45 protein-coding genes and 1 other RNA gene (1 of these 46 running past the window's edge) are annotated in these 46,986 nt (G+C 59.1%); 8 read left to right on the top strand and 38 right to left on the bottom strand.

Features of this window, described 5'->3' with window-relative positions:
* Positions 1–479, bottom strand: partial view of a prolipoprotein diacylglyceryl transferase gene (gene lgt / locus QQF73_RS17555; RefSeq protein ID WP_219868627.1) — the 5' portion only. The gene continues 310 nt to the left of window position 1, outside the view; only the first 479 of its 789 coding nucleotides appear in the window; it begins with the start codon at positions 477–479; its stop codon lies off the left edge, out of view.
* Between the two features lie 10 nt (positions 480–489).
* Positions 490–1,287: a sulfite exporter TauE/SafE family protein gene (locus QQF73_RS17560; RefSeq protein WP_219868628.1), complete on the bottom strand. Its 798-nt coding sequence runs from the start codon at positions 1,285–1,287 to the stop codon at positions 490–492.
* 89 nt (positions 1,288–1,376) lie between these two features.
* On the opposite strand from QQF73_RS17560, the gene QQF73_RS17565 reads away from it, so the two are divergent.
* The 4 genes from QQF73_RS17565 (at position 1,377) to dxs (ending at position 5,419) form a co-directional block, all read left to right on the top strand.
* Positions 1,377–2,150 (top strand): NRDE family protein, encoded by a 774-nt coding sequence (locus tag QQF73_RS17565; protein WP_219868629.1) that lies wholly within the window; start codon positions 1,377–1,379, stop codon positions 2,148–2,150.
* 54 nt (positions 2,151–2,204) lie between these two features.
* A complete protein-coding gene (locus QQF73_RS17570) occupies positions 2,205–2,459 on the top strand; it encodes an exodeoxyribonuclease VII small subunit (RefSeq protein ID WP_219868630.1) in 255 nt (84 codons plus the stop codon).
* Positions 2,459–3,355 carry a polyprenyl synthetase family protein gene (locus QQF73_RS17575; RefSeq protein ID WP_219868631.1) on the top strand — a complete coding sequence of 299 codons (897 nt, stop codon included), beginning with the start codon at positions 2,459–2,461 and terminating at the stop codon, positions 3,353–3,355. Before QQF73_RS17570 ends, QQF73_RS17575 begins: the two co-directional genes overlap by 1 nt.
* 132 nt (positions 3,356–3,487) lie before the next feature.
* Positions 3,488–5,419: a 1-deoxy-D-xylulose-5-phosphate synthase gene (dxs, locus tag QQF73_RS17580; protein ID WP_219868632.1), complete on the top strand. Its 1,932-nt coding sequence runs from the start codon at positions 3,488–3,490 to the stop codon at positions 5,417–5,419.
* 69 nt (positions 5,420–5,488) lie between these two features.
* Here dxs and ribA read toward each other — a convergent pair whose 3' ends face one another.
* From ribA to QQF73_RS17610, 6 genes are all read right to left on the bottom strand, one after another.
* Positions 5,489–6,103: a GTP cyclohydrolase II gene (ribA, locus tag QQF73_RS17585; RefSeq protein ID WP_219868633.1), complete on the bottom strand. Its 615-nt coding sequence runs from the start codon at positions 6,101–6,103 to the stop codon at positions 5,489–5,491.
* 141 nt (positions 6,104–6,244) lie between these two features.
* Positions 6,245–6,727 carry a cyclic pyranopterin monophosphate synthase MoaC gene (moaC, locus tag QQF73_RS17590; protein WP_285368997.1) on the bottom strand — a complete coding sequence of 161 codons (483 nt, stop codon included), beginning with the start codon at positions 6,725–6,727 and terminating at the stop codon, positions 6,245–6,247.
* Between the two features lie 83 nt (positions 6,728–6,810).
* The gene (locus QQF73_RS17595; protein WP_285368998.1) at positions 6,811–7,782 is read right to left on the bottom strand and encodes a Nudix family hydrolase; all 972 of its coding nucleotides are present in this window, start codon (positions 7,780–7,782) and stop codon (positions 6,811–6,813) included.
* A 2-nt stretch (positions 7,783–7,784) separates the two neighbouring features.
* Positions 7,785–9,002, bottom strand: a complete 1,218-nt coding sequence (argJ, locus tag QQF73_RS17600) for a bifunctional glutamate N-acetyltransferase/amino-acid acetyltransferase ArgJ (protein ID WP_219868635.1) — start codon at positions 9,000–9,002, stop codon at positions 7,785–7,787.
* 106 nt (positions 9,003–9,108) lie between these two features.
* A complete protein-coding gene (secA, locus tag QQF73_RS17605) occupies positions 9,109–11,853 on the bottom strand; it encodes a preprotein translocase subunit SecA (protein WP_219868636.1) in 2,745 nt (914 codons plus the stop codon).
* A 197-nt stretch (positions 11,854–12,050) separates the two neighbouring features.
* A complete protein-coding gene (locus QQF73_RS17610; protein WP_228743582.1) occupies positions 12,051–12,986 on the bottom strand; it encodes a M23 family metallopeptidase in 936 nt (311 codons plus the stop codon).
* 233 nt (positions 12,987–13,219) lie between these two features.
* On the opposite strand from QQF73_RS17610, the gene QQF73_RS17615 reads away from it, so the two are divergent.
* Positions 13,220–13,666 (top strand): DUF721 domain-containing protein, encoded by a 447-nt coding sequence (locus QQF73_RS17615; RefSeq protein ID WP_219868638.1) that lies wholly within the window; start codon positions 13,220–13,222, stop codon positions 13,664–13,666.
* Positions 13,667–13,677: 11 nt separating this feature from the next.
* Here the strand turns inward: QQF73_RS17615 and lpxC are convergent, their stop codons facing one another.
* The 18 genes from lpxC to rsmI all read right to left on the bottom strand — a co-directional run bounded on the left by lpxC (position 13,678) and on the right by rsmI (position 33,381).
* On the bottom strand, positions 13,678–14,595 hold the full coding sequence (lpxC, locus tag QQF73_RS17620; protein ID WP_219868639.1) for a UDP-3-O-acyl-N-acetylglucosamine deacetylase: 918 nt from the start codon (positions 14,593–14,595) through the stop codon (positions 13,678–13,680).
* Between the two features lie 223 nt (positions 14,596–14,818).
* Positions 14,819–15,976, bottom strand: a complete 1,158-nt coding sequence (gene ftsZ / locus QQF73_RS17625) for a cell division protein FtsZ (RefSeq protein WP_219868640.1) — start codon at positions 15,974–15,976, stop codon at positions 14,819–14,821.
* A gap of 97 nt (positions 15,977–16,073) precedes the next feature.
* Positions 16,074–17,309, bottom strand: coding sequence for a cell division protein FtsA (ftsA, locus tag QQF73_RS17630; protein WP_219868641.1), 1,236 nt, complete (start codon positions 17,307–17,309; stop codon positions 16,074–16,076).
* 35 nt (positions 17,310–17,344) lie between these two features.
* Positions 17,345–18,184, bottom strand: a complete 840-nt coding sequence (locus QQF73_RS17635) for a cell division protein FtsQ/DivIB (protein ID WP_219868642.1) — start codon at positions 18,182–18,184, stop codon at positions 17,345–17,347.
* Complete coding sequence (locus QQF73_RS17640) at positions 18,177–19,142, bottom strand: D-alanine--D-alanine ligase (RefSeq protein WP_219868692.1); 966 nt, start codon at positions 19,140–19,142, stop codon at positions 18,177–18,179. The genes QQF73_RS17635 and QQF73_RS17640 overlap by 8 nt, the downstream gene beginning before the upstream one ends.
* Position 19,143: 1 nt before the next feature.
* Positions 19,144–20,589, bottom strand: a complete 1,446-nt coding sequence (murC, locus tag QQF73_RS17645; protein WP_285369000.1) for a UDP-N-acetylmuramate--L-alanine ligase — start codon at positions 20,587–20,589, stop codon at positions 19,144–19,146.
* Entirely contained in the window at positions 20,582–21,667 is a 1,086-nt protein-coding gene (gene murG, locus QQF73_RS17650; RefSeq protein WP_219868644.1) for an undecaprenyldiphospho-muramoylpentapeptide beta-N-acetylglucosaminyltransferase, read from the bottom strand. Before murG ends, murC begins: the two co-directional genes overlap by 8 nt.
* On the bottom strand, positions 21,660–22,859 hold the full coding sequence (gene ftsW / locus QQF73_RS17655; RefSeq protein ID WP_219868645.1) for a putative lipid II flippase FtsW: 1,200 nt from the start codon (positions 22,857–22,859) through the stop codon (positions 21,660–21,662). Before ftsW ends, murG begins: the two co-directional genes overlap by 8 nt.
* Complete coding sequence (gene murD, locus QQF73_RS17660; RefSeq protein ID WP_219868646.1) at positions 22,859–24,199, bottom strand: UDP-N-acetylmuramoyl-L-alanine--D-glutamate ligase; 1,341 nt, start codon at positions 24,197–24,199, stop codon at positions 22,859–22,861. The genes ftsW and murD overlap by 1 nt, the downstream gene beginning before the upstream one ends.
* 15 nt (positions 24,200–24,214) lie before the next feature.
* On the bottom strand, positions 24,215–25,300 hold the full coding sequence (gene mraY, locus QQF73_RS17665) for a phospho-N-acetylmuramoyl-pentapeptide-transferase (RefSeq protein ID WP_219868647.1): 1,086 nt from the start codon (positions 25,298–25,300) through the stop codon (positions 24,215–24,217).
* Positions 25,285–26,676 carry a UDP-N-acetylmuramoyl-tripeptide--D-alanyl-D-alanine ligase gene (locus QQF73_RS17670; RefSeq protein ID WP_285369003.1) on the bottom strand — a complete coding sequence of 464 codons (1,392 nt, stop codon included), beginning with the start codon at positions 26,674–26,676 and terminating at the stop codon, positions 25,285–25,287. The genes mraY and QQF73_RS17670 overlap by 16 nt, the downstream gene beginning before the upstream one ends.
* Complete coding sequence (locus QQF73_RS17675; RefSeq protein WP_219868649.1) at positions 26,673–28,157, bottom strand: UDP-N-acetylmuramoyl-L-alanyl-D-glutamate--2,6-diaminopimelate ligase; 1,485 nt, start codon at positions 28,155–28,157, stop codon at positions 26,673–26,675. Before QQF73_RS17675 ends, QQF73_RS17670 begins: the two co-directional genes overlap by 4 nt.
* A 4-nt stretch (positions 28,158–28,161) precedes the next feature.
* Positions 28,162–29,901, bottom strand: coding sequence for a peptidoglycan D,D-transpeptidase FtsI family protein (locus tag QQF73_RS17680; RefSeq protein WP_219868650.1), 1,740 nt, complete (start codon positions 29,899–29,901; stop codon positions 28,162–28,164).
* Between the two features lie 33 nt (positions 29,902–29,934).
* A complete protein-coding gene (ftsL, locus tag QQF73_RS17685) occupies positions 29,935–30,339 on the bottom strand; it encodes a cell division protein FtsL (RefSeq protein WP_285369005.1) in 405 nt (134 codons plus the stop codon).
* Positions 30,340–30,341: 2 nt separating this feature from the next.
* Positions 30,342–31,325, bottom strand: coding sequence for a 16S rRNA (cytosine(1402)-N(4))-methyltransferase RsmH (gene rsmH, locus QQF73_RS17690; protein WP_219868652.1), 984 nt, complete (start codon positions 31,323–31,325; stop codon positions 30,342–30,344).
* Positions 31,322–31,774, bottom strand: a complete 453-nt coding sequence (gene mraZ / locus QQF73_RS17695) for a division/cell wall cluster transcriptional repressor MraZ (protein WP_218636862.1) — start codon at positions 31,772–31,774, stop codon at positions 31,322–31,324. The genes rsmH and mraZ overlap by 4 nt, the downstream gene beginning before the upstream one ends.
* Positions 31,775–32,079: 305 nt before the next feature.
* An RNA gene (gene rnpB / locus QQF73_RS17700) (RNase P RNA component class A) lies at positions 32,080–32,430 on the bottom strand.
* 54 nt (positions 32,431–32,484) lie between these two features.
* Entirely contained in the window at positions 32,485–33,381 is an 897-nt protein-coding gene (rsmI, locus tag QQF73_RS17705; protein ID WP_425607964.1) for a 16S rRNA (cytidine(1402)-2'-O)-methyltransferase, read from the bottom strand.
* Between the two features lie 75 nt (positions 33,382–33,456).
* On the opposite strand from rsmI, the gene QQF73_RS17710 reads away from it, so the two are divergent.
* From QQF73_RS17710 to QQF73_RS17720, 3 genes are read left to right on the top strand one after another with little or no spacing between them, the layout of a single operon-like run.
* Positions 33,457–35,397, top strand: a complete 1,941-nt coding sequence (locus tag QQF73_RS17710; protein WP_285369007.1) for a penicillin-binding protein activator — start codon at positions 33,457–33,459, stop codon at positions 35,395–35,397.
* Between the two features lie 24 nt (positions 35,398–35,421).
* Positions 35,422–35,787: a YraN family protein gene (locus QQF73_RS17715; RefSeq protein ID WP_285369008.1), complete on the top strand. Its 366-nt coding sequence runs from the start codon at positions 35,422–35,424 to the stop codon at positions 35,785–35,787.
* Positions 35,788–35,796: 9 nt separating this feature from the next.
* On the top strand, positions 35,797–36,387 hold the full coding sequence (locus tag QQF73_RS17720) for a D-sedoheptulose-7-phosphate isomerase (protein WP_219868654.1): 591 nt from the start codon (positions 35,797–35,799) through the stop codon (positions 36,385–36,387).
* A 47-nt stretch (positions 36,388–36,434) separates the two neighbouring features.
* On the opposite strand, the gene QQF73_RS17725 is transcribed toward QQF73_RS17720, so the two are convergent.
* The 12 genes from QQF73_RS17725 to QQF73_RS17780 form a co-directional block, all read right to left on the bottom strand.
* Positions 36,435–36,842: a ClpXP protease specificity-enhancing factor gene (locus QQF73_RS17725; protein WP_285369029.1), complete on the bottom strand. Its 408-nt coding sequence runs from the start codon at positions 36,840–36,842 to the stop codon at positions 36,435–36,437.
* A 59-nt stretch (positions 36,843–36,901) separates the two neighbouring features.
* Positions 36,902–37,531, bottom strand: coding sequence for a glutathione S-transferase N-terminal domain-containing protein (locus QQF73_RS17730; protein ID WP_219868656.1), 630 nt, complete (start codon positions 37,529–37,531; stop codon positions 36,902–36,904).
* 108 nt (positions 37,532–37,639) lie between these two features.
* Positions 37,640–38,395: a cytochrome c1 gene (locus tag QQF73_RS17735; RefSeq protein WP_285369011.1), complete on the bottom strand. Its 756-nt coding sequence runs from the start codon at positions 38,393–38,395 to the stop codon at positions 37,640–37,642.
* Positions 38,395–39,627: a cytochrome b gene (locus QQF73_RS17740; RefSeq protein ID WP_218636856.1), complete on the bottom strand. Its 1,233-nt coding sequence runs from the start codon at positions 39,625–39,627 to the stop codon at positions 38,395–38,397. Before QQF73_RS17740 ends, QQF73_RS17735 begins: the two co-directional genes overlap by 1 nt.
* Positions 39,627–40,220 (bottom strand): ubiquinol-cytochrome c reductase iron-sulfur subunit, encoded by a 594-nt coding sequence (gene petA, locus QQF73_RS17745; RefSeq protein WP_219868658.1) that lies wholly within the window; start codon positions 40,218–40,220, stop codon positions 39,627–39,629. Before petA ends, QQF73_RS17740 begins: the two co-directional genes overlap by 1 nt.
* Before the next feature lie 242 nt (positions 40,221–40,462).
* Complete coding sequence (gene rpsI / locus QQF73_RS17750) at positions 40,463–40,855, bottom strand: 30S ribosomal protein S9 (RefSeq protein ID WP_218636854.1); 393 nt, start codon at positions 40,853–40,855, stop codon at positions 40,463–40,465.
* 12 nt (positions 40,856–40,867) lie between these two features.
* Positions 40,868–41,296: a 50S ribosomal protein L13 gene (gene rplM, locus QQF73_RS17755; protein ID WP_218636853.1), complete on the bottom strand. Its 429-nt coding sequence runs from the start codon at positions 41,294–41,296 to the stop codon at positions 40,868–40,870.
* Between the two features lie 208 nt (positions 41,297–41,504).
* Positions 41,505–42,281 carry a TatD family hydrolase gene (locus QQF73_RS17760; protein WP_219868659.1) on the bottom strand — a complete coding sequence of 259 codons (777 nt, stop codon included), beginning with the start codon at positions 42,279–42,281 and terminating at the stop codon, positions 41,505–41,507.
* 20 nt (positions 42,282–42,301) lie between these two features.
* Positions 42,302–43,882, bottom strand: a complete 1,581-nt coding sequence (prfC, locus tag QQF73_RS17765; RefSeq protein WP_219868660.1) for a peptide chain release factor 3 — start codon at positions 43,880–43,882, stop codon at positions 42,302–42,304.
* A 62-nt stretch (positions 43,883–43,944) separates the two neighbouring features.
* On the bottom strand, positions 43,945–44,460 hold the full coding sequence (rimI, locus tag QQF73_RS17770) for a ribosomal protein S18-alanine N-acetyltransferase (protein ID WP_285369014.1): 516 nt from the start codon (positions 44,458–44,460) through the stop codon (positions 43,945–43,947).
* On the bottom strand, positions 44,427–45,239 hold the full coding sequence (locus QQF73_RS17775) for a 2-isopropylmalate synthase (RefSeq protein WP_285369016.1): 813 nt from the start codon (positions 45,237–45,239) through the stop codon (positions 44,427–44,429). The genes rimI and QQF73_RS17775 overlap by 34 nt, the downstream gene beginning before the upstream one ends.
* A 30-nt stretch (positions 45,240–45,269) precedes the next feature.
* Complete coding sequence (locus tag QQF73_RS17780) at positions 45,270–46,820, bottom strand: 2-isopropylmalate synthase (RefSeq protein WP_219868662.1); 1,551 nt, start codon at positions 46,818–46,820, stop codon at positions 45,270–45,272.
* Positions 46,821–46,986: the final 166 nt, after the last annotated feature.

The raw sequence follows: 46,986 nt of genomic DNA on the forward strand, positions 1-46,986 counted from the left end.
ACCATGCCCCAAGACACATCGGTCGGCTTGCCCCATAGTTCGCCATTGATAAAGTTACCAATACGACCCGCGCCTAGCCCAACCGGCACCAGCGGCGCTACGAAGTCAGCGATTTTCCAGAAACCGGCTCCGACTTTGCGCCCGTACCACCACATTGCCAGCATGACGCCCAGCAGGCCACCGTGAAAGGACATGCCGCCCTCCCAAACCCGCAGCAGCCAGAGGGGGTCCGCCAGGAAAACATCGAAATTGTAGAAGATCACGTAGCCAAACCGGCCACCGAGGATTACCCCAAGGGCCAGGTAGAACAGCAGGTCCCCCATCTGCTCTTCGTCGATCGGAGACCCTGGTTTGCGAGTACGCAAGCGCCCGAGCCACCAACCGGCAACAAACCCCACCAGGTAGGTCAGGCCATACCAATGAATCTTGAGTGGACCGATGGCAATGGCCACCGGATCAATCTGGGGATGCTGCAGCATCGACAACCTCTCAGCTCAAAAGAAAACGGAGCCCCACAAGAAGCAGGACGACGGCAAAAACTCGTTTCAGGACCACGGCATCCAACCGGTGCGCCAGCGTAGCCCCCACCCGGGCAAACACCACGCTGGTCAGGATGATACCCAGGAGTGCGGGCAGGTAAATAAACCCAACGCTGTACTCTGGCAGGTAGGTGTTGCCCCACCCCGTCCAGATGTTACCCAGTGCACCGGCGACGGCAATCGGTAAGCCACACGCCGCAGAGGTGCCCACCGCGTTCTGCATGCGCACATTGCACCAGGTCATATAGGGCACCGTCAGGGTGCCACCACCGATCCCGAAGATGGCAGAGGCCCAGCCAATTACTCCCCCGGAGGCGACAAGACCCGGTTGGCCCGGAACAACCCGCCCCGGCTTGGGGTTGGCACCGGTCAGCATCTTGATGGCGACCGCGATGACAAACACCCCGATCACCAGTTCCAGTGCCGGCCCGCTCAACAACGACGCTGACCAGGCGCCAATTATCGCGCCGACCACGATACCCACTGCCATGGGCCGAAAAATATCCCAACGGACGGCCCCGTGCCGGTGATGGGACCGGATGGAGCTGAGAGAGGTAAACACAATGGTCGCCAGAGAGGTGCCAACCGCCAGATGGGCTGCGATTTCAGGACTGATGCCCTGAAGACCGAAACTGAAAATCAGTACAGGGACAATAATAAGCCCGCCACCGATACCAAACAGACCCGCCAGCGTACCAGCAAGGGCACCAAGCGCCAGATAGGAAGCAAATACGTAAATCAGGGTCATCGCCTTGTCCATAGCCCCGCAGAACAAGGCTGGTATGATACACACCGCAACTGCCAACTTCATCAAATCCGGGAGTGCCACGCGACACTATGTGCCTTATCGCTTTTACCCTTGGCCAAAACGCCAACTTTCCCCTTGTGGTGGCTGCCAACCGGGACGAATTTTTCCGGCGCCCAACAGCGCCGATGGATTGGTGGGAGACCACGCAGGGCACCCGGATACTGGCCGGACGGGATTTGCAATCCGGCGGCACCTGGCTGGCAATTTCCGGCGACGGCACCGTCAGCGCGGTGACCAACGTACGCGAGGGCACCCCCGAAGACGGCCGCAACAGTCGTGGGGAACTGCCGTTGCGAGCCCTTGAGGAGCCGATCCCGGACCTCGCAGCCAGATTATCCGATGAACCCGGGCAGTACGCAGGGTTCAACCTTGTTTATCTGAACGATTCGTCGGGCTGGTATTACAGCAATCGCGACGCTCACCCCGGTCGGAACATACACCGCGGCGTCTACGGGCTTAGCAATCATCTGCTGCAAACGCCATGGCCCAAGTTGCTGCGCCTGAGGCAGGCCGTAGGCGATACCGTGGCATCGGCCGATAATGACGCCGAAGCATTACATCAGGAACTGATCGCCCTGCTTCAGGATACGACACCGGCTCCGGACCATTTGCTGCCGGATACCGGCGTCGGCATTGATACCGAGCGCTTCCTGTCTTCGCCGTTCATTGTCGGTGATTCCTACGGAACCCGCGCCACCACCATTGTCAGCGTCTCCCGAAGCGGTGAAATACGAGTCAGCGAACAGGGCTGGGGCCCCAATGCCGAACCCCACCCATGCCGGCGTTTCCACTGGCAGCGGTAGCCGGCAAGCTCTGATATAATCCGCGAAATTCTGCCACCCATCGGAGGGCCCCTGATGGCCAGTGAACAAGGCGCCACATCCATTGCCGATTTCGAAAAATCCCTTGATGAACTGGAAACGCTCGTCCGGGATCTGGAACAGGGCGAACTGTCTCTCGAGCAGTCACTGACCGCGTTCGAGCGCGGCGTCAAACTCACCCGGGAGTGCCAACAGGCCCTGAAAAGTGCCGAACAGCGGGTCGAGCAACTGGTCCAGAACAGCGATGGCACCCTGGAAACCCAACCGTTTACTCCGGACGATTCGGATTGATGACTGATCAGAACAAGCTGGCTCAGGACTTCCTTGAGACCTGTCGCGTCCGGGTGGACGCCGAACTCGAACGCTGCCTGGAGCACGGTTGCGCCTCCGAGCGACTGCAGGAAGCCATGCGCTACAGCGTGCTTGGCGGGGGCAAACGAATTCGCCCCGCCCTTTGTCTGGCTGCAGCCAAGGCGGCCGGGCAGACCGGTGACGAAGTGCTGGCGCCCGCCTGCGCGGTGGAACTGATCCATGCCTACTCTCTGATCCACGACGATTTGCCCGCCATGGACGATGACGAGTTGCGCCGGGGTCGTCCGACCACGCATATTGCGTTCGATGAGGCCACCGCGATTCTCGCCGGCGACGCGCTTCAGGCGCTGGCCTTCCGCTGGCTGTCCGGCAATGACAAGATCGAGGCGGCGGCACGACTTGCCATGGTGCATGAACTGGCTGGAGCAAGCGGCCACTACGGAATGGTCGGCGGCCAGGCCATTGATCTGGAGTCTGTTGGCAAAACCCTGTCCCTCGCCCAGCTCGAAACCATGCACCGGCACAAGACCGGGGCACTCATTGAGGCCAGCGTGAAGCTGGGTGCACTGACTGCCCCCGCCGTGCCCGAATCGGCACTTGGCAATCTGGGCACCTACGCCAAGGCACTGGGCCTGGCCTTCCAGGTGCAGGACGACCTGCTGGACATCGAAGGCGATACCGCGGTTATTGGCAAGCCCCAGGGTTCGGATGCCGCACGCGCCAAGCCCACCTACCCGGCCCTGCTCGGCGTGGCCGGTGCCAGGGAGCATCTGGCCGCACTGCTTGCCAGTGCCCAGGAAAGTCTGAGGGACTTCGGCCCCGAGGCCGATCCACTGCGGGCGATGGCCGATTATGTGGTGGCACGGACCCATTGAATCCCGGCGCCTGAAGGGCGCACACTGAGCTTAACAATCTCGCAATAACTGGCCCAATGGGTGTGAAACAGGCGGCCCTGTTCCCCTATAATGCCAAGCAGTTGCCGAACATTCCGGAAAAGACCCGAGCAGATGCAGGACACTTATATTTTCAAGGAAATCCCGTCACAGCGGCCCAATACCCCTATGCTGGACCGAATGGATTCACCGGCTCAGCTGCGAGAGCTGCCCGCTGACCAGCTTACGCAGCTGGCCAGGGAGCTGAGGGCGTTTCTGCTGTGGTCGGTCGGACAGACCGGAGGCCATTTCGGCGCAGGCCTGGGCGTACTGGAACTGACCGTTGCCCTGCATTACGTGTTCAACACCCCGGAAGACCGCCTGGTCTGGGATGTGGGCCATCAAGCCTACCCCCACAAGATACTGACCGGCCGGCGGGAACAGATGGGCACGATTCGTCGCAAGGACGGTCTGGCCGGATTCCCGAAGCGGGCTGAAAGTGAGTACGATACCTTCGGCGTGGGCCATTCCAGCACTTCCATCAGCGCTGCACTGGGCATGGCCATCGCCGCGCGTCTTCAGAAAACCGGTCGCAAGAGCATTGCCGTGATCGGCGATGGCGCCATGACCGCGGGCATGGCCTTCGAGGCCCTGAACCATGCCGGCCACCTGCATGCGGACATGCTGGTTATTCTGAACGACAACGACATGTCGATTTCCCGTAACGTCGGCGGCCTGTCCAATTATTTCGCCAAACTGCTTTCCAGCCGGACCTACAATCAGGTCCGGGACAGCAGCAAGAAGGTACTTCAGGGCACACCACATCTGATGGCACTGGCGAAAAAGACCGAAGAACACTTCAAGGGCATGATTGCGCCCGGCACCCTGTTCGAGGAGCTGGGATTCAATTACATTGGCCCGATCGATGGCCACGACCTGCCGCTGCTGGTCGAAACCCTGGAGAACATTCGGGAGTTGGAAGGCCCACAATTCCTGCACGTAGTGACCACCAAGGGCAAGGGCTTCGCGCCGGCCGAGGCAGACCCCATTGGCTACCATGCCATTAACAAGATCGACCCGGTGCCGCCCAGCAAGCCGGAACCGGTCAAGCCCAAGCCGGCGAAGCCCAAGTACGCCAACGTTTTCGGCCAATGGCTGTGTGATGCTGCGGCCCAGGACGAGCGGGTCGTGGGCATCACTCCGGCCATGTGCGAAGGCTCGGACCTGCTGGCCTTCTCCGAACGTTTCCCGGACCGTTATTTCGACGTCGCCATTGCCGAACAGCATTCGGTCACTCTGGCTGCTGGTCTGGCCTGCGACGGTGCCAAGCCGGTGGTGGCAATCTATTCCACGTTTCTGCAACGCGGCTACGACCAGCTGATACACGACGTCGCCATTCAGAATCTGGATGTTCTGTTCGCCATTGACCGCGCTGGACTGGTCGGTGAAGACGGGCCAACCCACGCCGGCGCGTTCGATATCAGTTACCTTCGCTGCATTCCGAACATGGTGGTCATGACACCTTCCGACGAGAATGAAACCCGGCAATTGCTGCACACGGGGCTGATGTTCAGTGGCCCCGCCGCGGTACGATACCCGCGCGGCACCGGTCCCGGCGTGGCAATCCAACAGGAGTTGCAGGCGCTGCCCATGGGCAAGGGGCGCCGCGTTCGCGAAGGCAGCGGTGTGGCCATCCTGAATTTTGGCACGCTGCTGGCGCCGGCGCTGGAAGCCGCAGAGGCACTGGGTGCCACGGTCGCGGACATGCGTTTTGTGAAACCACTGGACGAGGAACTGGTGCTGGCGCTCGCCGAGCAACATGAGTTACTGGTGACCCTGGAAGAAAACGCCATTGCCGGCGGTGCAGGCAGTGCCGTAACAGAGTTCCTGAATCGGTGCGAGGTTCTGATGCCCGTGCTACAACTGGGCCTGCCTGACACCTTCATTGACCACGGCAAGCACGGCGAACTGCTCGAAGATTGCGGGCTCGACGCCGACGGCATTCGGATTGCCATTGCAGAGCGCATGGAACGCCTGCAGCGCCAGAGCCTGAAAGCGGTCAAGTAGACCGGTCGCAGGCACAAAAAAGCCCGCCATAACGGCGGGCTTTTCTTTGGGCGGACCGACAGCGCGGCATTATCCCTCGGGATCGTCGTCCTGATGAGTCTCAAACCAGTGTCCGAGCTTACTTTGCTTGGTGTCGAGGTAGTGCTCGTTATGGGGGTTGCGCCCCACGTGCAGGGGCACCCGCTCGGCTATGTCGATGCCATAGGACGACAGGGCCTTTACCTTGCGGGGGTTGTTGGTCATGAGCCTCAGGCTTTTGATGCCCAGGTGCTCCAGCATGTCCTTGCACATGCTGTAATCCCGAAGATCCGCCGCAAAGCCGAGCCGTTCATTGGCTTCTACGGTGTCCGCGCCCTGATCCTGCAGGTGGTAGGCACGAATCTTGTTCAACAGCCCAATACCCCGACCTTCCTGACGCAGATACATGAGGATCCCCCGACCTTCCCGGGCTATGCTGCGCAAGGCCTCTTCGAGTTGATAACCACAGTCACATCGCATGCTGTAAAGCGCATCACCGGTCAGGCACTCGGAGTGGGTCCGGGCAAGCATGGGTTCCGTGCTGTTCAATTCACCCAGTGTCAGTGCTATGTGTTCTTTGCCAGTGTCCGGTTCTTCAAAGCCGTGCATGTCAAACACCCCGAACGGGGTCGGCAACCGGCAGGTCTGGATGTAACGAACAGCCACAGTCGTTCCTCGTGGTTCAGTCAATCGGGCCGCGCATTCTATCACGCGGCCGTCGGCTTGGCGTAGTCCCGGCACTGTAGCTCCTCCGATGATGTTGAGATATCGGTGATTTACGCACCGGCGATCCGCCCGGATTAAACCTCAGGGACTTTCCGCCACCCAATGGCCGCTGCGCCCACCTTTTTTCTCGAGCAGGCGGACCGCCCCTATTTCCATGCCGCGATCCACTGCCTTACACATGTCATAGAGGGTCAGAGCCGCAACGCTGGCTGCGGTCAGCGCTTCCATTTCCACACCGGTCTGACCAGAGAGCTTGCAGCGGGTCAGGATGTGGACCGAAGCGCCATCATCTCCAGGCGTCAGCTCTACTTTCACCGAGGTAAGGTTAAGTGAATGGCACAGGGGGATCAGCTCATGGGTTTTCTTGGCGGCCATGATGCCCGCAATTCGGGCAACCGCCAGCACATCACCCTTGGGATGTTCACCCTCAATAATCATATTCAGGGTTGCCGGTGCCATGCGTATCGTGGCCTCGGCGCGTGCCTCACGTTCGGTGACCGCTTTCTCGGTCACATCGACCATGCGGGCCTCACCCTTGTCATCAAGATGCGTCAGTTTGCTCACAATGTCTCCAGGAATTGTTGAACGGGAATGACTACTGCAGGAGGACGAGCATACCAGATGACCGGCGACACCGCCGTCAACCGTCAGAGTTCAGGCCACCAGAACCGGATGCCCGCCACACCCTGACCGCCTTCGTCACGGGCACGTGTTACATCGTCGGGCCCCAGTCCACCGAGAGCATAGACAGGAACCCGGGCGGCAGCCGCCAGGCGTCTGAATTCATCCCAGCCGATTGCTTTGGCTTCCGGATGGGTGGCGGTAGGCTTAACCGGTCCAAGGGTGACATAGTCCGCCCCCAGCGCGGTCGCGTGGGCAATCTGCCCGGCATCATGACAGGACACGCCAAGCCAGGCGCCATGAGAAATCGGGCGGGCCGACAACGCGGCAGCTTCCCGCCCGGGCAGATGCAGCCCGGCAGCCCCCGGGGTTTCCCGGTACATCGCAGGGCCGCCATGGACAATCAGTCCGACACCAGCCTCGCTGCACTCCGGCAGCGAGTGTCTTGACAATCGCAGGTATTCCACCGGCGCCAGGGCGGGCGCTCGCAGAACGACCAGGCCCGCCGACGATCGCGCCAGCGAGGCCCGTAATGCCGACACGCCGTCAGTCACATTCCCGATGGCACCGGTGATAGGCAGGACCGCGGGCAACCTCAGGGCCCGGATGATTGGCCGGTTGGCAGCGGGAAAGTCCTCATCCCGCAGTTCATCGGGCAACACCCACTCCACCGGCTGACCTTCACGGCCCTCGGCAACTCCAGCAGCGTCCTGCGTGCGCCAGACGTCCAGAAACACTCGCTTGTCGCCGTAGTCATGGCGAATCCCGATGACCGGCTCCAGGGAGCTCTCAGACACGCTCAGACCAGTCTCTTCCGCAATCTCCCGAATCAGGGCCTGCTGCACCGTCTCACCAGGCTCAACCTTGCCACCGGGGAACTCCAGCAACCCACCCTGATGCACATGATCTGGCCGCCGGGCAATCAGCACCCTGCCATCACGTATCACCACTGCCACTGCAACATGCACCTCTCTGACCACAGAGCTCAGCCCGGTCATGCTCAAGTCCGGTACTCGGCATTGATGGTGACGTAGTCGTGGGAGAAGTCGCAGGTCCAGATTGTTTCCCTCACATCACCGCGTTTCAGGTCGATGGCAATGGTGATCTCTTCCCGGTCCATGACTGCCTGGCCCCGTTCTTCCGAGTAGTCGTCAGCACGCCCACCGTTTCGGACCAGGCACACATCGCCCAGGAAAATCTCCAGGGCATTGAGATCCAGATCGGGAACACCCGCCCGTCCCACAGCCGCCAGAATCCGCCCCCAGTTGGGGTCCGAGGCAAACAACGCGGTCTTCACCAGAGGCGAATGGGCGACCGTATAGGCGACATCCAGTGCTTCCTTCTGGCCCGCGGCGCCCGCAACGTCAATCGTAACAAACTTGGTGGCACCCTCACCGTCCCGGACGATGGCGTGGGCCAGTTCCAGGTATACCTGCTCCAGCGCCTCCCGCAGTTTCGCCAGCGTCGGGCTGTCGGGCCTGATTTCCGGTCCCCCATACTGACCGCTGGCCATCAGCATGCAGCAGTCGTTGGTCGAGGTATCACCGTCAATGGTGATGCGGTTGAAGGATTTTTCTCCAAGCTCGACGGCCAGCGCCTGCAACAACCCGGGCTCAATGCGGGCATCGGTCGCGATGAACCCCAACATGGTTGCCATGTTCGGACGAATCATCCCGGCACCCTTGCTGATCCCGGAGATGGTCACGGTATGACCGTCAAGATCGAGCTGACGGGACGCTCCCTTGGGACGAGTATCCGTGGTCATGATACCGCTGGCTGCCTCGGCCCAACGGTTCTCATCGGTATTCGCAAGCGCCTCGGGAAGTGCCCGGACAATCTTCTCAACGGGTAACGGCTCGCCTATCACTCCGGTGGAAAATGGCAGCACCTCCTCCGGGCTAACGCCGGCCCTCTCGGCCAGGGCGCCACAGCAGGCAATAGCATCGGTCATACCTCGCTCGCCGGTACCCGCATTGGCATTACCGGTATTGATAAGCAGATAGCGCGGCGCCTTCTGTGCCAGGTGTCGGCGACTCAGGGTCACCGGCGCCGCACAGAACTGGTTACGGGTAAAAATACCTGCAACGCGGCTTTCCGGCGCCAGCTCAAACAACACAATGTCCTTTCGTCCGGGCTTCTTGATGCCGGCACTGGCAATGCCCAGCTTGACTCCGGCAACCGGGAAAAATTCGGGCAAGGTTCCGGGACCTACCGCCATCCTGCAACTCCTCTGATAACGCCTGAAACAGGCAATTCAAAACGCAAAAACCCGCAGCCTGACCATGTCAGGTTGCGGGTCTCCAACTCTCATTCAGTGTCGGTGTTCAGCTGACCTTGCCGTGACACTGCTTGTACTTCTTGCCAGACCCGCACGGACACGGTTCATTGCGCCCCACCTTTGGTTCCTGCCGGACAAAGGTTTCCGGGGTACCCGCAGGCTGCTGCGCACCCTGGGCCTCTCGCTCACGCTGGCTCTCGGCGGTCGCGCTGGTCTGGTCATGGCGCAGGCGAGCCCGGGCCAGCTCCTGCTCAAGCTCCTGCTTGCGACGACGCTCGACCTCTTCCATCTCCTCGCGGCTCTGAACCCGGACGTGACAAAGCACGCGAGTGACGTCGCGCTTCATGGTTTCAAGCATGTCCTCAAACAGGTTAAAGGCCTCGCGCTTATACTCCTGCTTGGGGTTCTTCTGGGCGTAGCCACGCAGATGGATACCGCGACGCAGGTGATCCATGTTGGAAAGGTGTTCCTTCCACAGAGTATCCAGCACCTGCAGGAAGACCTGCTTCTCGAACTTGCGCATCGCCTCGGAGCCGGCTATCTCTTCCTTCGCCTTGTAGGCGGTCACAACCTCGTCGAGAATTTTCTGACGGAGATTTTCCTCGTACAGGTTGCTGTCCTCTTCCAGCCATTTCTGAACCGGCAGATCCAGGGCCATCTCCGACTGGAGCTGGGATTCCAGCCCGGCGACATCCCACTGCTCCGGCATGCTCTGGGGCGGGATATACTCGCTGATCAAAGTTTCGACGACATCGGCCCGGATGGTGTCCACCATCTCGGAGATGTCCTCAGAGGACATCACCTCGTTGCGCTGCTCATAGATGACTGTCCGCTGATCGTTGGCCACGTCGTCGTATTCCAGCAGGGTTTTCCGCATGTCGAAGTTGCGACCTTCCACCTTGCGCTGGGATTTCTCGATGGCGTTGGTGACCATGCGGTGCTCGATAGCCTCGCCCTTCTTCATGCCCATGGCCTGCATCAGGCTCTTGACCCGATCTGGCGCAAAGATCCGCATGAGGTTGTCTTCCAGGGACAGGAAGAAGCGAGAGGAACCCGGATCACCCTGACGACCGGCACGACCGCGCAGCTGGTTATCGATACGACGGGACTCGTGGCGCTCGGTGCCGATGATGTGCAGACCGCCGGCGTCCAGCACCTGATTGTGACGTTCGGTCCACTCGGCCTTGATCTTCGCGATATCTTCCTCGGACGGGTTCTCCATGTCCGCGACTTCGAATTCCCAGTTACCGCCCAGCACGATGTCGGTACCACGACCCGCCATGTTGGTGGCAATGGTAACCGCTCCGGGACGGCCGGCCTGGGCAATGATCAGGGCTTCGGAATCGTGCTGCTTGGCGTTCAGGATCTTGTGCTCGATCCGGGCCTTCTTGAGCAGCATTGACAACAGTTCGGAGGCCTCGATGGACGCCGTACCCACCAGAATCGGGCGGCCCTCGGTGGTGACATCCTTGATCTCGTCGATGATGGCGTGGAATTTTTCGTCCTGGGTCAGATAGACAAGGTCGTTGTAATCAATCCGCTGAATCGGCTTGTTGGGCGGAATGACCACGACGTCCAGGCCGTAAATCTGACGGAATTCAAAGGCTTCGGTATCCGCGGTACCGGTCATACCCGCGAGTTTGTCGTACAGACGGAAATAATTCTGGAAGGTGGTGGAGGCCAAGGTCTGGCTCTCCGCCTGGATATCAACTCCTTCCTTGGCCTCAACGGCCTGATGCAGACCTTCGCTCCAGCGGCGGCCGGGCATGGTGCGTCCGGTATGCTCGTCGACAATCACCACCTGGCCACCCTGGACGATGTAGTCAACGTCTTTCTGGAACAGATGGTGCGCACGCAGAGCCGAGTGCACATGGTGCAGCAGGCTCAGGTTGGCGGCCGAGTACAGACTCTCACCTTCCCTCAGGAGGCCCTCTTTCAGCAGCAGCTCTTCGACCCGTTCATGGCCAGCCTCAGTAAGTTCCACCTGCCGGGACTTTTCATCAATAGTGAAATCACCTGTGGGTTCGCCTTCCTCGGGCACCTCACCCTGCTCCAGGTTTGGAATCAGCTCATTGATCGCCTTGTACATCTTGGAGCTGTCTTCGGCAGCGCCAGAAATAATCAGCGGAGTACGGGCCTCGTCAATCAGGATGGAGTCCACTTCGTCCACGATGGCGTAGTTGAGTCCTCGCTGCACCTTGTCTTCGGTGCTGAACGCCATGTTGTCCCGAAGGTAGTCGAAGCCAAACTCGTTGTTGGTGCCGTAGGTGATGTCAGCCTGATAGGCAGCGCGCTTCTCTTCCTGCGGCTGACCCGATGCCACCACGCCGACCTGCAGTCCGAGGAAGCGGTACAGCTTGCCCATCCACTCGGCGTCGCGGCGAGCGAGGTAGTCGTTCACCGTCACCAGGTGCACCCCTTTGCCGGGTAACGCATTCAGATAGACCGATGCCGTCGCTACCAGCGTCTTGCCCTCGCCGGTCTTCATTTCGGCGATATGCCCTTCATGGAGCGTTATCGCACCCACCAGCTGCACATCGTAGTGGCGCATGCCCATGACTCGACGACCCGCCTCCCGAACCGTGGCAAAAGCCTCCGGCATAACGGCTTCAAGGGTCTCACCTTCATCGATACGCCGACGGAACTCAGCGGTCTTGCCCTGCAACTCAGTATCAGACAGATTGCCAAACTGCTCCTCAAGTTCATTAATGCGCGACACAACCTTGCGCATTCTCTTGATTTCCCGGGCGTTTTTACTGCCGAACATTTTGGTTGCAAGCTTTGCGAACATAGACCACTGCTTCTTTGATTAAACGGAGGAAGCCGGCATTCTAACCTTATTTCGCGACAGGACAAAAGGTGGGCCTCACAGCCGCCGGATTTGATATAACTTACTGATGTGTTCGGACCGCCGGCGCGGATGATTACAGATGCTGCCGGCGATTACGGGACTCAGGGAAAGGCAAGAAAACCGGGATGAAAACGCGCCTAGTTGCTCGAACGGGCGATGTATTTTACCGGATCTTTGGAGCGACCGTTGTCCAGAACCTCGAAATGCACATGCGGCCCGGTCGACCGGCCAGTGCTGCCCATCAGGGCGACTACCTGCCCTTTCTGGACCACATCACCGACCTTGACCTTGATGGTCTTGCAGTGCCCGTACCGGGTCACCAGGCCATCACCATGGTCGATTTCCACGAGGTTGCCGTAGCCGTACCGGTCTCCCGCCCAGGTAACGACGCCACCAGCCACCGAAATGATGTCACTGCCATCCTTACCCGCCAGGTCGACGCCGTCGTGCCAGGTACGCTTGCCGGTGAAGGGATCGGAGCGGTACCCGTACTTGGAGGAGAGCCAGCCCCAGGTGATCGGGCGCCCCTCGACAAACATCTCCTCCTCCAGCTTCTTACGGGAGGCAAGCTTGTCCAGCAGGCGCAACTGCTGTTCGCGGTCATCGAGTTGGGCTTCCAGTCGCTCGATCATGGCGGTCAGACCGGGCGCGGTGAAGGACTCTTTCTCAGTACCGCCTTCCGGACCACCAACGGCTGCTGGCTCGCTAAAATTGAACTCCTCACTGGCGACCAGTCCGGATTCAACAAACCGCTGTCCGAGTGCATCCAACCGGAGCAGGCGACCCTGCATCGCACCCAAACGAAGCGTCAGCGCGTCAATCTGCTGCTGAACTTCCTGCTCCACCGCGACCAGCTCGGACTTCTGCTCATCCAGGCGCGCTTTCCAGTGGGCAACCAATCCGGAAGGAGTCGGCTTCTCTGCTTCGGCTTTACTGATCGCGACCTGATAGCCCGCCCAGCCAGCACAACCGAGCAAGGCAAGCACAAGAAGAACAAGGCCGATGGCGACGGCGCCGTTCAGTGCCACCACACGGGATTTCCCATGGTGCTTGCCAACAAGGATAATGTTCATATTGTCATCTGGTTTCATCGTTGAGCCGCAACCTGGTTCCTGTAGTGTTGCGCCCCGGAAGTTTCCGAGTGGGCTTGCCGTCCATGACAACAACTACGTACCTAAAAAGTCGCAGCGCCCGGGTAGACATAGTGAGTTTCCACAATGTAAAACGAGTCTAATACAGGCACTACGCACAAACCGTGCCGAAGTGTAACCAATCGTAAACGAATTCGTCGAGTGAACGGTCGTCAATGAAGCGAAAAAGTGAACAGAAATTGAGCTTCGACAAACTCGGTGGCACGCCGGTTTTGAAAGATCTTGTCGCCAGGGCGGAACTTCATCGCCAGGCAGAAGAACAGGTTCTTGGCGCTGTGCCGCCGGCACTTGCAGCCGGAACCCGATTTGTCAGTTGCCATGAAGGAGAGCTCGTGCTGTCCGCAGAGACCGCAGGCAAGGCCAGCCAGATCCGTTTTCGCCAGCACGAAATCATGGAAAAGGTCCGCGAATATGAGCTGTTCCGGTACGTCTGGAAGCTGAAGGTCAAAGTGACCCCACCCCGCTTTCGGGAGAAGCCGGCATTCAGAAAAGCGCCGCTCAGCAAAGAAAATGCCCGGCTCCTCAAAGAGGAAGCCGGGCACACGAAGGATAAAAAACTACGCGAGGTTCTCGAAAAACTCGCAAGCCACGTCCGGGATTAAGGCGTCCTGCCTTAAGCCTGGGCCGCCAGCACAGGTTTCATGTAGGAGATAGGCGCGGTGGCTTCGTCGTCAAACGTGACCACTTCCCATGCATCCTCTTCTGCCCTGAGCTTGCGGAGCAGCTTATTGTTCAGGTCGTGACCGGACTTGATACCACGGAACTCACCAATCAGGCTGTTGCCCAGCAGGTAAAGGTCACCGATGGCGTCCAGGACCTTGTGCTTGACGAACTCGTCGTCGTAACGAAGACCGTCTTCGTTAAGAATCTTGTAGTCGTCAACCACAATGGCGTTATCCACGCTACCACCCAACGCCAGATTCATCGCCCGCAGCTTTTCAATATCACGCATGAACCCGAAAGTCCGGGCGCGACTCACTTCCTTGACAAAGGAAGTGCTGGAAAAGTCGACAGTGGCGGTCTGGGCACGGCCCTTGAAGACCGGATGGTCGAAATCGATGCCGAAGCTGACCTTGAAGCCCTCAAACGGCAGGAAGGTGGCTTTCTTGTCACCCTCTTCAATGGTCACTTCGCGCTTGATGCGAATGAAACGCTTGGCAGCTTCCTGCTCGGCGATGCCGGCAGACTGGAGCAAAAACACAAACGGTCCCGCAGAACCATCCATGATCGGCACCTCGGCAGCACTGAGTTCCACAAAGCAGTTATCGATACCGAGACCAGCCATGGCTGACAGCAGATGCTCTACTGTTGCCACACGGACACCGTCTTTTACCAGCGTCGTGGACAGCATGGTCTCACCCACATTTTCCGCGCAGGCACGAATCTCGACCGCTGGGTCCAGATCGGTCCTCCGGAAGATGATTCCCGAGTCAACCGGCGCGGGCTTCAGGGTCAGGTATACCTTCTCTCCTGAGTGCAGCCCCACACCCGTTGCTCGGATAGTGTTTTTTAGTGTCCGTTGTCTGATCATCGGTTCATTATTCCGTCACAAAATGTCGATATTCTGAGCAAAAATCTGCCCGGAGAATATCAGAAAGTAATACTGAGTACCATTTAACCAGCTTGGCTTTGCGTCAAATTTACAATAAGCCAACGTTCGGTAATCAGTGCACGTTTTTTCCGGATTAATGGTTCATTATTTTTTACATTCCATGGAGCCAAACCCCAAACCGGACCAAAGTTACAACAGATTATCAATCAGCCTGCCGACGGAGGAATGCGGGAATGTCGAGATAGTCGACCCCCTGCTCTTCGCTCTCTTTGCTCTGATCAATCGCCACGTTACCGTGAGATACGGCACGGCGGCGCAGAACGGCCGGACGATCAAGCTGGTTGTAGTCGGTTTTGCCGTCCAGGGTGCGGGTATTGTCCACCACCTTGGTCGGCTTCTCGCGATCCCCTCCCAGGCCAGTCGCAACCACGGTTACCTTGAGCTCATCAGTCATCTCCGGATCAATCACTGTGCCCACGACGACGGTGGCGGAATCAGACGCGAATTCGCGCACGATGTCACCAACTTCAGAGAACTCGCCCAGGTTGAGATCCATACCAGCGGTGATGTTGACCAAAATACCCTTGGCACCCTGCAGGTTGATATCCTCCAGCAATGGGCTGCGGACAGCAGCTTCGGCGGCTTCGCGGGCCCGGTTTTCGCCGGTCGCGCGGGCGGTGCCCATCATCGCCATACCCATCTCCGACATGACCGTCTTTACGTCGGCAAAGTCGACGTTGATCATGCCGTTGCGGGTAATCAGGTCGGCAATGCCCTGAACCGCGCCGAGCAATACGTCGTTGGCTGAGGCGAAGGCATCCAGCAGGCTGGTCTTCTTGCCCATGACCGCCAGCAATTTCTCGTTCGGGATGGTGATCAGCGAGTCAACGCTTTCTTCCAGTTCCTTCAGGCCGGACTCGGCAACGCTCATGCGCTTGCCACCCTCAAACATGAAAGGCTTGGTGACGACGGCAACGGTCAGGATCCCGAGCTCACGGGCGACTTCCGCGACCACCGGCGCAGCCCCCGTTCCGGTACCACCCCCCATGCCGGCGGTGATGAACACCATGTCCGCGCCCTTGAGCGACTCAGCGATGCGATCCCGGTCTTCGAGGGCTGACTGACGCCCCACCTCCGGGTTTGCACCCGCACCCAGCCCCTTGGTGATGTTGCCACCCAGCTGGATGATCTGCCGGGCATCCATATCGGTCAGTGCCTGGGCATCGGTGTTGGCGCAGATGAACTCCACACCTTCAATGTCGCTGTTGAGCATGTGACGTACGGCATTACCGCCACCACCACCAACACCGACGACTTTAATGACAGCGTTTTGCTGGACATTATCGACGAGTTCAAACATTCCCCTACTCCTTCGTGCTGTTTTATTCAGCCTTTCCAGGCTGTTATTTCGAGATTGTGTTTTCGAGATACCTTCGTTTACTGCCTTCCCGGTGCCGTCAGAAATGACCGGTGAACCAGGCTTTCATTCGCTCAAACAGCGTGGGTGCTTCCTCACCCTTGAGCACTGGCGTCCGCCCAAGATCCATCTGGCGGAAGCCATGAATCAGCAACCCCACGCCCGTGGCGTAAATAGGGTTGTTGACCACTTCCGTCATGCCGGAAACCGCCTGCGGACAGGCCAGCCTTACCGGCATGTGGAAGATTTCTTCGGCCAGTTCCACCACGCCTTCCATGGTGGAGGAACCGCCTGTAATCACGATGCCCGCGGGAATCAGGTCCTCGAAGCCTGAGCGTCGCAACTCCGACTGCACAAGGGTGAACAACTCCTCATAACGAGGTTCCACTACCTCGGCCAGGGCCTGACGGGACAGGTCCCGCGGTGCTCGGTCGCCGACACTCGGGACCTTGATGGTTTCATCTGCACCCGCCAATTGGGTCAGGGCGCAGGCATACTTGATCTTGATCTCCTCGGCGTTTTGCGTGGGCGTGCGCAGTGCCATGGCAATGTCGTTGGTGACCTGGTCACCGGCGATGGGGATCACCGCGGTGTGGCGGATAGCGCCGCCGGTAAAGACGGCGATGTCCGTGGTGCCGCCACCGATGTCCACAACACAGACTCCAAGCTCTTTTTCGTCCTCGGTCAGGATCGCGTGGCTGGAGGCCAGTTGCTCCAGAATGATGTCGTCCACCTCCAGGCCACAGCGCTTCACGCATTTCTCAATGTTCTGAGCGGCGTTCACCGCACAGGTCACCAGGTGCACCTTCGCTTCAAGGCGCACACCGGACATGCCCATCGGCTCCTTGATGCCCTCCTGGCTATCAATCACGAATTCCTGCGGCAGGATGTGCAGGATTTTCTGATCTGCCGGAATCGCTACTGCCTGGGCGGCATCAATCACCCGATCGATATCGGCCTGGGTCACTTCGCGGTCACGGATCGCAACAATGCCATGGGAGTTCAGGCTCTTGATGTGGCTGCCGGCAATGCCCGCAAACACCGAATGGATGCGGCAACCTGCCATCAATTCAGCTTCCTCCACTGCGCGCTGGATGGCCTGGACCGTGGTTTCAATATTGACCACGACCCCACGCTTCAGCCCTCGCGAGGGGTGCGAGCCAATACCCACCACCTCAATGGTGCCGTCCATCTTGCGTTTGCCGACAATCGCAACCACCTTCGATGTTCCGATATCGAGGCCGACAATCATGTTTTCCGTTTCAACCGATGACATGTATCTCACCAAACCGTGGTCTGAATTAACCGTTACTATGATTTCGGGCCGGAAGCGGATTCCGCCGCTTTCCACTGCACCGCGACACCGTTGGTGTAACGGGCATCCACCCGACTGACTTCATCCGACCGTGACGCCAGCCGGGTTTCATACACTGTGATAAACCGTTCAAACCTCTGCTCTACCTGATCCCGACCCAGCACCACTTCGATGCCGTTGGCCAACTGCAGCGTCCAGGCACCGCGCTGCTCCAGTGACAGCCCCGCAAAGTTCAGACCGTGGCTAACCAGTTGTTCACTCATGATCTGAGCCATCTTGATGACGTCCCGTACCCGCTCATCCGGACCAGCCAGCCTCGGCAGCCGCCCCGCGACCTGCGGATTGGCCGGCGCAAACAGTTCCCCGGTCCGACTCACCAGGCGCCCGTCGGTCCAGTAGGCCAACGGCTTTTTCTCCCGGATATCGATCACCAGGCGATCGGGCCACACCCGGCGCACGGCGGCCGACTCAACCCAGGGCCTTTGCTCCAGATTGGCCTTGATCTCCGACAGGTCCGTGGCGAAATAACTCTTGCCAATCCAGTTACCGGCAGCCCGTTCAATCGCCACCCGGCTGTCGCCGATAAATTCGCCATTCACGTCGACCGCCATAAATTGCTGGTCCATGGCTCCCAGCACCTTGCTGGTGCCCCAGGGCACCAGCGCCGCCAACAACACGATCACCGCGCCCATGCCCACCTGCAGCCAGGGCACCGCGGCGAGCACCGCCTTCAACACACCAAACCGGTCCCGCTCGGGCCCGAGGGACGTAGCCCCCCGGCGCCGCGAGGGTTCGGACGGTACCGCCCGACTCCGGATCAGCAGTGTCTCAAGCATCGGCGTCCTCCAGGGTGTCGCGCAGAATCCGGACCACCAGTTCTTCGAAACTGATCCCGGCGGCTTTCGCAGCCATCGGCACCAGACTGTGGTCGGTCATGCCCGGCACTGTGTTCACTTCCAGCAACCAGAACTGGCCATCTTCGTCCTGCATGATGTCCACCCGCCCCCAGGTCCGGCAGCCGACTACCCGAAAGGCGTCCAGCGCCAACTGTTGCAGACGGAGCTCGTCCTCCGGTGCAAGGCCGCAGGGAATCCGGTAATGGGTATCATCGGCCAGGTACTTGGCGTCATAGTCGTAGAACACATGATCGGTGCTCAGGCCGATGGCCGGCAGTGCCTGATCCTGCAGAAGACTGACCGTGAACTCCGGACCCTCGATCCACTCCTCCACCAGCACCAGGGTGTCCAGCGCTTCCGCTTGCTTATAGGCCTCTGCCAGCTCCGCGGCATTGCTGACCTTGCGGATACCAATGCTCGACCCCTCCCGGGAAGGCTTTACGCTCAGCGGCGGTCTCAGCACGGCGACAATCTGCTCGGCCTCATCTGCAGCGGCCATGGTGCGGAACCTGGGGGTCGGCAGCCCGCAACCTTCGAACACGTACTTGGTGCGCAGTTTGTCCATCGCCAGCGCAGACGCCAGCATCTCACTGCCGGTGTAGGGAATCCCGGCCTGAGACAGAATGGCCTGTAACGTACCGTCTTCTCCGCCGCGGCCGTGCAGAGCGATAAAGACACGGTCGAAATTCGGGTTCTCGGCGGTCTTCAGCAAGCAGCCGCGAACGTCGACCGCAAAAGCATCGACACCGGCCGACACCAGTGCTGACAACACTGCCTTGCCGCTCTTCAGGGACACTTCGCGCTCGGCGGAATCCCCCCCCATGAATACCGCAACTCGGCCCAGCGCCCGGACGAGTTCCGGGGGCGCCTGGTAGGCCTGAGGTTCGGGATGTTGCATCTCACTCACTGGCAATCACTCCTGCTGCGGCCAATCTCGCCGCTACACCACCAATATCTCCGGCGCCCTGGGTCATCAACAGGTCGCCGTCCTGAAGCACATTCGCCAACAGGCTCTCGATTTCGTTGTTGTCTTCGACAAACATGGGCTCAACCTTGCCCCGTTGCCGGATGCTACGACAGAGCGCACGGCCGTCAGCGCCGGGAATGGCGGGCTCACCCGCGGAATACACTTCCATCAGCAACAGACCGTCGACCTCGGACAGAACCCGGACAAAGTCTTCGTACAGGTCTCGGGTTCGGCTGAACCGATGGGGCTGGTAAAGCATCACCAGGCGACGACCCGGCCAGGCATCGTGGGCGGCCCGGATCACCGCTTCGACTTCGGTCGGATGGTGACCATAGTCATCCACCAGGGTGATCATGCCCTTGGGCGTTTGATAGTCGCCGTATACCTGGAACCGGCGGCCCACGCCTGCAAAGCTCGCAAGGCCCTTGCAGATTGCATCATCGGCAACGCCCTCATCGGTTGCCACGGCAATGGCCGCGAGAGCGTTCAGCACGTTGTGACGCCCCGGCATCTTGAGCTCCACCGCCAGATCACTCCGGCCACCCGGACGCTTGACCAGAAAACGGGTCCGCAAGCCGTCCGATTCGATGTCCTCGGCGCGGTAGTCGGCCTCGGGATTATCAATGCCGTAGGTAATGATGGCCCGGGAAATTCGCGGGATGATTTCGCGGACAAAACCGTCGTCGACACACATGACGGCAACGCCGTAGAACGGCAGGTTGTGCAGAAAGTCGACAAAAGTCTGTTTCAGCTTCTCGACGTCCCCACCATAGGTATCCATATGGTCCGCTTCGATGTTGGTCACCACCGAGATGACCGGTGTCAGATGCAAGAACGAGGCGTCGCTCTCATCCGCTTCTGCGACGAGGTAACGGGAATCGCCAAGCTGGGCATTTGTGCCGGCGCTGTTCAGCTTGCCACCGATGACAAAGGTGGGGTCGAGACCGGCCTCACCCAGCACCGACGCGATCAGACTGGTGGTGGTCGTCTTGCCGTGGGTGCCTGCCACCGCGATGCCATGCCGATAGCGCATGATCTCCGCCAGCATTTCAGCCCGGGGAACGATAGGAACCCTCCGAGCGCGCGCCGAAACAACCTCGGGGTTGTCATCAGCCACGGCGGAGGACACCACTACAACGTCCGCCTTGGCGCTGTTTTCGGGACCATGACCGATGTGCACTTCCACGCCCATGGCCTTGAGCCTCGCAGTGACTGCCCCCTCCTTGATGTCCGAACCAGAGACATCGTAGCCCTGATTCTTCAGCACTTCGGCAATACCACTCATGCCGGCGCCGCCGATACCCACAAAATGGATATGGCGAATCCGGCGCATTTCCGGCACCTGATAGACCAGCGGCGGATTCGTTGCATCAGCCATTGGCGGCCTCCAGACAGTAATTCACGACTCTCTCCGTTGCATCCGGGCGGGCCAGCGCGCGTGCGGCCTTCGCCATGTTTGTTACCCGGGTCCGATCTCTGCTCAGGTCGCCCAGGGTCTCTGCCAGTCCTTCCGGTGTCAGCCGGTTTTGCGGAATCAATATCGCCGCACCCGCGTTCACCATTTGCTGGCCATTCTTGGTCTGGTGGTCGTCAACTGCGTGCGGGAAAGGCACGAGGATGGCCCCGATGCCGGCCGCACAGAGCTCGGAAATGGTCAGGGCTCCGGCCCGGCACAACACGACATCAGCCCAGTCGTAGGCCTCAGCCATATCCTTGATAAACGGCTCGACTCTGGCCTCGACCCCATGCTGCTCGTAGGCGGCACGGGCCGCCTCAACGTGTTTCTCGCCGCATTGATGCCGGACGACCGGCCGTTCGTTTTCAGGCATAGCTGCCAGGGCCTCCGGAACCTGCTGGTTGAAAACCTGCGCTCCGAGACTGCCACCGACCACCAGCAGCCGCAGTACACCGTCACGGTTGGCCATACGCTGGTCCGGTGTCGGCAATTTCGCCAGATCCTGCCGGACCGGATTGCCGGTGCACCGGGTAATCACCTCGGCACCGAAACTGCCCGGAAATGCCTCGAGGACCGTCTCGGCAAACCGCACCAGCAGACGGTTGGTCATCCCTGCCACCGCATTCTGTTCATGGATAACCAAAGGTGTACGCGTCAGCCACGCGGCCACGCCGCCCGGGCCGGTCACAAAACCGCCCATACCCACAACACAGTCAGGGCGAATCCGCCGCATGATGGTGAAGGCCTCACCCAGTGCCCGCATCAAGCGGAATGGAGCCAGCAGCAGTGCCAATTTCCCCTTGCCCCGCAGACCCGAGATGTGAATCAGGGACAGCGGGATGTCGGTGTCGCCGATCAGACGCTGTTCCATGCCACCGCTGGCCCCAAGCCAGTAAACCTGGTGCCCCTTTTCCTCGAGCGCGCGGGCCGTTGCCAGCGCCGGGAAAACGTGACCACCGGTACCACCAGCCATCATCAGGAAACGGCGCTGGTCAGTCATAAACCGCACCTCCCCGGGCTCGTGGGCGGGCCTTTTCCTGCCCCAGGCGTACCTGGTCCAAACGTTCCATCTCGACCCGAGCCAGGACACCGATACCCACACACATGATCATCAGACTGGAGCCGCCATAACTGACCAACGGCAGAGTCAGCCCCTTGGTCGGCAGCATGCCGGTGCTGACGGCAATGTTGATTGTCGCCTGCAGCCCAATCAGCAGGGTGATGCCATAGGAGAAACACGCACCAAAGGGCATGTTCGCTTTCTCGGCCCGACGGGCAATAACAAACCCGCTGACCACCAGCAGGGTAAATAACGCCAGGACAATCAATGAGCCCAGCAGGCCGAATTCCTCGGCGATAATGGCAAATATGAAATCCGTATGGGCCTCGGGCAGATAAAACAGTTTCTGGATTGAGTTTCCGAGGCCAACGCCGCCCCAGTCGCCACGACCGAAGGCAATCAACGACTGGGTCAACTGGTAGCCACTGTCAAACTGATCCTTCCAGGGATCGAGATAGCTCACTACGCGCTTGAGACGATAGGGCTGGGTCAGAACCAGCAGCCCGCCGAGCACAACCAGAGTCACGATCAGCGGAACGAACCGGCTCAGCCGGACGCCACTGAGGAAAATCATGCCGGCGGCAGCCGAAACCAGTACCACGGTGGCCCCGAAGTCCGGCTGAATCACCAGCAACACAGACGCCACCCCAAGCACGACCAAGGGCTTGAGAAAGCCGACCCAGGTGTTCAGCAGCTCTTCGCGGCGGCGGACAACGTACCCGGCGAGATATGCGATCAGACACAACTTGGCGACCTCGGATACCTGAACATTGAACAGACCGAAGGGAATCCAGCGGGTAGAACCATTCACGGTGCGCCCCAGCGGTGTCAGAACCAGTACCAATACCAGAAGGCCTACGCCCAGCATGAGCCAACCGCTGCGCTCCCACCATGAGATGGGCACGTTGACAGCCACCAGCGCCAGCACGCAGCCCAGCGTGGCAAAGAGCAGCTGCCGAATCACATAGTGGTAGCTGTTGCCCATGGTTTCGGCAGCCATGTCCATGGACGCCGAGGAAATCATCACCACCCCCATCACCAGCAAGGCAACGGCACTGATGACCAGCATCGGAAGCGGCTGAAGCTCACCCAGCCACTGGTTTCGGTTTGGCAACGTGATTCCTGTCTGCATCACAACGCCTCCACCAGTGTGCGGAACTGGTCGCCGCGATCACCATAGTCGCGGAACATGTCGAAGCTGGCACACGCGGGTGACAACAACACGCGATCGCCGTCCTGTGCCAGCCCGGAAGCGATGGTGACCGCTTCCGCCAGCGAGCGGGCAATGTGGCTGTCAACGCCGTTGCCGATGGCTTCGGCGACCTGCCCGGCATCCTGGCCAATCAGCACCAGCGCCCGACAGTGCAAAAGAACAGGCGCCTGCAGCGGGGCAAAGTCTGCACCCTTGCCGTCGCCCCCGGCGATAAGCACGACCTTGCCTCGCTCGGGCGCCAGGCTCTCGATCGCCGCCACTGAGGCACCCACGTTGGTGCCCTTGGAGTCGTTGATGTAATCGACCCCGCCCACCTGCCGGATAAACTCACAGCGATGTGGCAGACCGGGGAAACGGCGGGCCACATCGAGCATGACCTCCATTGGCAGGCCCGCGGCATACCCAAGACCGAGGGCCGCCATCACATTGCTGATGTTGTGCTGGCCCATCAGGTGCAGGTCACTCGCCAGCAACAGATTGTCAAAACCGAAGGTAATCCAGGTGCCCTGATCGTCATCCCGGGTACTGAAGGTTTCCGGATTCACCCGGTGAAACCCGAAACAGATGAATCGGAGGTTGTCCCTCGCCATCGGCGTACTCAAGGCATCATCCAGATTGACCACCGCGTTCTTGCAGCCCCGGAATATCCGCTGCTTGGCCTGGAAATAGGCCATTTTGTTCGGATAACGATCCATATGATCGTCACTGACGTTCAGGACAGTAGCCGCCAGGGCGTTCAGTTCCTCGGTGGTTTCAAGCTGAAAGCTGGACAACTCCAATACGTATAGGTCGGCACCGCGCCCGAGGAGCTCGAGTGCCGGCGTGCCGATATTGCCACCCACTTCCACCCGGCGACCGGCGGCCTTGGCCATCTCCCCGACCAGCGTGGTAACCGTGGTTTTACCGTTGGAACCGGTAATGGCCACGATGGGGGCATCTGCCGCCTCGGCAAACAGATCGATATCGCCGCGGATCCGGGCCCCGTTCTTGCTCGCCCGGGCAATGGCCGGCTCGGCAATGTTGATGCCGGGGCTCACCACCAGTTCATTGAAACCTGCGAACAGCTCCGCATCAAAGGCGCCAAGATGAACCGGCACATCCGGCCAGCCCGCCCGCAACTCGTCAAGACCCGGCGGTGCTTCGCGACTATCCGCAACCGCAATCTCCCGTCCCTGTTCGGATAGATAGCGCACGCAGGAGAGCCCGGTTTTACCGAGCCCTACAATCAATGTGCGACGATCCGAAACAATGACGCTCATAATAGATGCGTACCCTTATCGTATCTTCAGACTGGCGAGGCCAATCAGAACCAGAACAACCGTTACCACCCAGAACCGCACGATGACGCGCGGCTCGGGCCAGCCCTTCAATTCAAAATGATGGTGCAGAGGCGCCATCCGGAAGATGCGACGGCCCGTCAACCGGAACGAAGCCACTTGCAGAATCACCGACACCGTCTCCATCACGAACACACCGCCCATGATGAACAGCACGATTTCCTGCCGAACGATGACCGCCACCACACCAAGGGCAGCGCCCAGCGCCAATGCGCCGACGTCCCCCATGAACACCTGCGCCGGATAGGTGTTGAACCACAGAAACCCGAGCCCGGCGCCGACAATGGCACCGCAGAACACGATCAGCTCACCGGTGCCCGGAAGATGGGGAATCAGGAGGTAGTCGGCAAACTGCGAGTGGCCGGAAACGTACGCGAATATACCCAACGCGCCCGCCACCATCACCGTCGGCATGATCGCCAGACCATCCAGGCCATCGGTCAGATTGACGGCGTTACTGCTGCCGACAATGACGAAGTAGCTGAGCAGGATGAAGATCACCGGTCCCAGCGTCAGGGAAACCTGCTTGACGAAGGGCACGTACAACGACGTTTCCTGCGGCATCGACGAACTGAAGAACAGGGCTATGGCGGCCCCCGCGCCAATTACCGACTGCCAGAAGTATTTCCAGCGTCCCGGCAGACCCCGCGGGTTACGCTCAACCACCTTGCGGTAATCATCGACCCAGCCAATCGCACCAAACAACAGGGTAACGAGCAGGGTGACCCAGACGTAGCGGTTGGTGAGATCTGCCCAGAGCAGCGTGCTGATCCCGATCGCCACCAGAATCAGGGCGCCACCCATGGTCGGCGTACCGGCCTTGCTCAGGTGAGTCTGGGGACCGTCGTCCCGAACGGCCTGACCGATCTGGTACTGGCTCAGCTTGCGGATCATCACCGGACCAATGATCAACGAGATCAGCAAGGCTGTGAGGGTGCCCAGTATTCCGCGCAACGTCAGATACTGAAACACGGTCAGCGCCGTGAAATATTGTGATAGAACCTCTGTCAGCCAGAGCAGCATGAGTTATTCACCTTTTCTTTTAATCCCTCCACCACGCGGTCCATGGCGGAACTGCGAGACCCCTTCACCAGCACCGTCCTCGGCGACTGACTGGCACTGACGATGGCCTCAACGGCTTCACCGTGGGTCTGGTACGCTTCCGCTCCGGCGCCGAAGCCATCGGCATAGCCTTCGCAGCCCGGCCCAACGGTGAGCAAACGGTCAATATTCTCGGTCCTGGCGAACTCGCCGACCTCACGGTGCAGGGCCGGAGCCTCCGGACCAAGCTCCGCCATGGCGCCAAACACGGCGACTCTCTCTCCACGGCGCCTGGCCAGCACGCTGAGCGCGGCCTTCATTGAGGCCGGGTTGGCGTTGTAACTGTCATCGATCACGGTGAGATCCGGCGCAAGCTCAAGGGTCTGCAATCGCCCTTTAACCGGTGCGAGTTCAGCCAGCCCTGCTGTAATTTCGTCACTGCCAGCCCCAAGATGCCGCGCTGCAGCGATCGCAAGCATCGCATTGGTCTGGTTGTGCTCTCCTTCAAGGCCGAGGCGAACGGTACATGCCCAATTGTCAGGGCCGCTTACGCGGAAACTCTGGCCCGGCGCGTCCGACTCGATCGGCTCTGAGCGATAATCTGCACCGGGGTGCCCAAGCCGACTGACACTTACCACTGTGCGATGGCCTGCACGGGCCTGCCATTGCTCAAACGCGGGGTCGTCCCGGTTCAACACAACCAGGCCATGTTCGGTAACGCCATCAATGATTTCGCCTTTGGCCTGGACAATATTTTCGTAACTGCCAAATCCCTCCAGATGCGCGGAACCGGCGTTGGTCAGGATCACCACCTCCGGGCGGGTAATCGCGACCGTGTGGGCAATTTCCCCCAGTCCGCTGGCTCCGAGCTCGATGGCACCAAAACGGTGGGCCGGGGTGAGGCCAAACAGGGTCAATGGCACACCGATGTGATTGTTCAGGTTACCCTGGGTCGCCAGGGTAGCTCCCATTCTCGCCAGAATCGCCGCCGTCATTTCCCGCACGGTGGTTTTGCCACTGCTGCCGGTGACAGCAACGAACCGGGCATCACTCTCGTTGCGATTGCCGGCAGCCAGCCGAGCCAGGGCGTTAACGGTGTCGGCGACCACCAGCTGCGGCAGGTCGACGGCCGCATCTTCGGTATCGACGATTGCCGCCACCGCGCCGCACTCCTTAGCCTTTTGCAGGAAGCGATGGCCGTCGAAATTATCACCGCGCAGAGCGACAAACAGCTGACCGTGTCCGAGAGACCGGGTATCGGTGGAAACCCCGGTAAAATGAAGATCTTCCAGGCCCCGGGTGCCAGTGGTCGCACCCGTCCAGCGCCGGGCATCGGCCAGGGAGAATTCGCGCATCATGCCACACCCCCGTTCAGGTGCAGGCCATGACGCACCTGTTCCGCATCACTGAACGGAATCTTCTGGCCAGCCACTTCCTGATAGGCTTCGTGCCCCTTACCAGCCACCAGGACAAGGTCGTCGGCGGAGGCCATCTGGATGGCGGAACGAATCGCTTCCGCACGATCATGAATCACCGATGCCCGCTCCGGCTCGGAGAAGCCCGCCACTATATCGGATGCAATGGCAGCGGGATCCTCACTGCGCGGGTTGTCATCGGTAACGATAATGACATCGGCCACTTTCTCGGCCTCCCTTGCCATCTCCGGACGCTTGCCGCTGTCCCGGTCGCCGCCGCAACCGAAAACGCAGATCAGTCGTCCCGCAACATGGGGCCGCAGGGCTGCCAGCGCATTAGACAAGGCATCGGGGGTATGGGCGTAATCCACAATCACCCGGACACCATCGGCGCTGCTGAATTTTTCGAGTCGGCCCGGAGGTGGCGTCAACTTGCTGACCGCCTGCTGTACGCGTTCAACCGGGACCCCCAGGGTCAGCACCATGGCCATCGACGCCAGAACGTTGCTGGCGTTGAAACTTCCCATCAGCGGCACCGCGATGTCGAACGTCCCCCACTGGCCATCCACACTTGCCTCAAAGCCGTCGTCGGTCGGACTGAAGGACTTCAACCAAAGCTCCGTCTGGGATTCATGCAGACTGAAACGGATGCGATCACACTGGCCTTCGAGCTGATCGAACAGCTGACGACCGAATGGGTCGTCGAAATTGATCACGGAAAAATGCAGCTCTTCCCGATCAAACAAACGGGCCTTGGCCTCGCCGTAGGCCTCCATGGAACCGTGGTAGTCAAGGTGATCCCGGGTCAGATTGGTGAAGATTCCGCCCGTGATGGTCAGGTCATCCACCCGCCCCTGATCGAGAGCATGGGAGGACACCTCCATAACCGCGGCCCGACCACCCTGAGCCAGAATGCGCGACAGAACCCGGTTTACCTGAACAACGTCCGGGGTAGTATGCGTGGCGGGCTGCAATGCTCCAGGCATGCCGTAGCCCAGCGTGCCCAACACACCACAGGGCGTACCGGTTTCCTTGAGCAGTTGCGCCACGTATTGGGTGACCGAGGTTTTGCCGTTGGTTCCCGTCACGCCAATCAGTCGCAATCGTTGGGACGGGTGTTCAAAGAAGCGGTCCGCAATCTTGCCCAACAGGGACCGCAGGCCGACTACCGGCACCAGCAGAGCCCCGTGACGCTCGGTGCATTCGCCCGCTGCCTCGGATTCCAGCAGCACTACCGTGGCGCCCGCAGCAATTGCATCCTCCAGATAATGATCCGCCGGCGTTCGGGCACCGGCCAGGGCAACAAAGGCATCGCCCGACCTGACATCGCGACTGTCCGTCTTGAGTCCGTGAATAGTTACGTCGAATACCGACGGCACCGGCACAATTCCTTGCAACAACGTGCTGAGTGATGTGATGCACATAGCTTTACCCTCGCTCCCCGGCGGTCTTTCCAGGCACTTTCGCGCCACCGACTTCCAGTTCAGGCTTCACATTCAACAGTCGCAGTGCGTCACTCATGACCCGTGCGAATACCGGAGCAGCTACTTCGCCTCCGTAGTATTCGCCGGACTGCGGCGCATCAACGGCCACAACCGTTACAATTCTGGGGTTATCAATAGGCGCCATACCAGCAAAAATCGCCTTGTACTGACTGTCCTCATAACCCTGCTTGCCAACAAGATGGACGGTCCCGGTTTTCCCGCCGGCCGAGTAGAATCCCGGCTGGGCTCGCTTACCGGTGCCTCGGGAAACAACCTCCCGGAGCATGCCCCGAACTTCGTGGGTCACCTTTTCTGAGAGTACCCGCTGTCCTTCAGGTTCCCTTTCCAGCTTGATCAGGCTTAACGGATAACGTACACCGCCGTTGGCAATAACCATATAGGCCTGGGCAAGCTGCAGCGCATTAACGCTCATGCCGTAGCCATAGGAGAGAGTGGCCTCCTCAACGGCACGCCACTTCGGCGGTGACGGAAGCACACCAACGGCCTCACCCGGAAATCCGATACCGGTGGGCTGGCCGAGCCCCAGCCGGCTGTAAAGATCGCGAATGGTGTCACCGCCAATATCAGTGGCAATTTTGCTGATACCCACGTTACTGGACTTGGCGATGATATCGGTCAGATTCATCACACCATAGTTGCGATGATCGCGGATGGTAAAACGACCAAAACGCCGGTAGCCCGGCGAGGTATCGATGGTGGTGTTGACCGAGTATTTGCCGGTTTCAAGGGCCGCGGCCATAGTCACCGGCTTCATGGTCGAGCCGGGCTCAAACAGATCCGTAATTGCCTTGTTCCGAAGATTCTCCGGCGCCAGCTGGCTCCGGTCATTGGGGTTGTAAGATCCCTGGTTGACCATGGCAAGCACTTCCCCGGTATCCACATCCAGCATGACCAGGGTTCCACCCCGGGCGTCATGAGCCTGAACCACGGCCTTCAGCTCACGGTAAGCCAGATATTGCAGGCGCAGATCGATGCTGAGCTGGAGGCTATTTCCGGGACGGGCATCGCGAATCAGCGTCAGATCCTTGATGACGCGGCCGCGATTGTCCTTGAGAACCCGCTTGCGACCAGACTCACCGGACAGCCATTGGTTGTAGGTCAGTTCCATGCCTTCCTGACCACGCTCGTCAATGTTGGTGAAACCGACAATGTGAGCGGTCACTTCGCCGGCGGGATAGTAACGGCGGTACTCCTGGCGGGTGTAGATGCCATCGATGTCCAGCGCCATTATCTGGCGCGCCAATTCCGGCTGAACCTTTCTCCGCAGGTACATGAATTCGCGACCTGCGTAATCGTCCAGGCGCTCACGCAATCCCGCTTCGCTGATGTCGAGCAATCGTGCGAGGTTAGCCAGGCGCGCTTCGCCGGAATCTGCCTCTAACGGATTGGCCCAGATGGTCTGGACCGGCGTACTTATCGCCAGGGGTTCACCGTAGCGGTCCGATATGACTCCTCGATGGGCGTCGATGGACTCAACCCGGATGGTACGGACGTCGCCCTGCTTGCGCAGGAATTCGTTATCGACAATGTGGAGATCGACCAGCCGCCAGCCCAGGCCGGCGACCACCATCAGAAAAACGCCCAGCACAGAGCAATAGCGCCAGGCTTTCAGGCCGGACACCAATCGCTGGCTCCATGTTCTCTGCGTTCCCTGACCGGACAAATCGATCACCCTGACGGTTGTTGTTATCGTGTATTAAGGCGCTGACGTCGGCGACATCAGCGGTACCAGGACAATGTCCTGGCGCCCCGGAACCACCATTCCGAAACGCTCTGCTGCAAGATTTTCAACGCGCCCATGGGCACTCAGCGCGCTCTGCTCCAACAGCAACTGACTCCACTCCTGCTGGTAACGATCACGTTCGCCCTGAAGGTGAGAGAGCGTATTGAACAGCTCTCGGTTTTCATGTGCGCTGACGACCACGCCAATAGATGAGGCCAGGAGCAAGGTCACCAACGCCAGAGAAATCATCACGTTACGCTGGCGAGTCGCATCGAAGACCTGCCACGAAATCCGAACAGCCGTGGCTACGCCATCGCGCATTCGCTGCTTGTTAAGCTTGGCCGTCTTTACTGGCTGTTCTATGGCTACGGCGCCCATGACTATGCACTCCCCTTCGAGTTCGCATCTGAACCAATTCGTTCCAGGACCCGCATCACTGCGCTCCTGGCCCTGACGTTGTCACTTACTTCTTCTGCATTCGCCTTTGATGCTTTACCAATCAAACGGAACGCCGACGCTTCCTGATCTGCAGTCACCGGTATGCCCTTGGGAAGCTGGGGCCCGCGCGCCAGATCCCGCATGAACCTTTTGACGACGCGATCCTCAAGCGAATGAAAACTGATCACTACCAGTCTGCCCCCAGGTGCGAGGCGATCAACTGCAGCCTGCAAACCAATTTCCAGATCCTCGAGCTCCCGATTTATAAAGATCCGGATCGCCTGAAAGGTCCGGGTCGCCGGGTGCTTATGCTTCTCCTTCTTGGGCACCGCCTCACTAACCAGTTCGGCCAACTGGCGAGTCGTCTCGATTGCCTCTTCCTGGCGACGCGCCACGACCAAACGAGCGATACGGCGAGAGAACCGCTCTTCGCCGTATCGCCAGATCACATTGGCAATGTCCCGCTCGTCAGCTTCAGCGAGCCACTCTGCCGCGCTGGGTGACTGCTGCGGATTCATCCGCATGTCCAGAGGGCCGTCACGCATGAAGCTGAAGCCTCTCGACGCGTCATCCAGCTGCGGGGAGGACACCCCCAGATCCATCAGCACTCCATTCACCTCGACCCACTCCCGACGCGCGAGAGCCAGATCAAGTTCCGCAAAGGAGCCATGGAACCAAGAGAACCGCGGGTCTTTGATAGCCAACTGCTCAGCTTCGCGAATCGCCTCCGGGTCTTTGTCGATGCCCAGAAGGTGCGCACCATCGCCCAGACGGTCCAGGATGAGCCGACTGTGACCACCCCGGCCAAAGGTGGCATCCACGTAATTGCCGTCGGGGTCATTGACCAGGTAGTCGACCGCCGAATCCAGAAGCACCGAGCGATGCGGAAGCGCAGCTCCGGGCCCCTGCCTGCGATCGGAGGTCATAAGGAGAGCGCCTCCATTTCGGGTGGCATCTCGTCGTCGTCGGAGGACTCATCGAGCCAGGCGAACCAACGTTCCTCGCTCCAGAGTTCCAGTTTTTTACCCTGGCCAATCAGCATCAGTTTTTTCTCAAGGTGGGCATAGCTTCTCAGGGTTGGTGGAATCAGGATACGCCCAGCGGAGTCCAGCTCCATGGGCGCAGCATTACCAAGCAGTAAGCGCTGCAGCCGGCGCGCGGCCTTGTTCATATTGGGAAGCGCTTCGATTTTGGGCCGCAGCTCTTCCCACTCCGGCTCGGGATAAACCAGCAAACAGCGCTCTTCATCGGCATTGGCCGTCAATACAATGCGCCCACCACAGGTCTGCGCGAGCTCCTCGCGCACCTTGGCGGGGATCGCCAAGCGACCCTTCGCATCCATATTGATGGCATTGCTGCCGAGAAATTTGCTCATTTACACCGTCTCTGGGAGCTGGATACCCACAAAAAACCACTAGAAACCACTTTTTCCCACTTCTGCACACTATAGAAACACGCATTACACAATGCAAGCGCCGCAAACAGCGTCGCACTGGCAAAAGTTCCTTTTATGACAACAAGTTACGGGCAAGGATTTGGAAAAATGGAGAGATTACGAAAAAGAAAAGGTGAAAAATCAAACACCTGCAAAAATGTCTGAAGAAGGCAAGTTAGGATTAAGATTTTTTAGCTATAACGGAAATCTACTGAGAAGGAAGCGCATCACATTGGGAAAGCGGGGAAGCGAGCTCGCCGATAAGCCGGGTTCTGTCGTGGACAGTCATTCATCTAGGGCCTGCGTCACCACAGGCCTCAAGCAACCTACCCGAATCCAGCGCGGGCCACGCCATTGGATTCCTATTTGGTCTTGCTCCAGGTGGGGTTTACCATCGCCGTGGACTGTTGCCAGCCACGCGGTGCGCTCTTACCGCACCGTTTCACCCTTACCGGCACCCGAAGGTGCTTAGGCGGTCTACTTTCTGTTGCACTTTCCGTCGGCTCACGCCGCCCAGGCGTTACCTGGCACCTTGCCCTGCGGAGCCCGGACTTTCCTCCCCCGGCGAAACCGGCGGCGACTGTCTGGCGAGCTCGGGCGAGACAATACTCCTGCCTTAAGGGCCTTGCAAGGAAAACTCGCGGCAGACATCAATCCTGCTTGAGCTCCAGTGCCCGCTGGTAGAGATCGTTTTTTGAGCGGCCACTGAGTTCGGCCGCCAGTTTCGCCACTTTTTTGACTGGCATCTCCGGAAGCAACAGCCTGATCAGGTGATCAACGTCCAAAGCCCCCTCCTCATCGTCATGACCGGCTGGCTCCGCCCCCCGGATCATCACCACAAACTCTCCCTTGGTCCCGTGGGGATCGGCCTCCAGCGCAGGAAGCACTTCGGCGACAGCCCCTGAATAGAAAGTTTCGAAGGTCTTGGTCAATTCGCGACCCAACACGATCTCCCTGCTATCGCCGAGGACTGCCGCGATATCGCTGACGGCATCCAGTATTCGGTGAGGTGATTCATAAAACACCAGGGTCGCCGACTCCTGACGTAGTGGCTCCAGAGCGGCGCGGCGGCCTGTTCGCTTGGCGGGCAGAAAACCGACGAATAAAAAGCGGTCTGTGGGCAAACCGGCAGCACTCAGCGCAGCAACCAGAGCGCATGGCCCGGGAATCGGTGTAACCGTGAGCCCACGGCGCCGGGCCTCACGAACAAGCACATAGCCCGGGTCCGAAATCAGGGGCGTGCCAGCATCCGAAATCAAGGCGACACTGTGCCCCCGCTCGAGCTCATCCAGAATGCTGCCGGCCCGATCCCGCTCATTGTGGTCGTGCAGTGCAATCAATCGCTTCTGGAGCCCGAGGTGCTGCAACAGGCGACCGCTGTGGCGGGTGTCCTCGGCTGCGACCACATCAACCCGGGACAGCGTGGCGACAGCACGGGGAGACAGATCATCCAGGTTGCCAATCGGTGTCGCCACGATATATAGAACACCACTGGCCCCTTCTTTGTTGCCGGTTATGGATGCCGACTTCTCGCCCTGGGATTTCAAATTGCCCGCCTCATTGTTGCTGCCACTCTTACCATGACACTTACGTCATGTGAATTGACCCCGGAGCTGTTAAACTTGCCACCGTTAGATCGGCGCCACAAGCCCAATAATCCGGAGTATTTCGAGCTTGCCATGATCAAAAACCCCACCAAACATCGAGCCCTCGCCACAGCCTTTACCGTGGCACTGTTGTCCGCCGGTTGTGCCAGCGTCAACCTTCAGTCCCATGTTGCACAGACCCCGCAGCAGGCCCTCGAGCTTGCCAGCCAGGAAACCAATCGCGAGACTGCTCAGCGCTATCTGCTGCGCATCGCCAGCCGTTTTCAGGATCAGGGCAACCATCAGGCTGCTCGCACGCTACTGCAAAGCTCCCAGCTGGCGCAAGCGGAACCGGCGCTGGAAAGCCAGAAGCGCCTCCTGGCCATGGCCAGCGCGACGGCACTGGAAGACGACGAATGGGCTCGCACCCTGGTGGCAGACCTGCCCCCCGATAGCATCACCGACTACGGCCCCGAATTAATGGGCCGAGCCGCCCAGCTACAGTCACAGGCGTTTGCCCTGGCCGGCCAGCCTCTGCCCGCCGCCATGACGCTGGTGTTGCAGACACAAACGGACAGCAGCGCCAACCCGCAACAACTGCACGACCAGATCTGGCAGCTGCTGAAAACGGTGCCAGACGATGAGCTCAATGCCGCCAGCAGCAGTGCGATCGGCTATGAGGCACAAGGCTGGCTGGAGCTCGCCGCATCGGTGCGAACGCCGGAAGTTGAACTCGATGAGCAGGGCCGTTCCATTCGCGGCTGGCAGAACAACTGGCCCGGTCATCCGGCAGCCCAGGTTTTGCCATCAGAGCTGCAGCTGATTGCGTCCCTGGCCGAAAGCCGTCCTGAAACCATTGCGCTGGCCCTGCCACTCAAGGGCCCCTTGGCAACGGCCGGCAAAGCCATTCGCGACGGCTTCATTGCGGCCTATTATTCCGATGAATCCGCTGACCGTAGCAAAACGGACATTCGAATCGTCGACACCTCGGACTCCGAGTTCACCGAGCTATACAAGGAACTGTCGAGCAAGGATGTGGACCTGATTGTCGGCCCTCTCGAAAAGGAGGCGCTGACCCGACTCGGTTCCATGAACACCCTTCCGGTCCCGGCACTGGGGCTCAACTACCTGCCGGTTGACCAGAAGGTGCCGGACGGTCTCTACCAGTTCGGACTGTCTGCCGAGGACGAGGCGCGGCAGATTGCCGACCGGCTGGATGCAGAGGGCCTTCGCCATGCCCTGGTTCTGATTCCGCAGGGCGAGTGGGGGGACCGGGTCGAAGCCGCCCTCCTGCAGCGCATGGGTGCCAACGGCAGTACAGCCCTGGATATTGAGCGCTTCTTCCGTGACGATAACCTTCGTGCGGTAACCGCAGACCTGCTCGGAATCACAACCTCCCGGGACCGGGCCATTCAGGTGGAGAGAACCATTGGGCTAGACCTGGAATTCGAACCCCGGCGCCGGCAAGACGCCGATGCGATCGTCATGGTGGCTGAACCGACGATAGCCCGCCAGTTCAAACCGCTATTCGCCTTTTACTTCGGCGGCGACCTTCCGGTTTATTCCCCCTCCATCGTATACGAGGGCACCCCGGATCCAGCCAGGGACAGGGACCTGGACCAGGTGATTTTCACCGATACGCCCTGGATTCTCGGTGAAGGGAACGAACTGCGAATGAAGGCAGACAAACATCTGTCCGGCACCCGGGGCCAGCTTGGCCGGCTGTTTGCCATGGGGGCGGATGCCTGGCAGCTGAGCAAGCGGCTCCCGCTGCTGCGCCAAGTCGAAACCGCCTCCATTGACGGGCAGACGGGCGTTCTCACCATGACCAGCGAAGGCAGCATTCATCGCGAACAACTCTGGGCTCAGTTCCAGAACGGCACGCCCAAACTGCTGCCGGATCCTGAACCCCGACTCTCCGAGACGGAGCCCTCCCCGGTGGAGGACAGCAGCCGGTCACCGGGCCTTAACCAGTAACCCAGACTTTTGGAACCAAATGCCATGGAAGGCACAAAAGCACTGGGCAATCACTTTGAAGGGGTGGCTGCCCGGTACCTCATGAGTCGAGGCGTGACCATCTCCGAACGCAACGTCTACAACCGTGGCGGCGAAATAGACCTGATCGGACGTGACGGAGACACACTCGTTTTCTTTGAAGTGCGCTACCGCGGCGCCGGCAGCCTGACCGATCCGGCCAGCTCCGTGACGTTTCCCAAGCAGAAACGACTCCTGAAGGCGGCATCCTTTTACCTACACAAACACGGTCTCTGGGACACTCTGAGCCGCATCGATGTAATTGCCATCAGCCCGGGAACGGTCAAGAAATACCGAGTACAATGGATAAAAAATGCAATCCAGGCAGGATAGACAGACACAATGACGGACACCGAACACCAGATCAGCCAATGGTTTGCCAGCCACATGGAACACACTGCCCAGGCCGCCAGCACGGTCGGTCCGGCGATTGAAGAAGTTGCAGACGCCTTTGTAAACGCGCTGCTGCAGGATGGAAAGATTGTTACCTGTGCCAACGGCAACGCCAACATTCTGGCCCAGTATTTCTGTACCGCACTGCTGAATCGATTCGATCAGGACCGTCCGGCCCTGCCCGCGATCAACCTGGGGGCCGACGCGACGACTTATTCGGCCATCTGCCGGGACAACCGCTTCAATGACACCTTCTCACGCCAGGTCAGAGCGATCGGAAAACCGGGGGACCTGCTGTTTGTCATTGTCGACGATGGTCACAAGGCCAACCTGATTCAAGCGATTCAGGCCGCCCATGATCGGGAGATGAACGTCGTGGTGCTGAGCGCGCGAGAGAAATCCGATATCACCTCCCTGATGCATCCGGAAGATCACGAAATCGCCCTGAACGACCTTACCCCGACCGAGGCTACGCCGCTGTTGCTGGTAATCATCAATGCCCTGTGCGGACTGATCGACAGCAAACTGTTCGGAGGATAAAGAAAAAGCCAGCAATTGCTGGCTTTTTTGGGACTACTTGGCGAGGATTATTTGACCACCTTCAGGGTCGGTCGCCCGGAGGGACGCTCGTCGCCACCCTGACGGGCGTCATCCTTGTCGCTGGTACCGTCCGGGTCGGGTGAGCCCGGCTCACTGCCAAACACCATGCCCTCACCATTCTCTTTGGCGTAAATTGCCATCACCGCCTGCAGAGGAATAAAGACCTGCATGGGGACTCCACCAAAGCGGGCACTGAATTCCAATGCTCCGTTGCCGATCACCAGCCCCCGGACAGCCCCGGGACTGATATTAAGCACGATCTGACCGTTGGCAACATGCTCGGTGGGAACCTGAACACCTTGAACACCGGCATCCACCACAATGTAGGGGGTGCAGTCGTTGTCCAGAATCCATTCGTTAAAAGCCCGAACGAGGTACGGCCGACTGGACGTCATGGTGATTTTACTATCAGGCACTACCATTCTCCTGGCCCGGTGTTACGGGAGCCGCCAATTCAGCTGCGCATGTCTTCTTCGAGATCAGAGAGGCTGGCCTTGAACCCCTCCCGACTGAAGATGCTCTCCATGTACTTCTGCAGCGGACGGGCCTGCTTGTCATTCAGCTCAATACCGAGCGCCGGAAGGCGCCACAGGATCGGGGCAATGCAGCAGTCAACAATGGTGAATTCCTCTGACAGGAAAAATGGCATCTCTCCGAACAGAGGCGCCGTTGCCAACAGACTCTCACGCAATTCCTTGCGAGCGACCTCGGAGGCTTTTGCATTCGGCTGCGCCAGGATCTGATCGACCAGACCACACCAGTCGCGCTGGATACGGTGAATCATAAGGCGGCTGTTGGCCCGGGCCACCGGGTAAACCGGCAACAATGGCGGATGCGGAAAACGCTCATCGAGGTATTCCATCATGATGTTGGGCTCGTATAGAACCAGATCACGATCCACCAGGGTCGGCAGGGCATTGTATGGATTCAGATCGGCCAGCTCGGCCGGCGGGTTATCCGGATCCACGTCAACGATGTCGACGGTAACACCCTTCTCTGCCAATACAATACGCACCCTGTGGCTGTAATGGCTGGCCGGATCCGAGAAAAACGTCATTGATGACCGCTTGGTCACAACGCCCATAGAACTACCTCACGAGTAAACAAACCGAAATGATCCCGAAAAAACGCAAATTCCAGCGGGCCGGTTATTGCCCGCTGGAAATCAGGAAACGGGATTATACCCTATTTCTCAGTGCACGTCCTTCCAGTACTCACGATTGAGCAGGTAGGCAAAGACAAAGAAGATAGCGACAAAGATCAGTACGAAGATACCCAGACGCTCGCGCTCTACTCTGACCGGATCTGCCATGTAAGACATGAAGTTGGTCAGATCGTACATCGCCTGATCAAACTCCCCGGCTGACATGCTGCCCTCAATGGCGTACTCAGGACAGGCATCGGCGTTGTTGATGTTGCCACTTAGCGGCTCAACACTTGCCTCAACCCCGATATGCGGCTCAACGGCACACAGCCCCTGTAGCCCAACCAGCACGTGCGGCATGCCTACGTTCGGGAAAACCACGTTGTTCACGCCCAGCGGACGGCTGTCATCCTGGTAGAAGCCACGCAGGTATGAGTAAACCCAGGACTCGCCGCGCAGGCGTGTCTCGAGCGTCAGATCCGGTGGCGGCGCACCGAACCAGTCGGCAGCCATGTCCTTGCTCATGGAGTTCTTCATCAGTTCACCGATTTTGGCGCCCGTGAAGATCAGGTTCTCCTCGTACAGCTCAGCCGGGATGTCGAGATCGTCGGCAACGCGCTTATAGCGCGCATATTCCATGGAGTGACACCCCATGCAATAGTTGCTGAAGAGAGCCACACCACGCTGCAGGGACTCCTTGTTGGTGTGATCTGTCTCGATGTGATCGAGAGTAACCCCACCACCCGCAGCCAGCCCGAGAGCCGGCAGGAATACGATGAAAAGACCAAAAATCAGTTTTCTCATTATCCTGTCACCCTCTCTGGCACTGGCTTGGTTTTTTCCATCCGCGTGTAGAACGGCATGAGAATGAAGTAGAGGAAGTACAGCACGGTCAGAATCTGCGCGACTGTGGTCCGCCCCGCAGTTGCCGGAACCAGACCCAGATAGCCCAGAACGACAAAGCTGACGGCGAAGATCGCGAGGGCGATTTTGCTGAGCCAGCCTTTGTAACGCATGGACCGGACCGGGCTCTTATCGAGCCAGGGCAGCACAAACAGAATGGCAATGGCCCCTCCCATGACGACCACACCCCAGAACTTGGCAGGCAGACCGAACAGATCAACCGTTACCGCCCGCAGCATCGCGTAGAACGGCGTGAAGTACCAGACCGGCGCAATGTGCGCGGGAGTTTTCAGTGCGTTAGCCGGCTCAAAGTTCGGCTTCTCCAGGAACAGACCGCCCATTTCCGGGAAGAAGAAGACCACAACGAAGAAGATGAAGAAGAACACAGCTACACCCAGCAAGTCGTGCACGGTGTAATACGGATGGAACGGAATGCCGTCTTTGGGAATGCCGTTCTCGTCCTTGTTCTTCTTGATGTCGATACCGTCAGGATTGTTCGACCCCACTTCGTGCAGCGCCAGGATATGAAGCACCACCAGACCAAGCAGCACGATTGGCAAAGCCACAACATGCAATGCAAAGAATCGGTTCAGGGTAATCCCCGAGATCAGGTAGTCACCGCGAATCCACAGGGAAAGATCTTCACCGATCACCGGGATAGCGCCGAACAGGTTAACGATAACCTGAGCACCCCAGTATGACATCTGTCCCCAGGGCAGAAGGTAGCCCATGAAGGCTTCGGCCATGAGCACCAGATAGATCAGCATGCCGAAGATCCAGATCAACTCCCGGGGCTTCTGATAGGAGCCGTACATGAGGCCGCGGAACATATGGAGGTAGACCACGACAAAGAACGCCGATGCGCCCGTGGAGTGCAGGTAACGGAGCAGCCAGCCCCATTCAACATCGCGCATGATGTATTCAACGGAGGCAAACGCACCCTCCGCCGAAGGGTTGTAGCTCATGGTCAGCCAGATGCCGGTAACCAGTTGGTTGACCAGTACAAGCATGGCGAGCGAGCCGAAAAAGTACCAGATGTTGAAGTTCTTTGGCGCGTAATACTTGCCAAGGTGCTTGTTCCAGGCTTCAACGACCGGCAGACGTTCGTCTACCCACTGAATGAACTTCTGCATTACGCTGCCTCCGGGTCAAGACCAATCGTGAGGGTCACGTCATCGTCGTAACGATAGGGCGGAACCTCGAGGTTCACTGGAGCAGGCTGGGCCTCGTATACGCGACCGGCGAGGTCGTATTTCGAACCATGGCACGGACAGAAGAGGCCACCGAGCCAGTCCTCACCCAGATCCGCCGGCGCAACCTCGGGACGATAGGACGGCACGCAACCAAGGTGGGTACACAGACCTACAATCACGGCAATTTCCGGTTTGAGGGCCCGATAGATACCATCGATGTAAGGAGGCTGCTGCGGTGTTTCGGACTGCGGGTCCTTCACCTTTTCGTTCAGCTTCTCGATGTTCTGAAGCATCGCTTCATCACGGCGGATAATCCAGACTGGCTTACCTCGCCACTCAACGGTGATCTGTTGACCCGGCTCTATCTTGCTGATATTGACGGTTACCGGCGCACCAGCTGCTTCCGCCTTGGCACTGGGATTCCAGGATGCCACGAACGGAACTGCCGCACCGACGACGCCGACTCCACCTACCACCGACGTAGCACCGATCAGAAACCGGCGCCGGCCTTGGCTCACGTCGCCATTACTCATTATGGTTTTCTCCCATCAGGCGATGTCACAGCCCGCCGAACAGCCGGCAATGTGCATCAAAAAGGACTTCACAACCCAAAAATATAAGCGCCCAAATGGTAATGAAATTACCGGGGGCTTACAAGTCGGATAGCCGCCTCGGGCGGCCTCATCCCTGCTCCAGATCAATTCACCCCGAATCATCCGGACATAAAAAAACCCGACCAAAAAGGCCGGGTTTTCTGGATCCTGCTCCAGCGGTCTTAACGCTTGGAGAACTGAGGACGCTTACGCGCCTTGCGCAGACCCACTTTCTTACGCTCGACTTCGCGGGCATCACGGGTAACGTAACCCGCTTTGCGCAGCGCCGGACGCAGAGTTTCATCGTAATCCATCAGGGCACGTGTCAGACCGTGGCGAATCGCGCCGGCCTGACCACTGATACCACCACCCTTGACGGTAATGTTGATATCGAAGCGATCGGTCGATTCAGCAACAACCAGGGGCTGACGAACGATCATGCGCAGAGTCTCACGACCGAAGAAGTCTTCGATAGTGCGACCGTTGATGGAAATGTTACCGCTTCCCGGCTTGATAAAAACCCGAGCCGTGGATGTCTTGCGGCGACCAGTACCGTAATTTTGTGCTACAGACATATCCGCCTTCCGTTAAATGTCGAGTTCTTTGGGCTGCTGGGCTGCGTGAGGATGCTCAGCGCCGGCATAGATTTTCAGCTTTTTGAACATGGCGCGGCCGAGCGGGCCCTTCGGAAGCATGCCTTTGACAGACTTCTGAATGATTTGCTCAGGCGCCTTGTCCACCAGCTTCTCGAAGTTGATGGACTTGATTCCACCCGGAAAGCCGGTATGACTGTAGTACATCTTGTCAGATGACTTGTTGCCGGTAACCCGCACCTGGCCCGCATTGATAACAACAATGTAATCGCCGGTGTCTACATGAGGGGTGTACTCAGGCTTATGCTTGCCCCGCAGACGACGGGCGATTTCGGTTGACAGACGACCCAGCGTCTTGCCGGCTGCGTCTACAACGTACCAGTCACGTTTTACTGTTTCTGGTTTCGCACTCAGAGTCTTCATTGATTCCGCCTTGAACGCTATATAAGAAACGTTAAAAACCACCACCGGTACATGCTTGGCATCCGGAGGAGGTTCTGTACCTGTAATTAATGCGGCAGTGACACCGTTCGGGGCTGAGACAGTGACATCGCCTTGAAAAGCCAGGGCGCGAAGTATACTCGAACGGCTGAAGAAAGCCAACCCCGAGCCCCGGTGTTTCGTTATTCCCCTATACCCCCTGTTCCAAGCGGTATAACCGCCGGGCGTTCTCCAGCAGGACTGGCGCCAACGCTTCGGGGCTGACGCCTCGGAGTTCCGCCAGGACCCGCAAAACCAGTCCGACGTTTGCGGGGGAATTGCGCCCTTTTTCGACGCCACTCGGCGCCATATCTGGAGCATCGGTCTCCAGCACCAGGGCGCTGAGCGGCAACTTTGCCACCGCCTCGCGGGTCTTCCGGGCGCTGACGTGGGTAATCACCCCGCCGATACCGATGCAACACCCCAGATCAACTAACTTGCAGGCCTGCTGATAACTTCCGGAAAACCCGTGCACGAGAGCCGGCCCCTCCCAGTTCGCCCGGTTCAGAATGCCGTGGACCTCGTCATGGGTTCTGACCGAGTGAACGACCAGCGGAAATTGCTCTCGCATCGCCAGGCCGACCTGCGCCTCGAACCAGGGCCACTGGGCATCAAGGTCGCCATGGACGCGATCAAGACCGCATTCACCGATAGCAACACACCGTTCCGGACGCTGCCTTATGAGGCGCTCGAGCAGCTGTAAGTCGCTGTCGTCATGTTCCGCCACATACCATGGGTGAATGCCCAGACAATAAAACGTCTCCGGGTATGCCAGTGCGGTCTCGCGAACCCGATCCCAGTCTGCCCGGCGCACTCCCGGTATGACCAGTCCGACCAGCCCTGATTCCCGCGCCCGATCAAGCTCGCTGTCTCGGCATCCGTCGAACCGGGGGAAATCAAAGTGACAATGAGCATCGATCAATCGCACTCACACCTCCAGCCCGAGCCTCAGTGCTCCCGGGTCTTGTGGAACTCCACATCCGGAAATCTCTCCTGCGCGAGGTTGAGATTTACCATCGTCGGTGCGATGTAGGCGAGTCGATCACTGCCATCAAGAGCCAGGTTGTCATTATTCTTGCGCTGAAACTCATCGAATTTGCGCTCGTCCTTACAGGTTACCCAACGCGCGGTTGCCACGTTGATCGGCTCATAGATCGCCTCCACCTTGTATTCGCTCCTGAGGCGACTGACCACCACGTCGAACTGCAGCACACCAACCGCACCAACAATGAGGTCATTGTTCCTGAGCGGACGGAACACCTGGACCGCCCCTTCTTCCGACAGCTGGATCAGGCCCTTCTGAAGCTGCTTGGCCTTGAGCGGGTCCTTCAGGCGGATGCGGCGGAACAGTTCAGGCGCGAAGTTCGGAATCCCGGTGAACTTCATGTCGTCACCGGCAGTAAACGTATCACCCAGCTGAATCGTGCCGTGATTGTGCAGGCCGATGATATCGCCGGCGAAGGCCTCGCTGGCATGCTCACGATCACCAGCCATAAAGGTCAGTGCATCTGAGAAGCGAACCTCCTTGCCAATCCGGACATGGCGGGCCTTCATTCCCTGGACGTATTTTCCCGAGACGATCCGCAGGAACGCGACGCGGTCCCGGTGCTGAGGATCCATATTTGCCTGGATCTTGAAAACAAACCCGGAAAAACCGTCTTCGGCCGGCTCGACCAGACGCTGGTCCGTTTCTCGCGGTTGCGGCTGTGGCGCCCATTCAACCAGCCCATCCAGCATGTGATCGACACCAAAGTTCCCCAGAGCAGTACCAAAGAACACCGGGGTCAGTTCTCCGGCCAGGAACGCCTCTTGGTCGAACTCATGAGACGCCCCTTTCACCAGTTCGATTTCGTCCCGCAGATCACCCGCGTAAGCCCCGATCGCCTCATCAAGCTCGGGGTTGTCCAGGCCGGGAATGATCCGGGTATCCTGAATGGTATGCCCCTGGCCGGACTGGTACAGAACTACCTCGTCGCGGAGCAGGTGGTAAACCCCCTTGAAACTCTTCCCCATGCCAATCGGCCAGGTAATCGGGGCACAGGCGATTTTGAGGACATCCTCGACCTCATCCATCAGCTCGACGGGATCGCGGGTATCCCGGTCCAGTTTGTTCATGAACGTCAGAATCGGTGTATCGCGGAGGCGAGTCACTTCCATCAGCTTGATGGTTCGCTCCTCGACGCCCTTGGCACTATCGATAACCATCAGACAGGAGTCGACCGCCGTCAGGGTCCGGTAGGTGTCTTCTGAGAAGTCCTCGTGACCTGGCGTATCCAGCAAGTTGACCAGTTTACCGCCGTAGGGAAACTGCATCACGGAGGTCGTTACGGAAATCCCCCGCTCCTTTTCCATTTCCATCCAGTCGGACTTGGCATGCTGCCCGGATTTTTTCCCTTTCACGGTGCCGGCCTTCTGAATCGCCTGCCCGAACAGCAGGACCTTTTCAGTAATGGTGGTCTTACCGGCGTCCGGGTGCGAGATGATCGCGAAGGTGCGGCGCTTGGCCACTTCCTGGGAAAGGTTTGACATAGTAGAGAGGCAACCTGAATCAGATGTTCGAGAAAGCGGCTATTATAGGGGCTAAGCGACTTTTACGCGAACCGGAACGCCATCACGCGGGCATCCTCGCGCCCGTCAGCCGCGGGATAGTAGCGCGGCCTACGGCCGATTTCGGCAAAACCCTCCGCCAGATAAAGCTGGTGGGCGGCCTTATTGCTGAGGCGAACTTCGAGGATGGTCTGCCAGAGGTTTTCACGGCCCGCCTCACCCAACAGGTGACGCAACAGCTGCCGACCGAATCCCTGACCTTGCCGGTCCGGGTGTATACACAGATTCAGCAGGTGCGCCTCGTCGAACATATAGGCAACCACGGCGTACCCAACCAGCACATCCCCCTGGCAGGCGGCCCACAGGCGGTAGTTTTCCCGAAAGCAATCCCGGAAAACCGCTTCGGCCCACGGATGGGAATAACTCTGTCGCTCTATTTGAAGAACCTGAGGCAGGTCCTCCCGGGCCAGAAGCCGGATGGTCAGGTCACTGTGCATGACCCGGCGAAAGGCCTCCGATTCCAACATCACTGCCCTGCCAACGATTTCAGTTGCTGCCACAAGGCTCGCTTCTGGGCGGGATCAGACGCCAATTCGGCCAACGTGCCCGCAAAGTTCAGATCCGGACGGGTACCGGAAATGTATTGCAGCCAACTCTCATCGCCGTCATACCCCTCCGGCCCAGGGAGCCCGAGTACCACAACTTTCTGGCCCTGCAACGTCGACAAAGCATGATCAAGAACCGACCTGAGATCTGCCATCGAATTACCTGGCGCCCGCAGATTATTAAACACCGGCCAGCGGACGGGCCCCACCCGGCGAAGCTGGGTTTCGCCAAGACTCTTGAGGATGTTCTCAGCCAACGTTTCCTGCAAACGCAGGCTCGCCTCCGCCGAAAGCCTTGCGATCATTGATACGTCCCGTCCGATCCATAGCTGCAAATTGAGTTCGGGTGTCAGCCCACCACTTATGACCGGGGCCACATCCTTCTCTGCAGAGCCAGGTTCGCTCTCTTCTGGCAAAACCTTGTCACCCTGTGAGCCATCAGCCCTACCCGGACGGCCGGAAGGAGATCCGGCGTCGTCAATTAACGCCTGAAGGTTGGCGACCCTTGCGCCACCGGTTTCCTGACGATCTCCAGGCGGGGAGGCTCCGCCCCGGACAGGCCGAACTGGAGCCGAAGGGACGGGAACCTCTAGCTGATCGGCCTCGGAGCCCTGCTCATCGTCAAAAATATAGTCTGGGCTTGGTGCTGCTCCCGGCAAAGCGCTCCGGGCATACCAGAGCCGCACGCCCGCCATACCAAGATAGAATTGCCGTTCGGTTTCCGATTGCATCATTGGCTGTCTGAAACTTCCGGTCATTTACGTTTAAACATCCGCAACCTGGGGGTGCTGCCGAATACCCCCGCGGCTAATGAGGTTGAGCGCCTCGATGTAGGCCTTGGCTGAGGCGATGATGATATCGGTATCCGCACCGACGCCGTTTACGATCCGACCGCCACGCTCAAGTCGAACCGTTACTTCGCCCTGGGCATCAGTGCCACTGGTGATGTTATTGACGGAATAGAGCTGCAGATTACAGCCGGAATCCACCAGCGACTCGATCGCCTTAAAGGTGGCATCGACCGGCCCACTGCCTTCCGCTTCCACCTTATGCTCCTTGCCATCTAGGGTAAGGGTCAGGTTGGCTCTTGGTACCACACCGGTTTCGGAACAGACCTGCATACACACCAGGCCATAACGCCCAACCTCCTCTTTCTGGCGGGTATCACTGGCAATGGCTTGCAGGTCCTCGTCAAAGATCTCGTGCTTCAGATCTGCCAGGGCCTTGAACCGGGTAAAGGCCTCGTTGAGCTCGGTTTCCGTCTCGAACTCGATGCCCAGCTCCAACAACCGGGTACGGAAGGCATTGCGCCCCGAATGTTTGCCGAGAACCAGGCTGTTGGTATGCCAGCCCACATCTTCGGCGCGCATGATTTCGTAGGTTTCCCGGTGCTTCAGAACGCCATCCTGATGAATACCGGATTCGTGGGCAAACGCATTGGCCCCCACAATCGCCTTGTTGGGCTGGACCGGAAAACCGGTTATGGTCGAAACCAGACGGGACGCTGGAACGATGTGCCGGGTGTCGATTCGGGTATCAATCTCAAAGAGATCCTGACGCGTTCTCACAGCCATCACCAGCTCTTCCAGCGACGCGTTTCCCGCACGCTCTCCCAACCCATTGATCGTGCATTCCACCTGACGCGCCCCTTTGGTCACTGCCGCCAGTGAGTTGGCAACAGCCAGCCCCAGATCATTGTGGCAGTGAACGGAAAAGATGGCTTTGTCGGCGTTGGGGATGCGGGTCAGCAGTTTCGCGATGGTGTCACCGAACTGTTCGGGAATGGCGTAGCCCACGGTATCCGGAATGTTGATCGTGCGAGCCCCCGCGTCAATGGCCGCCTCAATGATCCGGCACAGGAAATCCAGCTCAGAACGACCGGCATCCTCACAGGAAAATTCAACGTCATCAACATGACTGCGGGCACGCTTGACGGCACGCACGGCCTGCGCGACCACCTCGTCGGGCTGCATCTGAAGCTTGTGCTTCATATGAATGGGCGAGGTGGCAATGAAGGTATGGATACGTCCCCGCTCGGCGGGCTGAATGGCCTCCGCCGCCCGGTCAATATCCTTATCCAGAGCCCGGGCCAGACTGCAGATGGTCGACTCCTTGATCGACTCTGCGATGGCCTTCACCGCCTCGAAGTCGCCCTGACTGGCAATGGCAAAGCCCGCCTCAATCACGTCGACGCGAAGCTTCTCCAGCGCTTTTGCAATCCGAAGCTTTTCGGCCTTGTTCATGGTGGCACCGGGGCTTTGCTCGCCGTCACGGAGCGTGGTGTCGAAGATAACCAGATGGTCGGGGGCGGGCATTCGCAGGCTCCATCAATTAATTTGGCTCGGATACCGGAGTATACCACTGACGGGGATTTTTTAGAGGGCAATAAAAAACCCCAGCCTCGAGGAAGCTGGGGTTTTTGGTATTAGGAGTCTGACGATGACCTACTCTCACATGGGCAATGCCACACTACCATCGGCG

The sequence above is a fragment of the Marinobacter albus genome (genome assembly GCF_030238305.1).
Lineage (GTDB): Bacteria > Pseudomonadota > Gammaproteobacteria > Pseudomonadales > Oleiphilaceae > Marinobacter > Marinobacter albus.

Excerpts from the sequence above, each read along its gene's own strand:
- QQF73_RS17565 (WP_219868629.1), top strand. The coding sequence starts at position 1,377 with ATGTGCCTTATCGCTTTTACCCTTGGCCAAAACGCCAACTTTCCCCTT.
- QQF73_RS17780 (WP_219868662.1), bottom strand. The coding sequence starts at position 46,820 with ATGCCCGCCCCCGACCATCTGGTTATCTTCGACACCACGCTCCGTGAC.
- QQF73_RS17575 (WP_219868631.1), top strand. The coding sequence starts at position 2,459 with ATGACTGATCAGAACAAGCTGGCTCAGGACTTCCTTGAGACCTGTCGC.
- petA (WP_219868658.1), bottom strand. The coding sequence starts at position 40,220 with ATGAGTAATGGCGACGTGAGCCAAGGCCGGCGCCGGTTTCTGATCGGT.
- prfC (WP_219868660.1), bottom strand. The coding sequence starts at position 43,882 with ATGTCAAACCTTTCCCAGGAAGTGGCCAAGCGCCGCACCTTCGCGATC.
- lpxC (WP_219868639.1), bottom strand. The coding sequence starts at position 14,595 with ATGATCAGACAACGGACACTAAAAAACACTATCCGAGCAACGGGTGTG.
- QQF73_RS17560 (WP_219868628.1), bottom strand. The coding sequence starts at position 1,287 with ATGACCCTGATTTACGTATTTGCTTCCTATCTGGCGCTTGGTGCCCTT.
- ftsZ (WP_219868640.1), bottom strand. The coding sequence starts at position 15,976 with ATGTTTGAACTCGTCGATAATGTCCAGCAAAACGCTGTCATTAAAGTC.
- QQF73_RS17610 (WP_228743582.1), bottom strand. The coding sequence starts at position 12,986 with ATGAACATTATCCTTGTTGGCAAGCACCATGGGAAATCCCGTGTGGTG.
- secA (WP_219868636.1), bottom strand. The coding sequence starts at position 11,853 with ATGTTCGCAAAGCTTGCAACCAAAATGTTCGGCAGTAAAAACGCCCGG.
- mraY (WP_219868647.1), bottom strand. The coding sequence starts at position 25,300 with ATGCTGCTCTGGCTGACAGAGGTTCTATCACAATATTTCACGGCGCTG.
- rsmH (WP_219868652.1), bottom strand. The coding sequence starts at position 31,325 with ATGACCTCCGATCGCAGGCAGGGGCCCGGAGCTGCGCTTCCGCATCGC.
- QQF73_RS17775 (WP_285369016.1), bottom strand. The coding sequence starts at position 45,239 with ATGATGCAATCGGAAACCGAACGGCAATTCTATCTTGGTATGGCGGGC.
- argJ (WP_219868635.1), bottom strand. The coding sequence starts at position 9,002 with ATGGCGGTAGGTCCCGGAACCTTGCCCGAATTTTTCCCGGTTGCCGGA.
- rplM (WP_218636853.1), bottom strand. The coding sequence starts at position 41,296 with ATGAAGACTCTGAGTGCGAAACCAGAAACAGTAAAACGTGACTGGTAC.
- murC (WP_285369000.1), bottom strand. The coding sequence starts at position 20,589 with ATGGCTGATGCAACGAATCCGCCGCTGGTCTATCAGGTGCCGGAAATG.
- QQF73_RS17735 (WP_285369011.1), bottom strand. The coding sequence starts at position 38,395 with ATGAGAAAACTGATTTTTGGTCTTTTCATCGTATTCCTGCCGGCTCTC.
- QQF73_RS17725 (WP_285369029.1), bottom strand. The coding sequence starts at position 36,842 with ATGACGTCCAGTCGGCCGTACCTCGTTCGGGCTTTTAACGAATGGATT.
- mraZ (WP_218636862.1), bottom strand. The coding sequence starts at position 31,774 with ATGAGCAAATTTCTCGGCAGCAATGCCATCAATATGGATGCGAAGGGT.
- dxs (WP_219868632.1), top strand. The coding sequence starts at position 3,488 with ATGCAGGACACTTATATTTTCAAGGAAATCCCGTCACAGCGGCCCAAT.
- QQF73_RS17675 (WP_219868649.1), bottom strand. The coding sequence starts at position 28,157 with ATGTGCATCACATCACTCAGCACGTTGTTGCAAGGAATTGTGCCGGTG.
- QQF73_RS17640 (WP_219868692.1), bottom strand. The coding sequence starts at position 19,142 with ATGCAACATCCCGAACCTCAGGCCTACCAGGCGCCCCCGGAACTCGTC.
- QQF73_RS17670 (WP_285369003.1), bottom strand. The coding sequence starts at position 26,676 with ATGATGCGCGAATTCTCCCTGGCCGATGCCCGGCGCTGGACGGGTGCG.
- QQF73_RS17720 (WP_219868654.1), top strand. The coding sequence starts at position 35,797 with ATGACGGACACCGAACACCAGATCAGCCAATGGTTTGCCAGCCACATG.
- murG (WP_219868644.1), bottom strand. The coding sequence starts at position 21,667 with ATGACTGACCAGCGCCGTTTCCTGATGATGGCTGGTGGTACCGGTGGT.
- rpsI (WP_218636854.1), bottom strand. The coding sequence starts at position 40,855 with ATGTCTGTAGCACAAAATTACGGTACTGGTCGCCGCAAGACATCCACG.
- QQF73_RS17615 (WP_219868638.1), top strand. The coding sequence starts at position 13,220 with ATGAAGCGAAAAAGTGAACAGAAATTGAGCTTCGACAAACTCGGTGGC.
- ftsA (WP_219868641.1), bottom strand. The coding sequence starts at position 17,309 with ATGTCATCGGTTGAAACGGAAAACATGATTGTCGGCCTCGATATCGGA.
- ftsW (WP_219868645.1), bottom strand. The coding sequence starts at position 22,859 with ATGCAGACAGGAATCACGTTGCCAAACCGAAACCAGTGGCTGGGTGAG.
- QQF73_RS17635 (WP_219868642.1), bottom strand. The coding sequence starts at position 18,184 with ATGCTTGAGACACTGCTGATCCGGAGTCGGGCGGTACCGTCCGAACCC.
- QQF73_RS17730 (WP_219868656.1), bottom strand. The coding sequence starts at position 37,531 with ATGGGCGTTGTGACCAAGCGGTCATCAATGACGTTTTTCTCGGATCCG.
- QQF73_RS17595 (WP_285368998.1), bottom strand. The coding sequence starts at position 7,782 with ATGACCGGGCTGAGCTCTGTGGTCAGAGAGGTGCATGTTGCAGTGGCA.
- QQF73_RS17740 (WP_218636856.1), bottom strand. The coding sequence starts at position 39,627 with ATGCAGAAGTTCATTCAGTGGGTAGACGAACGTCTGCCGGTCGTTGAA.
- QQF73_RS17715 (WP_285369008.1), top strand. The coding sequence starts at position 35,422 with ATGGAAGGCACAAAAGCACTGGGCAATCACTTTGAAGGGGTGGCTGCC.
- QQF73_RS17570 (WP_219868630.1), top strand. The coding sequence starts at position 2,205 with ATGGCCAGTGAACAAGGCGCCACATCCATTGCCGATTTCGAAAAATCC.
- ftsL (WP_285369005.1), bottom strand. The coding sequence starts at position 30,339 with ATGGGCGCCGTAGCCATAGAACAGCCAGTAAAGACGGCCAAGCTTAAC.
- murD (WP_219868646.1), bottom strand. The coding sequence starts at position 24,199 with ATGAGCGTCATTGTTTCGGATCGTCGCACATTGATTGTAGGGCTCGGT.